The organism is Salipaludibacillus sp. CF4.18 (assembly GCF_051262595.1).
Lineage (GTDB): Bacteria > Bacillota > Bacilli > Bacillales > Salisediminibacteriaceae > Salipaludibacillus > Salipaludibacillus neizhouensis.
On sequence record NZ_JBIMEV010000007.1, the window covers coordinates 57672 to 115342 of the forward strand.

The 57671-nt window shown below is 38.0% G+C and carries 51 protein-coding genes, 3 pseudogenes and 1 riboswitch (2 of these 55 cut by a window edge); of the genes and pseudogenes, 19 read left to right on the forward strand and 35 right to left on the reverse strand.

Features of this window, described 5'->3' with window-relative positions:
* A protein-coding gene (locus ACHABW_RS07005) for a glycerophosphodiester phosphodiesterase (protein WP_435754656.1) crosses the window boundary here: on the forward strand, positions 1 to 48 show its 3' portion. Its footprint begins 975 nt before the window's first position; only the last 48 of its 1023 coding nucleotides appear in the window; its start codon lies off the left edge, out of view; it ends in the stop codon at positions 46 to 48.
* 127 nt (positions 49 to 175) lie between these two features.
* On the opposite strand, the gene ACHABW_RS07010 is transcribed toward ACHABW_RS07005, so the two are convergent.
* Positions 176 to 1045: an amidase gene (locus ACHABW_RS07010; RefSeq protein WP_435754657.1), complete on the reverse strand. Its 870-nt coding sequence runs from the start codon at positions 1043 to 1045 to the stop codon at positions 176 to 178.
* Between the two features lie 48 nt (positions 1046 to 1093).
* Positions 1094 to 1183, reverse strand: a riboswitch (cyclic di-GMP riboswitch).
* 218 nt (positions 1184 to 1401) lie between these two features.
* Here ACHABW_RS07010 and ACHABW_RS07015 point away from each other — a divergent pair.
* Positions 1402 to 1587: an H-type small acid-soluble spore protein gene (locus ACHABW_RS07015; protein ID WP_435754658.1), complete on the forward strand. Its 186-nt coding sequence runs from the start codon at positions 1402 to 1404 to the stop codon at positions 1585 to 1587.
* A gap of 2 nt (positions 1588 to 1589) precedes the next feature.
* Here the strand turns inward: ACHABW_RS07015 and rhaD are convergent, their stop codons facing one another.
* The gene (gene rhaD, locus ACHABW_RS07020) at positions 1590 to 2414 is read right to left on the reverse strand and encodes a rhamnulose-1-phosphate aldolase (RefSeq protein WP_435754659.1); all 825 of its coding nucleotides are present in this window, start codon (positions 2412 to 2414) and stop codon (positions 1590 to 1592) included.
* A gap of 186 nt (positions 2415 to 2600) precedes the next feature.
* Between rhaD and ACHABW_RS07025 the strand changes: the two genes are divergently transcribed.
* The 5 genes and pseudogenes from ACHABW_RS07025 to ACHABW_RS07045 all read left to right on the forward strand — a co-directional run bounded on the left by ACHABW_RS07025 (position 2601) and on the right by ACHABW_RS07045 (position 8385).
* Complete coding sequence (locus ACHABW_RS07025) at positions 2601 to 3350, forward strand: DeoR/GlpR family DNA-binding transcription regulator (RefSeq protein ID WP_435754660.1); 750 nt, start codon at positions 2601 to 2603, stop codon at positions 3348 to 3350.
* 189 nt (positions 3351 to 3539) lie between these two features.
* Positions 3540 to 4559 carry a two-component system sensor histidine kinase NtrB gene (locus tag ACHABW_RS07030; protein ID WP_435754661.1) on the forward strand — a complete coding sequence of 340 codons (1020 nt, stop codon included), beginning with the start codon at positions 3540 to 3542 and terminating at the stop codon, positions 4557 to 4559.
* 319 nt (positions 4560 to 4878) lie between these two features.
* Positions 4879 to 5766, forward strand: coding sequence for a vanadium-dependent haloperoxidase (locus tag ACHABW_RS07035; RefSeq protein ID WP_435754662.1), 888 nt, complete (start codon positions 4879 to 4881; stop codon positions 5764 to 5766).
* 229 nt (positions 5767 to 5995) lie between these two features.
* A pseudogene (locus tag ACHABW_RS07040) lies at positions 5996 to 6965 on the forward strand (NAD(P)H-dependent flavin oxidoreductase).
* 193 nt (positions 6966 to 7158) lie between these two features.
* The gene (locus tag ACHABW_RS07045) at positions 7159 to 8385 is read left to right on the forward strand and encodes a dicarboxylate/amino acid:cation symporter (protein ID WP_435754663.1); all 1227 of its coding nucleotides are present in this window, start codon (positions 7159 to 7161) and stop codon (positions 8383 to 8385) included.
* Between the two features lie 94 nt (positions 8386 to 8479).
* Here the strand turns inward: ACHABW_RS07045 and htpX are convergent, their stop codons facing one another.
* The 4 genes from htpX to gdhA all read right to left on the reverse strand — a co-directional run bounded on the left by htpX (position 8480) and on the right by gdhA (position 13898).
* Complete coding sequence (htpX, locus tag ACHABW_RS07050) at positions 8480 to 9400, reverse strand: protease HtpX (RefSeq protein ID WP_110938182.1); 921 nt, start codon at positions 9398 to 9400, stop codon at positions 8480 to 8482.
* Between the two features lie 459 nt (positions 9401 to 9859).
* The gene (ald, locus tag ACHABW_RS07055; protein WP_435754664.1) at positions 9860 to 10990 is read right to left on the reverse strand and encodes an alanine dehydrogenase; all 1131 of its coding nucleotides are present in this window, start codon (positions 10988 to 10990) and stop codon (positions 9860 to 9862) included.
* Positions 10991 to 11097: 107 nt separating this feature from the next.
* Positions 11098 to 12345 (reverse strand): PucR family transcriptional regulator, encoded by a 1248-nt coding sequence (locus ACHABW_RS07060; protein WP_435754665.1) that lies wholly within the window; start codon positions 12343 to 12345, stop codon positions 11098 to 11100.
* A gap of 197 nt (positions 12346 to 12542) precedes the next feature.
* A complete protein-coding gene (gene gdhA / locus ACHABW_RS07065) occupies positions 12543 to 13898 on the reverse strand; it encodes an NADP-specific glutamate dehydrogenase (protein WP_435754722.1) in 1356 nt (451 codons plus the stop codon).
* Between the two features lie 189 nt (positions 13899 to 14087).
* Here gdhA and ACHABW_RS07070 point away from each other — a divergent pair, with 189 nt between their 5' ends.
* Positions 14088 to 14993, forward strand: coding sequence for a LysR family transcriptional regulator (locus tag ACHABW_RS07070; RefSeq protein ID WP_435754666.1), 906 nt, complete (start codon positions 14088 to 14090; stop codon positions 14991 to 14993).
* Between the two features lie 105 nt (positions 14994 to 15098).
* Here ACHABW_RS07070 and ACHABW_RS07075 read toward each other — a convergent pair whose 3' ends face one another.
* The 12 genes from ACHABW_RS07075 to ACHABW_RS07130 form a co-directional block, all read right to left on the reverse strand.
* Positions 15099 to 16049, reverse strand: a complete 951-nt coding sequence (locus tag ACHABW_RS07075) for a TRM11 family SAM-dependent methyltransferase (RefSeq protein ID WP_435754667.1) — start codon at positions 16047 to 16049, stop codon at positions 15099 to 15101.
* 35 nt (positions 16050 to 16084) lie between these two features.
* Positions 16085 to 16651 carry a guanylate kinase gene (gene gmk / locus ACHABW_RS07080; RefSeq protein ID WP_435754668.1) on the reverse strand — a complete coding sequence of 189 codons (567 nt, stop codon included), beginning with the start codon at positions 16649 to 16651 and terminating at the stop codon, positions 16085 to 16087.
* Positions 16652 to 16774: 123 nt separating this feature from the next.
* On the reverse strand, positions 16775 to 18211 hold the full coding sequence (locus tag ACHABW_RS07085; protein WP_435754669.1) for a DEAD/DEAH box helicase: 1437 nt from the start codon (positions 18209 to 18211) through the stop codon (positions 16775 to 16777).
* Positions 18212 to 18444: 233 nt separating this feature from the next.
* Positions 18445 to 19134, reverse strand: a complete 690-nt coding sequence (gene rpiA / locus ACHABW_RS07090; RefSeq protein ID WP_435754670.1) for a ribose-5-phosphate isomerase RpiA — start codon at positions 19132 to 19134, stop codon at positions 18445 to 18447.
* A gap of 9 nt (positions 19135 to 19143) precedes the next feature.
* Positions 19144 to 19422 (reverse strand): cupin domain-containing protein, encoded by a 279-nt coding sequence (locus ACHABW_RS07095; RefSeq protein ID WP_435754671.1) that lies wholly within the window; start codon positions 19420 to 19422, stop codon positions 19144 to 19146.
* Between the two features lie 30 nt (positions 19423 to 19452).
* Positions 19453 to 20718, reverse strand: coding sequence for a TRAP transporter large permease (locus tag ACHABW_RS07100; protein WP_435754672.1), 1266 nt, complete (start codon positions 20716 to 20718; stop codon positions 19453 to 19455).
* A complete protein-coding gene (locus tag ACHABW_RS07105) occupies positions 20715 to 21200 on the reverse strand; it encodes a TRAP transporter small permease (protein WP_110938169.1) in 486 nt (161 codons plus the stop codon). Before ACHABW_RS07105 ends, ACHABW_RS07100 begins: the two co-directional genes overlap by 4 nt.
* 173 nt (positions 21201 to 21373) lie before the next feature.
* Complete coding sequence (locus ACHABW_RS07110) at positions 21374 to 22435, reverse strand: TRAP transporter substrate-binding protein (RefSeq protein WP_435754673.1); 1062 nt, start codon at positions 22433 to 22435, stop codon at positions 21374 to 21376.
* A 472-nt stretch (positions 22436 to 22907) separates the two neighbouring features.
* On the reverse strand, positions 22908 to 23465 hold the full coding sequence (gene hxlB / locus ACHABW_RS07115) for a 6-phospho-3-hexuloisomerase (RefSeq protein WP_435754674.1): 558 nt from the start codon (positions 23463 to 23465) through the stop codon (positions 22908 to 22910).
* 1 nt (position 23466) lies between these two features.
* The gene (gene hxlA / locus ACHABW_RS07120) at positions 23467 to 24087 is read right to left on the reverse strand and encodes a 3-hexulose-6-phosphate synthase (RefSeq protein ID WP_435754675.1); all 621 of its coding nucleotides are present in this window, start codon (positions 24085 to 24087) and stop codon (positions 23467 to 23469) included.
* Positions 24088 to 24096: 9 nt separating this feature from the next.
* Complete coding sequence (locus ACHABW_RS07125; protein ID WP_435754676.1) at positions 24097 to 25050, reverse strand: sugar kinase; 954 nt, start codon at positions 25048 to 25050, stop codon at positions 24097 to 24099.
* A 38-nt stretch (positions 25051 to 25088) separates the two neighbouring features.
* A complete protein-coding gene (locus ACHABW_RS07130; protein ID WP_435754677.1) occupies positions 25089 to 26093 on the reverse strand; it encodes a LacI family DNA-binding transcriptional regulator in 1005 nt (334 codons plus the stop codon).
* Positions 26094 to 26508: 415 nt separating this feature from the next.
* Between ACHABW_RS07130 and ACHABW_RS07135 the strand changes: the two genes are divergently transcribed.
* The 5 genes and pseudogenes from ACHABW_RS07135 to ACHABW_RS07155 all read left to right on the forward strand — a co-directional run bounded on the left by ACHABW_RS07135 (position 26509) and on the right by ACHABW_RS07155 (position 31494).
* On the forward strand, positions 26509 to 27204 hold the full coding sequence (locus tag ACHABW_RS07135) for a PAS domain S-box protein (RefSeq protein WP_435754678.1): 696 nt from the start codon (positions 26509 to 26511) through the stop codon (positions 27202 to 27204).
* A 32-nt stretch (positions 27205 to 27236) separates the two neighbouring features.
* Entirely contained in the window at positions 27237 to 27869 is a 633-nt protein-coding gene (locus tag ACHABW_RS07140) for a GGDEF domain-containing protein (RefSeq protein ID WP_435754679.1), read from the forward strand.
* Between the two features lie 238 nt (positions 27870 to 28107).
* The gene (locus tag ACHABW_RS07145) at positions 28108 to 29463 is read left to right on the forward strand and encodes a sensor domain-containing diguanylate cyclase (protein WP_435754680.1); all 1356 of its coding nucleotides are present in this window, start codon (positions 28108 to 28110) and stop codon (positions 29461 to 29463) included.
* Positions 29464 to 29663: 200 nt separating this feature from the next.
* Positions 29664 to 30588: pseudogene (locus tag ACHABW_RS07150) on the forward strand (NADP-dependent oxidoreductase).
* A 186-nt stretch (positions 30589 to 30774) separates the two neighbouring features.
* Positions 30775 to 31494: a 3-ketoacyl-ACP reductase gene (locus ACHABW_RS07155; RefSeq protein ID WP_435754681.1), complete on the forward strand. Its 720-nt coding sequence runs from the start codon at positions 30775 to 30777 to the stop codon at positions 31492 to 31494.
* A gap of 249 nt (positions 31495 to 31743) precedes the next feature.
* Here ACHABW_RS07155 and ACHABW_RS07160 read toward each other — a convergent pair whose 3' ends face one another.
* Positions 31744 to 32049, reverse strand: coding sequence for a DUF3817 domain-containing protein (locus ACHABW_RS07160; RefSeq protein WP_435754682.1), 306 nt, complete (start codon positions 32047 to 32049; stop codon positions 31744 to 31746).
* 756 nt (positions 32050 to 32805) lie between these two features.
* Here ACHABW_RS07160 and ACHABW_RS07165 point away from each other — a divergent pair.
* Positions 32806 to 34335, forward strand: coding sequence for a NarK family nitrate/nitrite MFS transporter (locus ACHABW_RS07165; protein WP_435754683.1), 1530 nt, complete (start codon positions 32806 to 32808; stop codon positions 34333 to 34335).
* Between the two features lie 62 nt (positions 34336 to 34397).
* Here the strand turns inward: ACHABW_RS07165 and tatC are convergent, their stop codons facing one another.
* The 4 genes from tatC to ACHABW_RS07185 all read right to left on the reverse strand — a co-directional run bounded on the left by tatC (position 34398) and on the right by ACHABW_RS07185 (position 38411).
* Complete coding sequence (gene tatC, locus ACHABW_RS07170) at positions 34398 to 35114, reverse strand: twin-arginine translocase subunit TatC (RefSeq protein WP_435754684.1); 717 nt, start codon at positions 35112 to 35114, stop codon at positions 34398 to 34400.
* 69 nt (positions 35115 to 35183) lie between these two features.
* Positions 35184 to 35408, reverse strand: coding sequence for a twin-arginine translocase TatA/TatE family subunit (gene tatA / locus ACHABW_RS07175; RefSeq protein ID WP_435754685.1), 225 nt, complete (start codon positions 35406 to 35408; stop codon positions 35184 to 35186).
* Between the two features lie 58 nt (positions 35409 to 35466).
* Positions 35467 to 36918: an alkaline phosphatase PhoX gene (locus tag ACHABW_RS07180; RefSeq protein WP_435754686.1), complete on the reverse strand. Its 1452-nt coding sequence runs from the start codon at positions 36916 to 36918 to the stop codon at positions 35467 to 35469.
* Positions 36919 to 37484: 566 nt separating this feature from the next.
* Complete coding sequence (locus ACHABW_RS07185; RefSeq protein WP_435754687.1) at positions 37485 to 38411, reverse strand: prenyltransferase; 927 nt, start codon at positions 38409 to 38411, stop codon at positions 37485 to 37487.
* A 163-nt stretch (positions 38412 to 38574) separates the two neighbouring features.
* Here ACHABW_RS07185 and ACHABW_RS07190 point away from each other — a divergent pair, with 163 nt between their 5' ends.
* Positions 38575 to 38865: a putative quinol monooxygenase gene (locus ACHABW_RS07190; protein WP_435754688.1), complete on the forward strand. Its 291-nt coding sequence runs from the start codon at positions 38575 to 38577 to the stop codon at positions 38863 to 38865.
* A 373-nt stretch (positions 38866 to 39238) separates the two neighbouring features.
* Here the strand turns inward: ACHABW_RS07190 and ACHABW_RS07195 are convergent, their stop codons facing one another.
* From ACHABW_RS07195 to ACHABW_RS07215, 5 genes are all read right to left on the reverse strand, one after another.
* The gene (locus ACHABW_RS07195; protein WP_435754689.1) at positions 39239 to 39481 is read right to left on the reverse strand and encodes a hypothetical protein; all 243 of its coding nucleotides are present in this window, start codon (positions 39479 to 39481) and stop codon (positions 39239 to 39241) included.
* Between the two features lie 191 nt (positions 39482 to 39672).
* The gene (locus tag ACHABW_RS07200; protein WP_435754690.1) at positions 39673 to 41244 is read right to left on the reverse strand and encodes a Vga family ABC-F type ribosomal protection protein; all 1572 of its coding nucleotides are present in this window, start codon (positions 41242 to 41244) and stop codon (positions 39673 to 39675) included.
* Between the two features lie 385 nt (positions 41245 to 41629).
* Positions 41630 to 42415, reverse strand: coding sequence for an SDR family oxidoreductase (locus tag ACHABW_RS07205; RefSeq protein ID WP_435754691.1), 786 nt, complete (start codon positions 42413 to 42415; stop codon positions 41630 to 41632).
* A 138-nt stretch (positions 42416 to 42553) separates the two neighbouring features.
* Positions 42554 to 44335 (reverse strand): methyl-accepting chemotaxis protein, encoded by a 1782-nt coding sequence (locus tag ACHABW_RS07210; protein WP_435754692.1) that lies wholly within the window; start codon positions 44333 to 44335, stop codon positions 42554 to 42556.
* Positions 44336 to 44548: 213 nt separating this feature from the next.
* Positions 44549 to 45136 (reverse strand): TetR/AcrR family transcriptional regulator, encoded by a 588-nt coding sequence (locus ACHABW_RS07215; RefSeq protein ID WP_435754693.1) that lies wholly within the window; start codon positions 45134 to 45136, stop codon positions 44549 to 44551.
* Positions 45137 to 45288: 152 nt separating this feature from the next.
* Here ACHABW_RS07215 and ACHABW_RS07220 point away from each other — a divergent pair, with 152 nt between their 5' ends.
* Positions 45289 to 46206 (forward strand): ABC transporter ATP-binding protein, encoded by a 918-nt coding sequence (locus tag ACHABW_RS07220; RefSeq protein ID WP_435754694.1) that lies wholly within the window; start codon positions 45289 to 45291, stop codon positions 46204 to 46206.
* Positions 46206 to 47807 (forward strand): ABC transporter permease, encoded by a 1602-nt coding sequence (locus tag ACHABW_RS07225; RefSeq protein WP_435754695.1) that lies wholly within the window; start codon positions 46206 to 46208, stop codon positions 47805 to 47807. The genes ACHABW_RS07220 and ACHABW_RS07225 overlap by 1 nt, the downstream gene beginning before the upstream one ends.
* Before the next feature lie 107 nt (positions 47808 to 47914).
* On the opposite strand, the gene ACHABW_RS07230 is transcribed toward ACHABW_RS07225, so the two are convergent.
* From ACHABW_RS07230 to ACHABW_RS07250, 5 genes are all read right to left on the reverse strand, one after another.
* Positions 47915 to 48847 (reverse strand): ABC transporter ATP-binding protein, encoded by a 933-nt coding sequence (locus ACHABW_RS07230; protein ID WP_110938147.1) that lies wholly within the window; start codon positions 48845 to 48847, stop codon positions 47915 to 47917.
* The gene (locus ACHABW_RS07235; RefSeq protein WP_435754696.1) at positions 48847 to 49911 is read right to left on the reverse strand and encodes an ABC transporter ATP-binding protein; all 1065 of its coding nucleotides are present in this window, start codon (positions 49909 to 49911) and stop codon (positions 48847 to 48849) included. The genes ACHABW_RS07230 and ACHABW_RS07235 overlap by 1 nt, the downstream gene beginning before the upstream one ends.
* 15 nt (positions 49912 to 49926) lie before the next feature.
* A complete protein-coding gene (opp3C, locus tag ACHABW_RS07240; RefSeq protein ID WP_435754697.1) occupies positions 49927 to 51087 on the reverse strand; it encodes an oligopeptide ABC transporter permease in 1161 nt (386 codons plus the stop codon).
* A complete protein-coding gene (gene opp3b, locus ACHABW_RS07245) occupies positions 51087 to 52016 on the reverse strand; it encodes an oligopeptide ABC transporter permease (RefSeq protein ID WP_435754698.1) in 930 nt (309 codons plus the stop codon). Before opp3b ends, opp3C begins: the two co-directional genes overlap by 1 nt.
* Before the next feature lie 145 nt (positions 52017 to 52161).
* Positions 52162 to 53886, reverse strand: a complete 1725-nt coding sequence (locus ACHABW_RS07250) for a peptide ABC transporter substrate-binding protein (RefSeq protein WP_435754699.1) — start codon at positions 53884 to 53886, stop codon at positions 52162 to 52164.
* A gap of 384 nt (positions 53887 to 54270) precedes the next feature.
* Between ACHABW_RS07250 and ACHABW_RS07255 the strand changes: the two genes are divergently transcribed.
* Together ACHABW_RS07255 and ACHABW_RS07260 are read left to right on the forward strand one after the other, a co-directional pair.
* Entirely contained in the window at positions 54271 to 54639 is a 369-nt protein-coding gene (locus ACHABW_RS07255; RefSeq protein WP_435754700.1) for a DUF3899 domain-containing protein, read from the forward strand.
* Positions 54640 to 54765: 126 nt separating this feature from the next.
* Positions 54766 to 55572, forward strand: coding sequence for a uroporphyrinogen-III synthase (locus ACHABW_RS07260; protein WP_435754723.1), 807 nt, complete (start codon positions 54766 to 54768; stop codon positions 55570 to 55572).
* 151 nt (positions 55573 to 55723) lie between these two features.
* On the opposite strand, the gene ACHABW_RS07265 is transcribed toward ACHABW_RS07260, so the two are convergent.
* Together ACHABW_RS07265 and ACHABW_RS07270 are read right to left on the reverse strand one after the other, a co-directional pair.
* Positions 55724 to 56941, reverse strand: a complete 1218-nt coding sequence (locus ACHABW_RS07265; protein ID WP_435754724.1) for a hypothetical protein — start codon at positions 56939 to 56941, stop codon at positions 55724 to 55726.
* Between the two features lie 60 nt (positions 56942 to 57001).
* A pseudogene (locus ACHABW_RS07270) lies at positions 57002 to 57671 on the reverse strand (rhamnogalacturonan lyase); its annotated part runs 1754 nt beyond the window's last position; the annotation flags it as partial.

The following is a 57671-nucleotide window of genomic DNA, read 5'->3' on the forward strand; positions in this document are numbered from 1 at the left end:
GGTATCTTCACGGACTATCCAAATCGTCTTGATGAAGTAAGACCGTAATTTAAAATCAAAAGGAGGATACTAAAAATTATCCTCTTTTTTTTCTGAATAGAAAAATAAGCATCATAAAAAGCGAATATATACAGAAAAAAAGTAGCACCTAAATAACAGGCACTACTTAGTAATATTAAGGTTTTATGTTCTTCCAGCTGTCGACATGATGAATTCCTATGCCATTAAAACCGAAATAATTGGCATAATGATTATGAACCATTTCAAGTTGTTGGTTCATATATGTTTCTCCTTCTTCATAAAACGTAATCCTGTCCCCTTCACTGGTTTGACCAGTTTCCACGCCAATAACAAGTGCTGTTCCGTGCTGACCGGCATAAGCTACTTCATTTTTGACAATATCTATGATCATCGGAGCAGAATCACGATAGGCCATAATGGTAACGCTATCCATGTTAGCAATGACCCACTCCGCAAGAATTCCTTTTCCGAAAGTGTTTTTATAAGTAATTTCATCAAACCAGAATGGCAGATCTACTTCCAACGGTAGACCCAATGATTCCGTTCTTATCTTTGCATCTGTTAACAAGGATTGAAATGCTGTTACTGTCTTTGCTTGGTTTTTACTCCACCCGCTATACAAATAAGGTTCGACATCCAAATGAACACCTGCAAACTTTTGTGCAGTAGTGGATTCTTGTTGGTAATTCTCAAGCCATGATAACATTTTAGACTGATTACGTGCTCCTTTAGGTGCAACCCAATCAGGTCCCCCATCTAAAGCATATATACTTATTCCTTTTGCTGATGTTTTTTCAATAAAGCTTTGATAGTGAGGGATCGACATATCCTGATCGATTTGAACATAAACCTTGTTCACGTTTTTACTTTCAAGGAAAGTGACAGTTCCATCTTCATCATTCACAAACATCCATGGATTCCATAACCATGTGGCTCTGTCTTGCTTATCTAATGCATGGACATTTAAAGATATACTTCCGGCAATTACAAAAAACAAAACTACCACCATCACAATTTTCTTCATAACAAAAATCCCCCCTATTCTGTAAGCCGAGGCTCATAAAAAAGAAGGCCCGGGAACCTGACAACCATCTGCTTTGATAAGCATTTAGGCTCATGGCTTTGCGTCCTTCCCTTTAGGTCAAGTTTACCTTTTTCAGATTATATATTTAGTCATATTATATATTTATAACTTGATTTCGTCTATGCTTTTCACACCAATAAATCCGACGATGGAATCATTAAGCGATAGGAAATAGTATCAATACTGTCTGTTACTTAAAAAGGTGCAATTCAATCCTCACTGTCATCCAATATCCTCCTCTCATACTTTCACGTATCCCGTGAAAAATACAAGGAAGATATGACAAGGAGGATGTTATGGATAATCATCGTATAAAAGAAATTATTGAATCACCAGTTATGATCAACGTATCTTATCACGGAATTCCCGTATATATAGAAGAACTCAATGAAGCTAATAATACGGCAACCATTTTTCCATTGGACGAAATGGATCATTCACAAGAAGTAGACCTCTCGGGTCTCGTAGAGGAAGGCCCATAAACTTACTCGACATTTAAATAACCTGCTTTAGGAACTACGTCGAAACGAGCGGCCAGTTCCATCAGTTGCAAGTCAGTAATCGTTTGTTTAATGTCACCTTGAGCTCTAACAGCTGTGTAAACTTGTGCCGCTTTTTCTGCTGTTTCAATCAAACCGAATGTTTCGTCGATTGTTGCTCCCGTTCCATAAATGCCGTGGTGAGGCCAAATAACGAGACGATTATTTTCCGCGATTTTCTTAGCCGTCGCTTCTCCAATTTGGTCCGTCCCCGGTACCATCCAAGGAATAATTCCAACACCTTCCGGGAAAACAACCACACACTCCGTACACATTTGCCATAGTGTTCTTGAGAAGGCTCGATCATCTAGTTCATGAGTGAAGGTCATCGCAATAATATTTGTTGTATGCGTATGAATGACAATTCGATGACTAAGATCTCTTTTTAATCTTGCCGCATGAATCATTAAATGTGTCGGTAATTCACTTGTAGGTGTTCCCCCATCCTCAAAGCCCCATAGAACTTCATAAAACTTCCCGTCGTTTGTGACTCGGATAATTCCTAAACAGACAGAGGGGTCCTTTTCAACATTGCGGAAATACTTTCCAGACCCAGTCACGATGAAATACTTTCCGGCAAGGTCTGAAGCATCGAAATTCATCTCTGCTTTTCTTTTCACTTCGGTAACATCGATATATTTTTCTAGACTATCTTCCGGGAGTAAGTAGCTGACATTCCCTCCGTTTCGCTCATCCCAACCAAAACGATATAAGTTTCCAGTAACTTCTCGCATTTCCTTTACAAAAGATGCTTCTAAAATATTTAACATGTCAATCACTCCTTGGCTTTATGTCGTAGTATTTTTAAAATCTTTAACTATCATAAGTATAACTCCGAAAACCACAACAAACAATATTAACAATTGTTTGTTGTGGTTTTAATTGAGGAAATGTCACAATTTTGTTTCATTTAACAAAAAAATAGATTAAAATTGAGAAGCAAAGGAGTTGGTCAAATGAAAGGTTTTGAACGTAAAAAAGTCATTTTAAATAAATTGTATGTTGATAGAAAAGTTAACGTTAAGGAACTAGCTAATGAATTCGAGGTGTCCGAGGAAACAGTTCGTCGAGATCTTGAAAAACTGGAAAAGGAAGGTGTTGCTCAAAGAAGTTACGGGGGGGCAATGCTTAATAGTACCGAAGACCTTCCCTACACTACAAGGCACACCCGCAATTTAGAGAAAAAGAAAGTCATCGCAATGCGCTTAGAGCGTTATATTATTTCTGGAATGTCAATCATGGCTGATTCAAGTTCGACTGTACATGAAGCATTAAAATACTTAACGAACACAACCAAAGATATAAATGTCATTACTAATTCTGTAAGTGCCTTGAATGAACTTTCCTACTCTAACTTGAATATCATCTCTACCGGAGGCATGTTGCGCGAACGATCCAGTGCCCTTGTCGGTCCTCTTACAATCAATGCTGTGCAGCAATTCAATGCTGACATCGCATTGATTAGCTGCAAGTCTCTATCGATGGAAAAAGGACTTTCTGACGCAGATGATATTGAAGCTGCAATAAAATTAGAAATGGTCAAGCAATCAAACAAAGTTATTCTGCTTGTAGACTCTACTAAGTTTGATCAGGATTCTCTCGTTAAACTACTCGATTTCAAAAAAGTGAACGTGCTGATTACAGATGAGTTACCCTTAAATAAATGGACAGAGTTTTTGAAAGCAAAAAATGTGGTATTACAGTAATAACAAATCTAATGGACTACTTTGAGATATTTTTCATTTTTAAAAGGGTTTTTGTTCCTATTTATGAAATAAATGTAATCATATCTAATTTCTAAATACTTTTTCGAAAGTTTTAATATAAAACTATTTTAAATTATGATACATTTAACTAACTGTTGAGAAAATTTAGAAAGCGAGGTGGCTATACTAATGAACCCTGCTAAATTTAAATATAAAATAGATATGGTTCAGGTATTGGAAAGTATCTCTGAGGCATCTTTTTTTCTAAACTCGGATTGGGAAATAGAGTTTATTAACAAGGCCGCTGAGCCCTTTCTTGTTGAAAACAACAAAGATCTAATAGGAATGAGTATTTGGGAAGCTTTGCCTAAGTATAAGGATACCCCTACACATGAAAAACTTCTTCAGATATATGAGAATCAAAAACCAGCCACCTTCGAAATGATAGGATTGTATAATAAAAACTGGCTTGAAGTGAAAGTTTTTCCTAATTCAACTGGATTATTTGTCATGTTCAGCGATATTACAGATCGGAAAAAAAGTGAAAAACAGAAGCAGCATTACGAAAAATTAAAGGTGATTGGAGAAATGGCTGCAGGTGTAGCACACGAAGTTAGAAACCCAATGACAAGTGTCAAAGGTTTTTTACAACTGATGGCTCAAAATGAATCCCTGATTGACCACAAAAGTATTTTCAATTTAATGATTGACGAGGTAAACCGTGTGAATGATATTATTACCGAATTTCTCGATATTGCCAAAGATAAGCCTGAAAAATTGGAGTACTCCAATTTAAACACTTTAATAGAAATCATCTATCCTTTGCTTGATTCGCGAGCACTAAAAGAAGGTAAATCAGTTATTTTAAAACTAGGCAGTATTTCAAATATTAACGTCGATAAAAATGAAATCCGCCAGCTATTATTGAACTTGGTCAACAATTCGCTGGATGCTATGGATTACGGAAAATCTGTTTATATTATAACCACTGAAGAGAATGGAAAAGTTCTCTTGTCTATTCAAGATGAAGGTTGTGGTATCCCCCCTGAATTGATGGATGATATTGCAACCCCTTTCATTACTACAAAAGATGAAGGAACAGGATTAGGAGTCCCAATATGTTTTTCCATCGCTAACAGAAACAATGCAAAGATTGATTATAACTCTAGTTCAGCTGGGACTACTTTTAATATTCGATTTTCTCAATAATCAATTTTATTTTTAAATTAAATCCACCCTCAATTACTCCCATACAACTTTATACCCGATAGATAATTTCTCATACCGCATTCAAAAAATCTCCTAAATTGCCCAGTCAAGCGGTGCAATTAAATGTAAGCGCAATCATTATATACAAGATGAGATCGTAATGAAGGAGTTATTTAACAGCCACCCAAGGAGGACAGCAACAACTAATCTTAGGTCCTTCGTACTTTATTGATGAGAAAACAAGATATATGTGTATTCGTCTATGCATATCCTCCGCGCCTTTCATAAGATAAAGGAAGAAATGTTGGAGGTGTAGCAATTGAAAGAAACGTATTTACGCTGGTCGGAAACTCCATACGCAGGAGAAAATAAGTCCCCTGACAATCCTATTACCCCATTAGCTGGCTCATGGCCTCTCACTTTTTTAAATCGAGACAAGAATGGAAAATTTCTTGATCCAACTAATAATCGAATGATTCTACCAATCAAGCATCCTAATCAGATAAATTTTGATAAGGAATTAATGATCGTGCAAAAAACATTAGATTCCCTTTCTGATAGTAACAGAAGAATTGGTATCTACTATGGAACTGGTGTACCAACTAAACAATGGACACCTGTGATAGACCGTTTAAATGACACCTATGATGTTAGTCCTACTCATGCTGCAAGAATTTTGTCTGCAGTGCAAGGTGCTATTAATGACGCTATGATTGTAACATGGTACTTGAAATATAAATGGGACAGTGCAAGACCTAATCAATATGACCAAACAATGAAAACGTTATTATGCACCCCGCGTTTTCCATCCTATCCATCTGGTCATTCTACAATGTCAGGATGCGCGGAAATTGTGTTAAGTTATTTCTTTCCAAAGGAATCTAACAAGCTCCAAAAAGTAGCTTATGATAATGCATTTAGTAGGCTATATGCAGGCGTACACTTCCCATCTGATAATACGGAAGGTTTAAAACTCGGAAGGTATATCGGAGAATTAATTGTTAAACATCTAAAAAGTCAGCATAATAAAGAATTTCTCCCCGTTGATAATCCGTATAGAGATTTTATAGATGCCGATATATTTCCAACAGATTATCAGCAATTTATCCCGCATGATTTCCCTGAAGCTTGTACTTCCCTTTTAAAAGGTGAAAAATCCAGTCATCAAGAGAAGAATCTCCATGTACCTAAACCATTGCTTTACTAAGCAAAGAAACTGCTATTTATTATTAAAGTAAATGTTTTCTATTGTTAATCCATACTCTTTCACTCTTCTCTATTGTCACAAAATCGTAATGTTTAGGACCAAATACCAGTAACTGGTGACAATTGTCACTGTTATTGGTGTTGGCCATTGATACAATAAACACTAGAATATTTTAAGCATTTCGACGTCGCTTAAACATGTTCACTACGGACAATAGAGGGGGATTTAAATGAATTTTCCAAAACTAAAAATCGGTCAAATGGAGCCCGCAGTACCAATCATTCAAGGTGGTATGGGAGTAGGTATTTCATTAAGTAATTTAGCGGCGGCTGTTGCAAATGCAGGCGGAATAGGTATCATCTCTGGCACTGGAATATCTGTGGAAGAATTAAAAACCCACATTAGAAAAGCGAGGGAATTAACGCAAGGCGTTGGCTATATTGGCGTGAATGTCTTGTATGCGATGACAGATTTTGCTGAAACAATGAAGGCTGCATTAGAAGAAAAGGTAGATTTTATTATTTCAGGCGCGGGTATATCAAGAGATATGTATTCTTGGGGGAAAGACTATAATACGCCAGTTATATCCATTGTATCTTCAGCAAAGTTGGCAAAGATGTCTCAACGGTTAGGCGCCTCAGCTGTTGTAGTTGAAGGATTTGAAGCAGGCGGTCACCTAGGAACTGACCGAGCACTCTTTGAGATTCTACCAGAAGTTGTTGAGGCAGTGAATATACCAGTTATTGCTGCAGGTGGGATAATCAATGGAAAAGACGTAAAAAAAGCACTAGCCATGGGTGCTTCCGGAGTTCAAATGGGTTCACGATTTGTGGCAAGTGAAGAGTGCGATGCCCCATTATCTTTCAAAGAAAAATTCCTTCACAGCAAAGAAGGCGATACCACTTTAATAGAATCTGTCGTGGGTTTAAAAGGCAGGGCTATTAAAAACGCTTTTACAGATAAAATAAGTGAAAATAAAAAAAGTCAAAATTGACAAATGTGTTACTTGTTTAAAAAAATGCTCTCACAGATACTGTATCCTAGATTCCTTGTTGAAATCGAGAGCCGGAGATGCCGAAGATGGACTTATTTTTAGCGGATCAAGGGTTCATGAAATCAACGATATTTTGCCTGTGAAAAAAATCATTGATAACATTATGAGCGAGTTCACAGAATTTAATACGTTGTTATCTAACTAGCGAAGACAAAACAAAGGAAGGGCTATCATGTCCTTCCTTTGTTTTGTCTTCGACAAGTATTATGCGGGTTTTCTAGGGTCTTAACCGGCCTCAAAACTTTGACAAGTGAGAGACAATCATATATTCTAACTCTTATTAGCTTTAAACCTGACTAATAACATCGGAATTATTTATTATATAAGGAGGTCTTGTTATGAGAAAAATTTGGAAAGCATACCTAGAAGTATCACTGATTAAAAAAGTTACGATTGCACTCATCCTAGGAATTACTGTCGGACTTATATTTGGCGAGAGTGCATCACTCCTCTCACCATTTGGAGATCTGTTAATGAACCTCCTCCAATTTATTATTGTCCCACTCATCTTTTTCACACTTATAGTTGGGATTAATCAAACTAGCTCAAGCAACCTAGGACGGATGGGAGGTAAGGTGTTTCTGTATTACCTTGCTACATCAGCTTTTGCTATCATTGTCGGAATTACTGTCGCTAGTCTTTTCAATCCGGGTGAAGGAATAACATTTTCAGGCACAGAGAGTATTGATGTACCCGAGAATCCAGGTATTGTTGAAGTCCTGCTGAGTATTGTCCCGGATAATATTATCGCTGGGTTTTACGAAATGAATTTACTCGGTATCATTTTTACCGCGCTTGTGTTCGGGATTGGATTATCTGTAATGAGAGCATCTAGCCATTTAAATGAAATGGGCGATCGTCTTTACCAAACTTTTGATTCGCTAAATGAATTAACACTAATCATTATGAGAGCTATTTTACAATATATCCCGATTGGTGTTTTTGCCATTCTCGCCAACATCATTGGGAATCAAGGGATCGATACACTTTTAGGGTTAGGAAATTTCATTATTGTCTTGTATATTGCAATTATTGTACATCTTGCTCTGTACGTTCTATTAATGATTCTTTTAAAAATCAAACCAATAAGCTTTTTCAAAGAAGCCCGGACACCGATGATTACTGCATTCGTCACTCAAAGTAGTACAGGTGTGCTCCCTGTGACTTTGAATGCTGCAAAAAACCTGGGTCTGAAGAAAAGTCTATACGGCTTCAGTTTGCCACTTGGTGCGACCATGAACATGGACGGTGCGGCGATCCGTATTGCCGTTTCTACAGTGTTCGCCGCCAATGTCATTGGCGAACCACTTTCGATAATTGCTATCTTCCAAGTCGTCTTAATCGGAACCTTGGTCTCTGTCGGAACAGCTGGAGTACCAGGAGCTGGGATCGTTATGATAGCTACTGTCTTCGCACAGCTTGGCCTACCTATGGAAGCCGTTGCATTGCTTGCGGCCGTAGATATACTAATTGGCATGGGAGCAACAGCACTGAACGTTACTGGGGATCTTGTTGGTGCCGCGGTTATTAATAAAACGGAAAAGAATGCTACTGAAAAAGGATAATTGTATTAGCAATGTTCATTCATTGCACTAAAAGGGCACTGAAAAATAACTTTTTCAGTGCCCTTACCTATCGCTATTCTTTTATTTCCATTTACTATCTCTGTTCTAACCTTGCAATTCTCTCATCTAAATCCGGGTGAGAAGAGAAAAGCTTCATCATTCCGCCTTTACCATTAATCTTCATTGTTTGAATCGCGGAATCATCGGTGCGGTCCTTCACTGTAGCACGTGATACGTGAGCTTGCAGTGAGCGAAGCGCGTGAGCCATTTTATCGCGACCTGCTAAGTCCCCGCCTCCACGGTCCGCATGAAACTCTCGGTGCCGTGAGTATGCCGATACGACTAAACTTCCAAGAATCGAGAACAAAATCTGGAAGACAATAATTGCCGCAAAACGAACGATGAACTCCATTTCAGACCGCACTAACCTTGATACGAGAATAGCGGCAATTCTTGCGAAAAAGATAACAAATGTGTTCACAACACCTTGGAGTAAAGTCATCGTGACCATGTCCCCGTTTGCCACGTGAGCCACTTCATGGGCAATAACACCTTCAACGGCAGCTTCATCCATATTGTTAAGCAAGCCTGCTGAAACACAAACTAGAGAACGTTTTTTCGAAGGGCCTGTCGCAAAAGCATTTACTTCTGCAGACTGATAAATTCCTACTTCAGGCATGTGCATTAACCCTGCTGCACGTGAATAGCGATGAACCTTCTCCACCACTGCACGTTCTGCATTCGATAGTTGTCCATCCGGGTCAAGCACTTTAACCTTCATCATTTTTTTAGCCATCCATCGTGACATAGCTAAGGAAATAAATGATCCTGCAAAACCTACGAGTAAACTGAATACCATTAACGATGTATAATTAATTCCTAATCCAGAAGCGTCTGCACCTAAATCAAACGAACCTCCCAAATTAGTAAACCTTGTAATTAATGACCAGACGATCACAATCGTTGTCATAACAAGAATATTAGTTAAAAGAAAAAATAAAACTCGTTTTCCCATTCAAACTCCTCCATTTTTTTCACTACTTCCTCATATATTTTAACACGATTTTGGTAGAATAACAGAAAATATCACTCGAAAAATATGGTGTTTTTTCGCAATGAAATTTCTAGCGATTCCCCAGTGCCCTGTTAAGTAGTGATAAATCTTCCTCAGAAGTTTTTCCACGTCTTTTTAAATTTATTCTAAAGGCCGTCAATCTTAGAACCTTTCTCAGCGGAGGATACCGCTGAGTTTTGCCATTCCACTTCGTTCGTGCCGTTCTAACTGACCAACTTCTTCTGATTGACACTAAACACATCATAAAGAAACACTCAACCACGTCTCAGACAGTTAAGTGTAGCTAAATGATTATGTTAGTCACAATCACAACTGTGATGTAGGCGTGACTGTATGCTAAAGAACCTCACCATTAAAAAAGCCCCTCACAAATCAATCATGAGAGGGTTCTTGAAAATTTTATACGGTTTGCCTGGCTTTTTCAAGCGCCTGGTCAACAGAAACATAATCATATCCAAGATCATCGGCTACTGCTTTATATGTTACATAACCAGCAACCGTGTTTACTCCTAATTTAAGAGAAGCATTCTCGGACACTGCTTGGTGAACACCCTTGTTAGCGATTTGCACTGCATAAGGTACGGTCACGTTTGTAAGGGCAATCGTTGATGTTCTTGGTACTGCACCAGGCATGTTTGCTACAGCATAGTGGACAATTCCGTGCTTATCATATGTCGGTATATCATGAGTAGTAATACGATCTACCGTTTCAAAAATCCCTCCTTGGTCGATTGCTACATCTACAATTACCGAGCCTGGAGTCATTGCTTTAATCATTTCTTCTGTGACAAGTTTTGGTGCTTTTGCTCCAGGAATCAAAACAGCGCCAATGACCAAGTCTGATTCTGCTACAGCTTGAGCAATATTTAATGGATTAGACATGAGCGTTTGAATTTCATTCCCAAAAATATCGTCAATTTCACGAAGACGATCTGGGCTGAGGTCAATAATCGTTACTTTAGCGCCAAGTCCTATTGCTATTTTGGCAGCATTCGTACCGACCACTCCACCACCAATGATGGTCACCTTGCCGCGCTGAACACCAGGAACACCTGCTAATAGGATTCCTTTGCCGCCATTGAATTTTTGCAGAAACTGAGCTCCTAGTTGAGTAGACATGCGACCTGCAACTTCACTCATTGGTGTCAGAAGTGGTAGGGAACGATTCATTTCAACTGTCTCATAAGCGATAGCCGTAACTCCTTTTTCTGTTAAAGCTTTTGCAAGACCCGGTTCAGCGGCTAAGTGTAAATACGTAAATAAAATCAGCCCTTTGCGGAAATACGTATATTCTTCCGGAAGAGGTTCTTTAACTTTCATAACCATCTCAGCATTCCAGACTTCCGATGCTGTATAAGCGATTTTTGCGCCTGCCTCAATAAATGACTCATCCGTAAAACCACTTCCGACTCCTGCTTCGGTTTCCACTTGAACCGAATGTCCTGCTTTCAGCAATGAAACAACTCCTGCCGGTGTAAGTGCTACACGATTTTCATTATTTTTAATTTCTCTCGGCACCCCAATAATCATGAATAACTTCCTCCTTTATGATTGTTCTCTTAATGTGAGTATAATCATTAAGAGTGTTTTTCGCTTTGGTGAGAAAAGAGAAAAAAAGAGAGACTGTTTGTGAAATTCTACAAACGGCCTCTCTTTTTCATTTTATTAAGCTTCATATCTAAATACAAAGTCATCTTTTCATTTGGACTTCTTAAATTAATTTTGCCTACAGCTGCGATCCGTTTTAGGCGGTACGCCAATGTATTCGTATGTATGTGCAATTCCTTAGCAGCCTCATTCACATGACTATCTTTGTTTATAAACACCTCTAGCGTCCCTAACAGATTAGTGTTATTTATTTCATCATAGTCTGTTAGTTTTTGTAACGAATTATTTTCATAACCGTCTTTCTCGTTTTTTTTAATCAGAAGGTCTAAATAACGATATACCCCTAGATTTTGGTAACAGTCTGCCTGCTTCAATTCCTCTGAAAACTGCTTCTTTAAGCGTAATACCGTTAAAGCCTCTTGGTAACTTGCTTCTACTTTTTCATAGGTTTCATAGATGTTACCACAACTACCTTGAATGTGACTGCTAGTAAAACGTTGGTTCATATGAGCAATAAACTCTTCGATAAACTTAGATGCCTCTAAATCCCCTTTTGCAGGCGGGGAACATAGTAAAATCAACTCGTTGTGATTAATGACGTGGAATGTCACTCTTATTTTTTCCGTTGTTGTGATCATATATGAAATGTATCGTTCTATGTTGGTGCTAATTTCAGTAGAAAACTGAAAAACCATCACGGAAATGGGAAAGTGTGCATAGATATTTAACTCTTCAAAACCACTTTTTATTTCTTCTTGAGATTTCAGATGCCCCGTGAGAAGTTGCCAAAAAAACTCTTGATAATTTTTCTCTCTTCTTCGATTGTTACCTTGTAACTTTAATAAATGATTTTTGGCTGCTTTGGCTGCTTCCTTCAGTAACCTTAACTCTTCCTCTGAAAGGTGATTATCGATTTCGAGTACCCAGATATAACCCAAGATCTCATTTTTTGTTCGAATGGTAATCGCAATTCGATCACCAAGACCTACTTCCGTTATTTCAGAGATCCGCACCGGGTCTTCGCTCTGCACAAGCTTAGGCATCACCCCGTCTCTCCATAAACTATTGATGACCTTTTCAGGAACTCTTCTCCCCATAATTGTGGCAATTCGAGCAGCATCCGTACGTTCATCATGAGAACTATAAGCAAGCAATCGGTGGTTAGTGTCCTCAATCGTTGCTGGGCATTGTAAGACGTCACTTATTTTATCCACGAGGCTTTCTAAACTTTCGAAAGAACCTGCGAAAGGACTTTTATTTAAGTTACTGTCTTTCATAGAAACCCCCTTTACAATTCTTCTGATGATTATTCTTATTTTATTATAACGAAATAACAGGTGAATTTGATACTTTTATTCATTCCCCATGTGGTTTGACATAAATTCGTTGGAAAAAACAAAAAAACATCCAGAAAAACCTGAATGTTTTCAACGAATCTATTAGATATTTGCTTATATTAAAACAGCGGTGTCACTCAGATAACGCCTTGTGAGATCATTGCATCAGCCACTTTAACGAAGCCAGCAATGTTGGCACCGATGACCAAGTTACCGGGTGAATCATATTCTTTTGCTGCTTCCATACTGTCGCGATATATCCTCTTCATGATTACTTGTAATTTCTCGTCAACTTCTTCGAAAGTCCAAGCTATCCTTGCACTATTTTGTGCCATCTCTAGTGCAGAGACCGAAACACCACCTGCATTGGCAGCTTTCCCCGGTGCAAAGAGAATATTATTATCCAAGAAGATTTCGTAAGCTTCTTGTGTGACCGGCATGTTTGCCCCTTCACCGACAGCAGCCACGCCATTAGCGACTAATATTTTTGCGCCCATCTCATCAAGTTCATTTTGTGTGGCACAAGGTAATGCTATATCACAAGGAACAGACCAAATTCCAGAGCTTCCTTCAAAAAACAGTGCTTCAGGATGTTCCGTTACATACTCATCAATACGTTTATTGTCTTCTTCTTTCAATCGTTTAATCGTTGAGAGATCAATACCTCGTTTGTCATAAATATAACCACTTGAATCGCTACATGCAACAACTTTTCCGCCTAACTGCTGTGCTTTTTCCATCGCATAGACAGACACATTGCCCGAACCTGACACAGTGACTGTACTATTCTGAAAGCTTAGCGCGTTGTCTTTCAACATTTCCTCGACAAAATAGACGGTGCCATATCCTGTAGCCTCTTTACGTGCTAGACTTCCACCGTAATCCAAGCCCTTTCCTGTTAAGACCCCTGGTACAAACCCGCCTTGCATCTTTTTATACTGGCCAAACATATAACCGATCTCTCTCGCTCCAACACCAATATCTCCTGCAGGAACATCGGTATCAGGACCGATATGTTTACATAATTCCGACATGAAACTTTGACAAAATCTCATTACTTCTCCATCGGATTTACCTTTAGGATCAAAATCAGCCCCACCTTTTCCTGCGCCAATCGGTTGACCCGTTAATGAATTCTTGAAAATTTGCTCAAACCCTAGAAACTTAACAATACTTGCATTAACAGAAGGATGAAAGCGTAAACCACCCTTGTAAGGACCGATAGCACTGTTAAATTGAACACGAAAACCACGGTTAACTTTTACCTCTCCTAGATCATTGACCCACGGGACTCTAAAGGTAATCGTTCTTTCCGGTTCTGCGATTCTTTCGAGAATTGCTTGTTTTCTGTAATGAGGATTTTTCGCAAACACAGGTACTAAAGAGTCAAATACTTCTTTGACTGCCTGATGGAACTCTGTTTCGTAAAGGTTTCTCTCCTTTACAGTTTGATATACTTGTTTCATGTAATTTAGGCTTTCTTGCGTATGCATATGTTCGATATTCTCTAACGTTTTCATACTTTTCAGCCTCCATGTGTCTAATTTATATAAACTTATTTAAGCTATCTCTAGATTTCCTACTATTTTTTATTTTATAATTAAAAGAATCATCTAATCAATATCAATAATCGATAGGATTAATGCCTTTTTGAGATGAATGCAATTAAAGGGGTTGAAAACGTGGAAATAAGACAAATTAGATACTTTATGGAAGTTGCTACTCGAGAGCACGTGACAGAGGCCGCAAACGCCCTGCACGTCGCACAATCAGCAGTTAGCCGTCAAATATTTAGTTTAGAAAATGAATTAGGAGTCGATCTTTTTATACGAGAGGGGCGTCGGGTGAGATTAACACCAATAGGTAAAATATTTTTGGACCGTATCTCCCATGGGATGAATGTAATGGATGACGCAAAACGAGAGGTCTCGGAATACTTGGATCCTGAAAAAGGGACAATTCGGATTGCATTTCCTATTAGCCTAGCAGCCTACACGTTACCTACTGCCATCTCATCCTTTCGAATGCAATATCCCGAAGCCAAATTTCAACTAAAGCAAGCTCTCTACGATGACTTGATTGGCGGGGTTGCCAAAGGAGATTTTAATATGGCGTTAATTGGTCCGGTTCCACCGGATACAAAGAGAATCCAGCGAAAAATACTATTTACAGAAAATGTGGTGGCACTGTTGCCGATTCACCACCCGCTTGCGGATCGATCAACCATACGATTACGAGAGCTAAAAGACGAACCGTTTGTCCTACTACCAGAAGGCTTTGTTTTCCGTGATATAGTTATAAAAGCTTGTACAGATTTGGGATTCCATCCAAATATTGCTTTTGAGGGGGATGATATTGACGCTTTAAAGGGGCTTGTTTCTGCCGGTCTTGGTGTCACACTCATGCCAGAAGTTACTTTGGTTGATAGTCTATCCCGTTCCACCGTAAAAATACCGTTAGTCGAACCGAACGTTACACGGACAGTAGGAGTTATTACCTCAAAAGAACGAGTACTTCTTCCAACGGAACAACTCTTCTATGAATTCCTGCAGGACTTCTTTTCCAGGTTAAGTCATTTCAAAGCGTAATTTTTAATAATTTATAAGATCACTATATATGAAAAAGCAGTTGTTTTAACGTGAAATAAGGTATCAAAGGAGTCATACCGACTTTTTGATACCTCTAATCCCATATTACTCACAAACAAGCACTTCACGGAAAAATGTTTTATTCTTAGTAGCGATACATCTGTCAACAATAGTAAATCCTGCTTGACTAATAAATTTATCGACGGGATCAATCGTTACCACCAATACCTTTTTTGCAAAACTGCGAGCACTTTCGAACATTTCCAATTGCTCTTCCTCTGTAATGACTGAGCATAAATTATAGGGCATATCGATGATCGCAACATCATAATCACCAGAAATTTTTCTCATATCCGCTAAATTTACTGGGGTCGTCTCATAGCCAAAGTGAGCCAAATTTTTTTGTGATCCGTACATTACCTTTGGATTCATGTCACTTCCCACAATATCTATCCCCATCGAACTCGCTTCTATAAGAACCGTACCTATACCGCAACACGGATCAATAACTTTTAAACCAACAGGATCAGGAACAGCAATATTAACTACGCTTCTCGCCATCCTCGTACTCAATGCAGTAGAGTATTCATACGGTTTTTGCTGGTGTTTAAACCAAACAGATTCACTTAGAAATAACGCTCCGAAAAGCCATTTTCCGTTAAGATTCATGATACCCAGTAGTTGTTCCGGTTTTTTCAAGTCAACGTCCCCTTGAAGGTAGAAGCCAACTTCTCGTTCAATGTCCCGTCTGTCTGAAAAAGAGCGGGATTCGCCGGAAGGATTCTTTATAAAAACTAGCTTTATCGTCTTTTCTTTAAAGACTATATCTTCCGTTTTTTTAATGATTTCCTCAATTGATGAGCCTTCCGCGAGAACGTCCAAGCGTTCCTTCATAAAAGGGCTTCGGCTTGGATCCACCTGTACGGAAGTTTCCAAAATATTCGACTCCGAATCAAAACCAAAAAAAGCGCGCATTTCTAACTTACATATGGATCGTTCTTCTTTTGTGTAAGAATAGGTATAAATTGATTGTTTTACTACATTCACTGTCGTCATCCTTTAATGGGTTCGCATTTTGCATAGAGCCGATTCTATTCGTTTCTCTCTTTCACTTCTTTCACAACATTTTCAACGTCCCTTACTGCTTCAGCGATCACATCGTTCACAACAACGTAATCAAACTGACCTTTCAACGATTTTTCATACTCCACTCGTTTTAAACGAAGCAAGATATCTTTTTCATCGTCTCCGCGTTTTAAGAGTCTCTCCTTTAACGCATCTTCATCGGATGGTTGAACAAAAACTAACGTTACCGCATCACCAAACACTTCTTTAAAGTGAATGGCTCCATTCACATCAATATCCTTGATAATCGTTTTCCCTGCTTTTAGTTCCTGTCTGTATGTATCCTTTGGTGTTCCGTAAAAATTACCATGTACTTCTTCATATTCGATAAATTCTTCTTCCTTGACCTTCTGCAAAAATTCTTCCTCAGTTACAAATGTATAAGGATTCCCTTGTGATTCGCCTTTTCTTACCTTTCTGGTTGTGACTGACGGAAGATAGACAAGATCAAAATGCTTTTTATCCATCGCATTTATAATCGTATTTTTCCCAGAAGCCGAGTACCCAGATAAAATAATGATATTTCCACTCATTTTAAAGAACCTCCCGTTTAAACTCGTATATAGATAGTATTTAGCTTATCAGAAAACTTTTAGTCGTCAACTAAAAAACAGGAAAATTATGATGTAAACCATAATCCTCCCGTTACGATTTCATTACTTCTTCGCTGTACTGACTTTCAGCTTCTTTCCTTTAATTGTGCTTGTTTCCATGGCTTCTAAAACCAATGAACCTTTTCCGTTGAGAATATCCACATAGGAAAACGTGTCCTGGATGGTTATGATTCCGATGTCATCCGCAGAAACACCCGGTATTTTTGCAATCGTACCTACAAAGTCTACTGCTCGAATTTTCTTCTTTTTACCTCCACCAAAGTGGATCTTTGTAATATCATGATTAATCCGTTCTGTTTTATTATTTCGTACAACACGGCGGCCACTAATCTTTTCATCAAAAGCAGCTTGTCCTCTTGCTACGTCCTGATATCTAGGGGCTTCCATTTCTGGAATCTCAAAGCCAATGTATTTTTCAATAGCTTTCACATATTTCGCTTCACGACTTGTTGCAAACGTGATAGCTTTCCCCTTATTCCCGGCACGGCCTGTTCTTCCAGTTCGGTGGACATATCCTTCTTTTTCCATCGGAACGTCATAATTAATAATCAACGTCACATTATCAATGTCGATTCCTCTTGCCGCAACATCTGTTGCAATGAGATAACGGAAGTTCCCTGTTTTAAAACCTTCCATAACTGCGAATCGGTCTTCTTGTTCTAATCCTCCATGGAGTTTTTCGCAAGAATAATTAGCTTCATCCAATTCGGTAAATAACGTATCGACGTGTTCTTTCGTCCGACAAAAGATCATACAGCTGTCCGGGTTCTCAACGACAGTAAGGTCTTTGAGTGTGGCAATCTTGCCTTCTTCCCTCACCTCGAGTAAACGATGCTCAATGGTATCAGTTGTGATTCCGGTTGAGGCCACCTCAATTTGATGAGGATTCTCCATATATTTAAAACAAAGCGCTTCGACATCTCTCGGTAATGTTGCTGAAAAAACCATCGTAACCCTATTTTCCGGTAGTGCTTGCAGGATCGTCTCAACCTTCTCAATAAAACCCATATTGAGCATTTCATCTGCTTCATCAATCACGAGATACTTTACTTGGTCTAACTCCAATGTCCCACGCTCGATATGATCCATCACTCGTCCTGGTGTCCCAACAACGACGTGAGTCTTTTGCTGTAATTCTTCTTTTTGTTTCGCAAACGGTTCTTTTCCATAAACCGCCATCGCTTTAATACGTTTGAATCTGCCAATATTCGTAATGTCGTCACGAACTTGGACAGCAAGCTCCCGTGTAGGTGTAAGAATTAACGCTTGTGGCTTTTTCTCTTCCCATGCGATCATTTCGGTAATCGGAATACCAAAGGCTGCTGTTTTCCCGGTTCCCGTCTGAGACTTCACGACAAGATCTTGATTCTCCATCGCTCGCGGGATGACTTCCTTTTGAACCTCGGTTGGGGTTTTATATTTTAACACGTTCAGTGCCCTTGTTATTTCTTCGCTTAAATTATAATTCGTAAAACTCATGTATTAACCTCATTTATAGTATATTATCCGACTTCTATATAGGATTCTCTCAAAGAAATATCATATTCAAAAAATCCGACTAAATTCATTATATCTTAAAATCCAAACATATCGACCCTTATAAGTAAATAATAGCTATTTCCCCTATAAAGGTCACAGACTCAAAATTTTTAGTGTAAAAAAACAGATCATAACCAAATAGGTCCATGATCTGTCTTGTCTAATATTACGTATTATCGAATGTAGGATACGTGAACTTCTTCGCCTATCAATATGATATCAGCCATATTAATAAATAATCCAGTTTCCACAACACCACACATACTTTTTAATTGCTTGTGCAGATACTCTGGATTAGTTATAGAATTGAACTCACAGTCAAATATATAATTCCCATTATCGGAAATGAAGATATCACTTTCACTTATTTTTCTTAATCGAGGAATCCCATGAATGCACCTAATTTTCTTTGCAGTGCTTTCCCAACCAAAAGGAATCACTTCAACAGGTACTGGGCGCTTACCTAAGGTTTCGACTTTCTTCGCTTTATCTACTACAATAATGACTTTAGAAGAAGCTTCGGCGACCATTTTTTCTCTAACAAGTGATCCCCCTCCTCCCTTTAATAAATCTAATTGAGAGGTGAACTCATCAGCACCATCAATTGTTACATCTAGCAATTCGACATCCGAGAAATTAGTCAAAGGGATACCAAACTCTTTTGCCCACCGTTGCGTTCGTAAAGAGGTCGGAATTCCTTTGACATTCATCCCTTGCTGAACAAGATTGCCAATTTTTTTTATCGTCCAGTAAACGGTGGATCCTGACCCCAGTCCTAAAGTCATCCCATCCTCAATATACTCAACAGCTTTCTCTCCTGCTTTCTTTTTCATTTCCTCGACCGGGTCTAACAATACGTTCACCTCGGATTCTTATTTTAAGAGATCCTGACGAATTGGTGTAAAAATATCTATAATTACACAATCCTCTATTACCCTTACACGATGCTTCTCATTGGAAGGAATATACTGAGTCTCACTTGCACTTAAGATGTTTTTTTGTCCATTTACCTCAAATTCAACTTGTCCTTTTTCTATATAGCTTAGTTGCTCTTCTGGATGTTGATCCGTATCCCCTTCAAAGCCTTTTTTTATTTGAACTTTAACAACCATTAAAGATCCTTCTGAACTTAATACTTCCCTTTTTACCATAATAATTAATTCCTTTCGACCCTTGGTTTTTTATTTTGCAAATAGCATAACATCCGGAAATAGTACTACCAGAGTTAGTACTATTAGAACAATGAGTATATATGGAACAACAGCAGTAAAAGATTTTTCTATTGATAAATTTCCAATTTTTGCTGCCAATAACAGACACAATCCATATGGCGGTGTTACTAATCCTATTGCTAAAGAGATGATGGTAACCATGCCTAGAAGAACTGGATCAATACCAAATTGTAAAGCGATTGGTAAAATAACTGGAATAAATAAGATCATCGCTGGAATCGCATCCATAAATGTACCAATAAACAAGAAGAAAAGGATAACGATGATAATAAAAATCCATTTACTTGATATATTATTAGTGAAAAATTCGCTTGCTATTATAGACAGTTGGTAATAACTCATCAATTCTCCTAATGCACTTGCAGCAGCTAAAGCAAACAGTGACAATGAGCTTAATGTTAATGTGTCCACTAAAATTTTATATAAATTTCTGATCTTCAATGTTTTATAGATAAACATACAAATAAGTAGTGTATAGATTGAAGCGAAAGCTGCTGCTTCCGTTGCCGTAAAGATTCCTGAAATAATTCCACCAATTAAAATTACTGGAGTTAGAAGAGCCGGAATGGACTCAAAGAACAGTTTTAAGAATTTTTTCAAGGAAGCTCTTTGGTTTTTGGGATAGCCTCTTTTAATCGAAAGAATAAAAACAAACAACATCATTCCTAGACCAATTGCTACACCGGGTATAAGCCCTGCAAGGAATAATGCCCCGACAGAAACATTCGTTAAGCCTGCAAATATAATCATAGGAATGCTTGGTGGAATAATAACACCTATCGTTGAAGATGCCGCTGTAAGAGCAACTGCTGTTTTTGTATCATAGCCTTGTTTCTTCATATTTGGAATAAGCACTTTACCAACACCAGCAGTATCTGCCTGAGAAGCACCTGATACCCCAGCAAACATCATCGATACGAGGATATTCGCATGCGCTAATCCACCTCGAATATGTCCAACAATGGAAAGGGCAAAATCAATTAATTTCTGAGAAATCTCACCTGAATTCATTATATTTGCTGTTAGAATAAACAATGGAACAGCGAGGAGAACAAATGAATTTAACCCATTAAGCATACTTACCGGGACAGTAACTTCCGGTATATAAGGAATATTAAATATACCAATAAAGGATACAATCCCGATTACAAACGCAATAGGTACACCGATGAACATAAGAATTATAAAAGTTGCAATTAATATTCCACCAATCATTTGTTTGCCTCCTCTCTATTAAAGCCTTTCATATCGTAAATAATGTGTGAAGCTAAATAAATCATCATTGTTAACCCCATAACTGGAACAGATAACCATACGTAACCCATTTTCATAAATGGTAAGGATACCCAATTGTAATTCCAAAAGTTATCTGTAGCAGCAACCCCATAAAATAGAATCGCCAAGCTGAATAGAAAGAGGATACTATCATTGAAAATACTTAACGACGATCTCATTTTTCCTGTTAATTTTTTATAGAGTAAATCAAATTTAAAATGCTCTTTCCGATTAATCATCACTGCCGTCCCCATGAAGATCGACCAGATAAACGAATAGTTCGCCACTTCTCCTGTCCAAATTACAGAGACTCCCAAATATCTTGTGGCCACTTGAATAATCACTGCTAAGAAAAAGATACTGAGCATAATGACACCTATCGAAAGCTGAACTTTTTCAAGTAGTTTTACGATCTTTTTCATTTCACTTCCCTCTTCCCTTCTGCAAATAGACTCTATATTTTAGCTTACTTAATTGAGTAACAAAAGATGATTTAATATAATCTAATTTGCAATTTTGAAAAATATAGGAGGAACGGATAAATATTGAACTTTTATTCCCCCTATTTTATACTCTAATTCTTCAATTAGCCTTTTTATCGTTGCTCTCTTATCTGCTCTAAAAGATGCGCTACACCAATCTCTTCTGCTACTTTGTCTTGTAAAGGTACCGCTATATCAATAAATGGTGCTGTATCTATTTCATTCACCTCAGCGCCATCATCCAATAGTGTTTGTTTGAATTCCTCTTCTTGGTCATATAGGGCTTGTCTCTCAGCCTCAACAGAAGCTGCCGCTGCTTCTAGAACAATATTTTGTTGTTCTTCAGAGTAAGATTCAAACTTTTCATTATTAATTAGTAAAAATCTTGTAGTGAAATCATGTGCCGTTTCAGATGTGTACTTTCCATTGTCCGTTTGATGATGATTCTCCTGAACGAAATAAGGGTACGCATTTTCTGCACTGTCAACGACATTCTGTTGTAAAGCCTGGTATAACTCTCCCCAAGCAACATCTGTAGGTACTGCCCCAACTTGCTGCCAGAAATCTGCAACGACTCCTGATGTTTGAGTACGAATAGTCATCCCTTTTAAATCATCAATGGAGTGAATTGGTTCTTTTCCATAATAGTGACGTACACCTGCTGACCAATAACCCATTAATTTAAATTTGTTATCGGATTCCTCTAGGATAATATTTGCAATCTCATCGCCAACTTCTCCATCAACCGCTTCTTCCCAGTGGTCATAACTTTCAAATAAATAAGGAAGAGCAAACAAATCAATTTCTCTTATTCCTGTACTGCTCATAAATCCTGGAGAAACCAACACAACATCAGCTCCACCCAACTGCAAACTCTCAACGAGTTCCGACTCACTTGTCCCTAGTGTACCTGCGTGTACTTCAACCTCAATACTTCCGTTAGATTTACTCTCGGCAACTTCTTTAAATTCTAGTAATCCCTCTTGATATGGATTTTCAGGGGAAGTCTGATTATGCGCAGCAACGATCTTAATCGATTCCTCTTCATTCGCTGTAGTATTTTGATTACCTTCTTCTGAACTTGTTTCCTCCCCATTTTCTTCATTACCACAAGCTGCTAACATAAATACTGATATTAGTAGTACTAATGACCATAGTGTAAAATGTTTTTTCATGATTAATACGCCCCTCTTCATTCATTTTTTTAAATCACTCAAAGTACTATTTTAAATTTCATTTAACTTTTCTACATAGTGTGTCGTTTCCTTTGTTAAGGATTAGAACCAGCTTAGCTTAGCATCTTTTGTCGATTTACTAAGTTACTCTCTATACCGATATAGCCTCACCACCTTTAACTGCATATTCTGCAACATTATCAATGTTAATGTCCTTGTTACCATAAATAGATTTTGTGGCAATGCCCCTTTTAAACTCTTTAAATAATTTGGACCAAAAGTATTCTCAGGGAAAATTTTTACCATGTCTGCACCATTGTTTAAGCCGTTTCGGTTGTAAATTCTAAACTACGCCCTCTAATATAACGCTTTCATTTTGTAAATTTTTTCCGAATTCGCTATCCGTATAACTGCTTATAGAGTATAATTTTGCAGTTAATCAATAAATTTCTAAAAATCACTTACTTCTTTATTACTCCAAATTTGCATGACGATTAGTCATTTTTTCATTTATTGATTCTTTATCATCCGTTTGTGTAATAAAGATCACGATGGCATCAAGAAGAAGATGAACCGATTGATCGAATTGATTCCCCAGCGGTTGAATCGTTTCTGGTTCTTCAGGTCTTCTATGTTTAGTAGCAGCAGGAATGATGAGTACACCATCGCTTATTACAGCAATCTTAGACTCCCGATTCGTCGTCACTAAGAAAATTCTTGCCCCCGCTTTCTTAGCAGTCGTTCCTAGTTGTAAACTTGAGTTTGTAGATCCTGAACCAGAGATTATGATTAATAAATCATCTTTTTCAATACTCGGAGTGATTGTTTCACCTGTTACATATACATGGAATCCTCCATGCATGAGACGCATTGCAATTGCCTTCCCCATAAGTCCTGAGCGTCCTTCTCCACTTATAAAGATTCGCTTCGCGTTTAAAATTTCATCACCTAATAATTTTGATTCCTTTTCATCTACCTTAGCTAAAACTGTTGATATTTCTTTAGCAACCGTCTCCATAACTTTTTTCATTTTAATTGATCATTCCTTTCAATTTCAAACTCGCCTCTTTTGGATTGTCCGCACTAGTAATAGCACTTCCAACGATGACAATATTAGGGTTATGTTTTACTATATCCGGTAATGAATGCTCGTTTATTCCACCTGCAACAGCTACTTCAAAATTCGAAGCTTCGTTGACTAATTCAAATAAATTAGTCGACATCTCTTTTTCTTGTTGCATGTCTTTTCCAAAATGAAGACTAACTAGATCTACACCTAGGTTTTCAAGTTCTACTATTCGTTTTTTGTCAGTAATACCAAGTAAATCGATCATAATTCTTTTGTTATACTGTTGGGCGACGTTCAGCGTATCTTTTATCGTTTGATCTGCGGAAAATGCCATTACTGTCACAATGTCTGCTCCTGCTTCAAACGCTTGTTTTGCTTCATGTTTACCTGCATCACATGTTTTCATATCAGCTACAATCGTATGACTTGGGTAGGAAACTTTTATTTCACGAACAATTGCCATTCCATATTCTTTAATGACCCCGGTTCCAACTTCAATCCAATCTACACTCGCTTTTGTTTCTTCTAATAAATCAAAACATTCTTTTCTTTCTAACCGATCAAGAGCTAATTGAAGTTTCATTTTTTCACCTTACCTTTCAATAGAGTCCTTTTCACCTAACTGAACCAAAACATCTTCTAAATAAGGTAAACCCTCATTGTCTCCCGAAACGCTGACAACCATGGATCCAATTGTATTGGCAAATTCTAATGTCTTTCTTAGTGACCATTGATGCAGTACACCATATATAAATCCTGCATCAAATCCATCTCCTGCCCCAACAGTATCTACGACCTTTTTCGGTTTCACTGAAGGTGCTTCTATACATTCACCATCAAAGTAACCAATCGACCCTTTGTCACCTTGTTTAATGGCAATATATTGGATTCCTAATGCTTTACTTTTCTCAATAATTTCTTTAGGTTCACTAACGCCTAGTAATATTTCAGCCTCATCAACTCCAGTCAACAAAATATCAACATCCGGTAAAAATTCAGCAATCGCCTTTTTTGCATCAGCCTTGCTCCATAATTTCAACCGAATATTCGGGTCAAAAGAAATCAATAATCCTTGTTTTTTTGCGATTGCGATAGCTCTTTTTATAACACCAATATTTTTATCACTATCTATTGCCGGAAAAACACCTGTGATATGAAGTACTTTGGAATCTTTAAAATAAGTTTCCTCCAGAGCATCTTCAGTCAATGTAGTTGTCGGAGATTGATTTCGATAATAGAATGTTCTACCACTTCCGTCCTCCATAATCTCTTTGAAATTTAACGAAGTCGGATACCCAACTTCAAGTCCTACTTCAGAGACATCGATTCCTTCCCCTCGAACAAAATTCAAGATATATTTTCCGAATTCGTCATTTCCTAATCGACTTATCCACCCCGTATTTAAACCTAGACGTGCACATCCGATGGCAAAGTTTAATTCCGCTCCACCAACTTTTCTATCAAAAGACTGAACATATTTCATTGGTCCTTTCATACTAGGATTGAATGTAATCATTGCATCACCTATAGTAATCACATCTTTCATAGCTATTCCTCCTCTTTGCTTCTCCTTGTGCTAGTTCGTTAGCAAGATTCTCGCTTAATCAGTTGTGGCTCAAAGCTATATATATGATGATGAACATCTTCTTCTTTTTTTTGGATTTTATTTAGGAGCAACTCCGCAGCCTTTTCCCCCATTTCAAATGCTGGCTGAGCAACGGTAGTTAATCCCGGATTATAAAAACTGGCAAACGATACATCATCTATCCCAATCAACGCTAAATCTTTAGGAATGCTTATCTCTTTCTTTTTAGTAAACTTTAGTATCTCCATTAAGGCTAAATCATTACCTGCTAAGATTGCCTGCGGCGGATCTTTTAATGTGAGCATATTTGTCATTGCGTCTTCAAATTGATGCAACTCCAAGCTTTTAATGTAGTTTTCATTAATAGGTATATTTTGTTCTTGTAAAGCTTGTCTATACCCATCGACCCGTTTAATTCTGGTAGTTAAATTTTCAAGGATCGATGTCGTCATAATGCCAATCCTTTGATACCCACAATCTACAAAATAATCAACAGCTAGCTTGGAAGCCTTTTCATTATCCAATACAACGGATGGAACTTGAACTTCTGACATAAAACGGTCCATAAATACTAGTGGAAAGTCATTTTCTTTTAAGCTAAGAAAAAGTTCCACATTCCCTCCTGTTGGGAAAATAATGATACCATCTACTTGTTTCGCCTGAAGCATCTCAATGTATTTTTTTTCTTTTTCGGGATCATCATCCGCATTACAAACAATTGTATGAAAATCATAGTCATGGCAAATGTCTTCAATTGCTCTTATCACTTGAGTAGAAAAGGTATGCAAAATGTTTGCGACAATCACCCCAATGGTTGTCGTTGATTTTTGCTTTAAGCTTCGTGCCACAATGTTTGGTCGATATCCTAGCAGTTTAATCGCTTCTTCTATACGAGTCTTTGTCCCTTCACCCATATACTCATATCTTTTATTTAAGTACTGAGAAACAGTACTCTTAGAAACATTCGAGTGTTTTGCAACATCTGCAATTGTAATAGTCCTCATAAACATCTACTCCATTATCAGTTAAAAACTAAGGTAGTTTGGATATAATATATCTCTTTTAAACAACTATACTATTTGATAAATCGATTTAGTAAAACGATTTAGTTAGATTATAAAATAGATGAAAGCGTTTTACAACCCTTTTTTCATTTTTTATTAAGTGATTACGATCTGTTTCCGTGATTGTAATGGTTCTCTCCAATCTTTTTAACCTTAAAATTAAAAATAGACTATTGAATGATGAAAGGTAAATGTAACTTTTTATACATGTTTAACCCTATTTATTATAAATTTTACGAATACATAATTAAATAAGATATAATTAGGAAATAAAGTCAAATAGATTAGATTCACATAATTTACACTGGGATTATAAGTGACATAAATATAATTCTGATTGGTGGTGGAGAAACAGATGAACAAGAAGGTAGATCGTTCGATATTATTCGAACAAGTTTTTCAATTTTCATCCATGGGGATTGCTCTCATATCTAACGAAGGGTACTTCCTTTTAACTAATCCAATGTTAACCGAGATGCTAGGCTACAGTGAAAAGGAATTAAAAGAGAAAACATTCAAAGATTTAACCTATGTGGAGGATCTTCGTAATAGCATAGATAGGTTTCATCAACTCATTAACGGAAAAGTTAGTTACTACCAAGTAGAGAAGCGGTATGTTCATAAAAATGGTATGTTTGTTCATTGCTTACTTAATGTTTCTGCAGTTAGAGACGGTGCAGGTAACCCGTTATATTTTATCTCTCAATTCCAGGATATCTCAGACCAAAAATTATATGAGCAACAGTTAAAAGAAAGCCAAGAGCAATTAACCGAAATACTTGAGACGATGCCAAATGGCGTTCTAATGTTTGATTTACAAGGAAATATCTCTTATGCAAATAAGATGGCAGAGGAAATTTTGGAGATTAATAGGGCAGAAATTGTATCCAGAAAAATGGATACACCCGAATGGAAACTCCGTACAGTTGAAGGCGAGGCCATTCCGAGAGAAGAACTTCCTTTCTCGATAGTCATGAAAACGAAGGAGCCAGTGAAGGATTCGTCCATGCAATCGAATCAGGGTCGGGTACTCGAAAAGTATTATCGATAAATAATTCCCCTCTTTTTGACCATACGGGAACGATGACAGCTGTTTTATGCTCTCTTGTGAATATAACAGAAAAAAAACAAACAGAATATGAACTTATTGAAGCAAACAAACTTCTTAAAAAGCTGTCAGAACATGACGGATTAACTGGCGTCGCAAACCGCCGCTATTTCGATGAACAGTTAAAAAACTACTGGGCGGAATTCTCAAATCGCTACATTCCTGTATCGCTTATTATGCTCGACCTAGATTATTTCAAACTTTACAATGATGAATACGGCCACCAAGCTGGGGACGATTGCTTGAAGACAATTACAAAAATCATCGGAAAAGAATTAGTCGGGCTTGATGCCGTATTTGCTCGTTATGGTGGAGAGGAATTTTCAGTCATTTTACCTGGTTATTCACATGATATGGCTAGTGACCTGACGAAGAAAATTCATGGAAAGATGCAGCAGTTAAAAATTGTCCACGCAAAATCACCTGTCTGTAGCCATGTAACATTGAGTTTTGGCTTTTCCACGTTGAATCCGGATTCATCCAACAGTCCCAGTGATCTCATAAAACAGGCTGATTTAGCTATGTACTCTGCCAAACAAAATGGTAGGAACACGATAGCCTATCATGACATAATAACAGTAGAAGGTAAATTCAGTACACTGAACTGACTACGTGTGTCAATTCCTAAGAAGATGTCTCGAAAGGTCAAAAAAGACCTTTTAAGGCACTTTTTTTATGTCAAATATCACAAATCTGAAACTTCTCTAACAACATATAGTATTTTTTTAAAAAAAGAGTTTTAGACACATATTTAGGGTATAGGTCTTTATTATCGATTAATTATACCTAAATTGAATATGATTATACCTTGAGTTATATATTTTGTAACTGGTGGAGGAGAGCTGCATGATCACGAAGATAGATCGTTCGATATTATTTGAGCAAGTTTTTCAATTTTCCTCGATGGGAATTGCTCTCGTATCTACTAATGGGAAATTCCTTTTAACTAATCCAATGTTGTCCGAGATACTAGGTTATAGTGAGACCGAATTAAAGGGAAAATCTCTCAGGGACTTGACTTATCCAGAGGATCTTCAAGCTAGTTTGAGTGCTTTTCACCAACTTCTTAGCAATGAAATTAGTTATTACCAAGTGGAGAAACGGTATATTCACAGGGAAGGTCAGTTGGTGTGGTGCTTACTTAATGTTTCTGCAGTTAAAGATGACGAAGGTAATCCTATGTATGCCATTTCCCAGTTTCAGGATATTACGGAACGCAAGTTATACGAGCATCAGTTAAAGGAAAATGAGCAGAAATTAAAAGACATCCTTGAGACCTTCCCTAATGGTGTGCTTACCTTTGATCTGACAGGCTCTCTTCAGTATGTGAATAATATGGCAGAGGAAATATTAGAATTTAAACAGAAAGACATTCTTTCTAGGCAATATGATGCACATGAATGGGCAATTACAACGATTGAAGGAAATCCGATTGCACGTGAGGATCTTCCTGTATCCATTGTCATGAAGACTGAGCAGTATGTGAAGGATTATGTTCATACCGTTGTTTCTGGTTCAAACCAAAGAAAAGTTTTATCTGTTAATGGTACACCGCTTTATGATCATACTGGAAAGTTAACCGCTGCATTACTTTCCATCGTCGATATTACTGTGAAAAAGCAAACAGAGTCTGAGCTTATCCAGGCCAATAAACTTCTTAAAAGACTGTCGGAACGAGATGGGTTAACCGGTGTGTCAAATCGTCGTCACTTCGATAATGAACTTCAAAACTATTGGGAAAGCTCCTTAAACAACCATACTCCTCTATCTTTAATCATGCTCGACATAGATTATTTCAAGCTTTACAACGACGAATACGGTCACCAAGCAGGAGATGACTGCTTAAAATCGATTACAAAAGCAATTGATCAAAAATTAACGGATACGGAAACGGTCTTTGCTCGTTATGGTGGAGAGGAATTTGCTATTATATTGCCTGATTACTCTGCTGAGGCAGCCTTAAACCTGGCACAGAAGCTACATCAAAGCATCCAGAAATTAAGCATTCCTCATACTTCTTCTCCTTTATGTGATGAAGTAACGGTTAGTTTCGGAATATCCACCATTTTACCGAACCAGGAAAACAAATCCAGCGAGTTAATTGAGAATGCGGATAAAGCTTTATACGCAGCAAAAGAAGATGGTCGTAACAGTGTAAAGACTTATATGGAAGTTAATGATAACAATACATGTACTCCTTAACATCAAAGGTTACTAGTACCAATAGATTCCTCTCAAGCTAATTTTTTGATTTTATCTATTGTCTTTATTACACTGGGCAACACTAAGTAAGAGAATGCCCTACACGTAATTTGTTAAATGAAAGATTTAAAAACATTATTAGGTGGATCGATTTTTCTAAAACAATAATATTATATTTTTAAAAAAGGAGTATCAAACATATGAAAGCAATTGTTATCAATGAATATGGTGGTAAGGAACTGTTACATGAACAAGAGGTTTCAAAACCGGAAATTACCGAGGATCAAGTATTAGTGGAAGTCCACGCAACTTCTATAAATCCAATTGATTGGAAGTTAAGAGAAGGTTATTTGAAAGTTTCCCTTCCCTATCATTTTGGGATGGGATGTAGCAGGTAAGATTGTGGAAGTTGGAACGAACGTGAAAAATTTCGGGGTTGGTGACGAAGTTTTTGCTAGACCAGCTACTACTCACAACGGAACGTATGCAGAATATACGACTGTTGAGGAAAGCAGATTAGCGAAAAAACCAGAAAACCTTTCTTTTGAAGAAGCTGCTTCGATACCTCTTGCTGGGCTAACCGCATGGCAATGTCTCTTAGATGAAACAGGCGTAAAAGAGGGCTCAAAAGTGCTTATCCACGCTGGTGCCGGTGGTGTTGGGAGTTTAGCCATACAAATTGCTAAACATTTCGGTGCATATGTCGCTACAACTGCCAGTGAGAAAAATGAATCCTACGTAAAGGAACTTGGCGCAGATCAAGTCATTAATTATCACACACAAAAATTTGAAGAAGAAATAGAAAACTTTGATATTGTCGTTGATACGATGGGCGGAGAGATTCTTGACAGAAGCTTTACTGTGCTAAAACCCGGTGGGAAACTCGTTACAATAGCAGGTTCTCCGGATCAAAAACTTGCTGAAAAATACGAGGTTGAAGCGAAGTCCTATTGGCTTACAGAGAATGGCAAACAGTTAGCTCAACTTGGAGACCTTTTAGAAAAAGGAATCGTAAAACCGCAAGTTGGTCATGTTTTCGACTTTACTGTTGAACAACTTCAAGAAGCTCACGGACTCAGTGAAACACATCATGCTAAAGGAAAAATTGTAATTAAAATGAAGTAAGATTAGGTCGAATACGCTTCATTTATTATGATAAATTGCCAGGCACTTATTCTCTCTAACAAGTGCCTGGTTCTTTTCTTAAACTTTTTCTCCAATTTTTAGCTAACTATCACTGGACGTGGTTATAACGTCATCATTTAGTGAATATATCGGATAGAGATATAAATAGAAAGGATGATTTAAAGCGTGCAGTCATTACAAGGGAAACGAGCACTTATAACAGGAGGAAGTAGAGGGATTGGGCGAGCTACCGCAATTGCCCTTGCAAAAGAAGGTGTTGAACTCGGACTTATTGCCCGCTCAGAACAAAGTTTTAAAGTTATCCACGAAGAACTAACTGAGATGGGAGCAACGTTTGTTACGGCTGTTGCAGATGTTTCACATGAAACAGAAGTTCAGCGTGCTGTAAAAGAAATCCAAGAGAATCTTGGCTCTATCGATATTTTGATCAACAATGCTGGAGTTGGAGTTTATGGTAAATTTCAGGATTTATCCACCGAGGAGTGGAAAAAAGTACTGGATACAAATGTCATGGGGATTGTACATGTAACAAAAGCTGTATTGCCTAACATGATTGAGCAAAATCAGGGAGATATAATTAACATTTCCTCGATGTCCGGACTTAAAGGTACAGAAGGTTCCAGCGCTTATAGTGCATCGAAATTTGCTGTAATTGGTATGAGTGAATCCCTAATGCAAGAGGTCCGTCGCAACAACATCCGGGTCAGCGTTCTGACGCCTAGTCTTGTAGAAACTGATTTAACAAGAGGTAAGGATTCCAACGAACGAAACCCGGATAAATACACGCAAGCGGAAGATCTTGCAGAATATATCGTTAGTCAGCTCAAACTTGAACAGCGGACATTCATTAAGACTGCTGCTCAGTGGGGTACGAACCCGTTTTAAATGATTTTTGTTATAAAAAGAAGGTTGGTAAGCTATTGTTGAATACAAATACCAGACTCATCAAAGAGGGGTAATTCCTATACGGAATTACCCCTTTAATTTCAATGTGTACATAATATAATCCTTTATAACTCGATGTCTTAAGTTAAGCTGTGAAAAAACAATAGAGTTTGCTAAAACTGCCTACAAGAAAAAGGAGGTCTCTGTAACCTTATCGAATTCGACAAGATAATAGGGACCCCTTGTATTTTACTTCGCAACACTAAATGTTGCCTGTTTTAATCGTCCATCCAAAATAAGATTTCCAAACGGGATAAAGGCTACAACAACTGCACTAAATAGCCATTTAAAAGACCAGCGGATTCTGTATGTGGTGTAAAGTGTTAAAAGAATATATCCAACAAAAAGGAAACCATGAATGGATCCAACGATTGTTACCATTTCAGGAATTCCTAAAACGTATTTGACCGGCATTGCAATAAAAAGCAAAATCAATAAAGATGCTCCCTCAAAAAATCCCATTACTCTAAAACGACCAAGATCTGTTTTTAACATGATAACCCTCCACGTATACAAACTATCATTTACAAAACTAATTATATAGTAATACTTACGATAACTCCACTCTAACAAGGTAAAAAAAGAAGGAAGTTTTTATCATCTAAATTACCTGTTTTGCGGCACTTTTTCAGTCTTGGATACATCTTAGCATGTACTATTTTGATCTTTTATTTAAGACAGTGTTCTCTCCCCCCTTGTTGTAAATCTCCAGTTTCACTCGCTTGATAGAGACAACAGAATTTTCCCGCTTCTCTCTCAAATAAATATCCTACCTATTTAATCTCACGGTCTCATCATTCTTATGCTTGTATTCTATAAATATGAACTCATTTTTGTTATCGGTATGACCGACTCCCTGTTTAGTAGAAAGCAGCGTTTTTTCCACTAACTAAATTAAATAAAAAAACAAGTAATACATTCTTAATTAACATTATGTCATGTATACAAAGCTCTATTAGAGCATTTTAATTTCAATTTTTTATAATAAATATCCTACTTTATAATACCGTTTTCATTGTTGATCCAGCAATACTTAAACCAATTAGCACTGGAAAGGACGAGAATATTTTCGCGTTAGATATTGTAACAACTATCCGATTTCCTAACAGAGCATGTGCCATAATAAAAAACAATTACTAGTAAAACGATTGAATATCAAAAATTCAATAACTTTCACATCAAGAAAAATCAGAATTTACAAATAATTATTGGAGTACAAAAAATCTATGATACCTATAGGAGGGGCTTAAATTGAAAACGGCAGATATTTTTAAATTTAAAAGTCAACGTATGAAAGTTTTACACTTAACTTGGATTGCTTTCTTCATCTCTTTTTTCACTTGGTTCAATATGGCTCCACTCGCTACAACGATGCTGGATACAATGGATTGGATGACCACGGAACATTTAGCTGCACTTGGAATACTAAACGTAGCCTTAACAATTCCTGCAAGAATAGTCGTAGGTATGTTTCTCGATCGATTTGGACCACGAGTTGTCTACTCAGCACTTTTAATTTTAATGTCCATACCTACATTTATGTTTGCATTCGGTGACACTTGGACTCAATTGATGATTTCAAGATTATTATTAAGTAGTATCGGTGCCAGTTTCGTTATTGGAATTCGGATGGTTTCTGAGTGGTTCCCACCTAAAGATGTTGGTTTTGCTGAAGGTATTTACGGTGGATGGGGTAATTTCGGTTCAGCTGCTGCCGCCATGTTACTTCCTTGGTTCGCATTAACCATGCTCGGAGGAGATAACGGTTGGAGATATGCTGTTGCTTTAACAGGTGTTATTTGTATTATCTACGGAATCATTTACTTTATTTGTGTGAGAGATACTCCGGAAGGAAAAGCTTTCATCAAGCCTAAAAAATCAGGGGCGATGGAAGTTAGTACATGGAAAGACATGATTCAGCTCATCCTATGGACCCTTCCATTAGGCGGTGCTTTAGCAGTACTTGCCTGGAGAATTGAGGGTATGGGCTTTATTTCTTCCAATGTCCTTTATATCACCTATACCGTTATAGGAATAACGATGATTTATCAAGTATTTAAGATATTACAAGTGAATGTTCCAATTCTAAAAAAGGGAGTACCGAAAGACGATCACTATAATTTCAAAAATGTCGCTGCCTTGAATAGCACATACTTTGCAAACTTCGGTGCCGAATTAGCGATTATATCAATGCTTCCAATGTTTTTTCAGTTAACGTTCACACTCACTCCTGCCACAGCTGGAATGATTGCTGCCTCGTTTGCCTTTATAAACTTGGTAGCTAGACCACTTGGAGGAGTTTTATCCGATCGCCTAGGAAACCGTAAGCGAGTCATGCTTACCTATTTGATAGGTATCAGTATTGGGCTAGTTGTGATGGGGTTCATTGAATCGGGGTGGCCTTTAATACTGGCTATTGTCGTTACTATTCTCACCTCTGTCTTTGTTCAAGGAGCTGAAGGAGCAACATTTGCAATTATTCCAATGATCAAGAAACGATTGACAGGGCAAGTTGCTGGTATGGCTGGTGCGTATGGTAATGTTGGTGCAACCTTGTATTTAACGCTTTATACATTTGTCACACCACAACAGTTTTTCTTTGTTCTAGCAGGAGGAGCCTTCGCAAGTTTCGTTATATGTTACTTCTGGCTTGAAGAACCTGATAACTCGTTTGCCGGTGACTATTACCAGTCTTCTGTAGACAAACAGAATGCCATTGATACAGATAATTTAGCGAAAGAAGCATTAGAATTAAAGAAAACCGCTTCAGGCGGACGATAAGTGTGTCAAGGGGACGGTTCTCTGCTTCATGATGAAGCAGAGAACCGTCCCCTATTTTACTTTCAACCTGCTACTGTAGAATTTTTTCGGAAAACGATCTTACTCAGAGTTATGCTAACCTCATACAAAATAAATAGAGGAATGATAACTAATACATCTGAAATTAAATCAGGTGGTGTAATTAGTACAGCAATGATTACAAGTAACAAATAAGCAAACTTTCTACCTTTTATTAATTTTTCCGGAGTCACTACCCCCAGTTTTGTTAGAAACATAGCTACTGCAGGTATTTCAAACAGAAATCCAAATGGCAATGTGAGATGAAGCATGAATCGAAAGTACTTTTCTGCAGTAAAAAATGTTTCAAACTGGTCCCCTGCGAGAGTTAAAACAAAGGATAGGATTAGCGGAAATAGAACAAAGTATCCAAAGGATATCCCACAGAGAAATAAGATACACAAACCAGGGATAAATAATAGCGAAGATTTCTGTTCATCCTTTGTGAGAGCGGGTTTTATAAATTTCCACAGCTGATAGGCTGCAACAGGTATAGTTAAAGCAACCGCAACTACAGCTGCCAGTATCATATATATTGAAAGAACGTCACCTGGTCCTAGTAGAGCTAAATTCCCATCTAAGTCCTTAACTAAAAAACGGTAAATATCTTTCACATAAAAAAAACCTCCCATAAAGAAACTCACGAAAATAATTGCTGTGATGATTATTCGTTTCCGTAGTTCTGATAGATGATCAATGAGTTGCATTCCGTCTTTTTCCAATTGCAAACTTCCTTTCAAAGAAAAGGCGAAAGATGTAGGCGGTTTAACCGACCGACCTACACCTTTCCTTTATTTAATTTCCTGTTTTTCTTCATTTATTTGCTCGTCTGTTTTGTCTTCTGAGTTAGAATTTGTTGTTTGCTCACCATTTACTAACTCATTTGTTGCTTTTTTAAATTCCTTTAAAGTCGTTCCAAATGCACGGCCAATTTCCGGTAGCTTTGAAGGCCCGAAAATAATTAAAGCAAGAACCAAGATTAGAATAATACCTGGTATTCCAATATTTTGAAACATGCTGGAATCCTCCTTTGTGCTAGAAAACTATCGTATTTTATAACTAAATTATATCTAATTAAACGGAAACCCCATGACGATTTAATGCAGCCGCCGCTAATAAAGACATACCATTTCTTTCTGCATATTCCTCAACCTTGTGAGAAGTTTCCGGAGCAAAACCTGCAGGAGGAGAAGCATGACTCATCGCTACTTGCTTTGCCGAATTTCTTCGAGCAAATGGTCCCCAAATGGCTATGGTTATTCCTGGGCTTTGAATATTTACAAACAGTGTATTTCCTTTTGGAGAGAATACTGGTCCTGTTAGCTCAGAACTATTAAAGACGTTTTGCGCGAATGGATACACATTACCTTCTGGAGTTAGACCAATGATACGATCACCCCTAGGATTTCCATCTTCTGCAATCCATAAGTCTCCCCATGGCGTAATGGTAATATTGTCTGGAGCATGTAACTCGTTAGAAGCTGACGATTCATAGAAAAGTTCTAATGTATTTGTAGCTGGAAAATAACGATATATTCTACCAAATTTACCTGAAGCCGTAGTGGTCTCTGCAGCTGTATCATCAAACCAAAAAGTGCCACCTTCAAACCAGGATCCTTCTAAACGTGTAAACTGAATACAGGCTAAATCCTTGGCGTCTTCTTTTGCACGTTCAGGTTTAACTTCCTTCCAAACAACCCCGATTTGTTGACCAGGTGTAAAGTTTTTTGCTGATTTATTTGGTATTTCATCAATGGCAGCTGCTTCTAAAGTGCCACCTTTTTGTAAAGAACCTAGCTTTTGACTTCGATCATAAGGGGTGAACCTATATAAGTAACTTGGACTGTTATCTTCTGTTAAATACCAAATTCCAGTAGAAGGATCAATGCTACACGCCTCGTGAGAGAAATATCCCATATCACGAATCGGTGTTTTGGACATCTCATTTTCAGGGTCATCAGGGTCTACTTCAAAGACGAATCCATGTCCCATATCTCGAGTTTCTTCACATGTTAACCAAGTTCCCCAAGTAGAAGCTCCTCCTGCACAGTTACGAATATTCCCTGAGTTAGTGACATACTCTGAAACTACTTCTCGGTTAGGTCCCACTACTAAAGCCGTTGTTCCGCCAGCTGCACCTTTACTCCAAGGGTTTTTTCCATTTACAGGGTAATCATGGTTCGTACCACACTCGTGATTTCGAACTAGAATCGTCGAGTTTTTTGAGCCTTGAAATGCAGCCATTCCATCAGGTAATCCTGGGACGAGATCCCCATTTGTCATCTGGTCGCCAGTTTCTGAAATAATCTTGTACTGGAAGCCTTTTGGCAAATCAAAAATACCTTTAGGATCTTTTACTAATGGCCCATACCCTCCAAATCCACTCGTTGGATTATTTTTAGAAGCTGCAAAGGTGGTCTCTTGTCCTGCAAGAGAAAATAAACCGGTAGATCCCAGTGTAACTGCGAGCGTACTCATGCCCCCAATTTTGATGAAATCTCTTCTGTTCAAATTCTTTTTCTCCATTATCTCTGCCTCCTTTTTTAGTTAGCTGCACTTCTAGAGTGTCGCTCTACTAGTAATCTACCAAAAAAGTATTAATTTCTAATGCTAGTAATATCTTTATCGTGTAAACATGATGCAACTAGTTAAGAAGGAGGAATTTAAATTAAATAAAAGGGGGAAAACCTGTTACTATTTTATGTATACGTACATTAATTCATTTCTGATGTTGCAATTCGTTATTCTATTATCCAAAGTTTCGTGACTTTCCACCCATATAATGGAGAAAATTGAGATGCACATTTTATGTTTTATGAAAAATTTATTAATACATTATGAATTTTATGAAATAAAAAGGATTTTTTTGTTGATTTAATTAAAGTCACCAAATCACCTTTAATCACCATTTGTTAGCATATGTTGAAAATATAAGTCGACAAACAACAAGCCTCTTATGCTAAGAAGAGGCTTGTTGTTTATTCTATATTCCTAAAATATTATATAGTACACCCATTCTATAACTATCGTAGGAACGGGTATCCGCTTCCGAGCTCACCATGAAAAGAAGCAGAGAACCGTCCCCTATTTCATCAAATAAATATCCCCAACCATATCGCAGTGGTCATCGCTAAAAGCAGCAAGATTTTTTCGTATTTGCTGACTTGCTCGTGATCTTCTACTTTCATTTTTAATACGAGGTACAGAGCACTAACTATAATGATACTCAATCCACCAGCAGCCCACACTCTATCAAACCCGAGCCATAAAGCACAGAGACCTGCCATTGAAAGATAAATGACGGCTGGAAAGCGAGAATAATATAGACCGAATGTAGTAGTAAACCAGACGACACTCGTTTGTTTCACTGGAACAGCCTTTTTATCAGCATCCAAATCTGGAATATGGTGAACCATCACCCATGCCAGACAAATCAATCCATTAATAACTGCATTTTGCATCGCCCATAAAGGGACGTATCCTAAGGCAAGCCATGCCCCGGCGAATCCCAGAAAAAGAATCGATGGAAACAAGCTGAACCACTCACCTAGAAAAGGACGATAGCTTAAACGCAATGGGGGTATAGAGTAGGACCCCGCGCCCCAAACCCCTATCAATAACAAAATAGTTAGTTTGTATTGAGCTAAAACAGCGAAAATAACAGCCAGAATAAGCAGGGCAATCGCAAGCCATTTTCCCAGAAGCCAAAGGGTATGTATTGAAATTTTTCCCTGTTGAAGAACCCGACTTCCACCTGACAATATAGCTGGACTATTTGCATCCGTGCCAGAGTGATAGTCGGTGTAATCATTAAAAGCGTGCGTAAGCACCCCATGAATGATAAATGCTGCGGTAGTAAGCATCACAAACAGAATAATCAAGTATTCTGTTGGAATAGAAGTATATAAGAACAAAGGAAGCATTGAAGATAGAATGGTTGCCACGCTAGACGAGACAACTGCGATAGAACGCAGCAACATCCATCCCCCACTTAAAACCGAACGCACCTGACTGATCAATAGCAGCAAACCCCTTTCTATCCCATTTAGACTGATTATCTCACTAAAAAGTTTAAATGGAAAACTAAAACCTGCCTCCTAATTTTAGTCAAACTAAGCGGCATTCTTGGAATATTTAGTAACCGTATGCTAAACTTCAGAAAAATCAAGGAGGAGGGCTTCCATGTATATTGTTCATGTAGCAGTTCAAGTAAAGGAAAATAAGATCGATACATTTGTCGACGTAGTCGAAGATAATCGAAAAAACAGTTTGATAGAGGAAGGTGTTCTGCAATTCGATGTCTTTCAAGATACAGAGCAAAAAAATCACTTCTTACTTATCGAAGTATATCAAACACAAGAGGATCAACTAAAACACCGTGAAACTTCCCACTTTGCCCGCTTCAAAGAAGCTGTACCAGATTTACTCGAAAAACCTTATTCAATCACTATTTACGATCAAGTTTTCAACTAAAGATCCATAAAAAAACGGCATAGCCGTCTTTTATTAAATACAGCATCAGCTTCCACCGCCCCCGAGTAGCACCTACGAAGTGTGTGCAGGTGCTACTCGATAGGAGGTGGGTTTTCCTTGATACGTGCGGTGTGAAGGTAGCTGCCAATTTTATAAATTCTGGTGTATCTTCTAAAAAAGAACTCTTCCATTTGATTTGAGTAGAAGAGTTCTCTATATTACAAGGTTACTTTCGTTAAACCTTGTTGTTTTTATAGAAATGTTCGAGAAGGAAAAGGCTGCAACTTTTCCGCAGAAATCCCACTCTTGCAGCGGATTCGAGTATCCCTTAGCAAGTGTCAATCGTTTTTACCACCAGGTTCGGTTTTACTATTTAATCTTCCAATGTCTCTACCATTAATTTCAAATCAATCAACGATTCTTCAAATTTATGAACTAAATCTTTCTCAGCAAAATGGGATCGATCGACTGTTTCCAGTAAAGCTAGCGCCGCTTTTATTTTTAAATCATCTTTCCATGTCGGTATTTCCGTCTCTCCCTCTATCTTTACTTTTAACGTTACCATTAATGTTTCTGGATTCACTTCCGTCAATTCCGATTTTGTATATCTCCCCATCTAATCCCCCCTATATATTAGGTACGGTGTCATTATTAAATATCGCTTCTCTAATACTTATTTGCCTGTCCGTGATTTAAGTACAAAGATTAATAAAAAAGATGGAGAAAAATTAATATTAAAGAGCCTCTCCTATTTCGATTACGACAGGGGAGAGGCTCTTCAACATAAATAATGATATCCAACATCTATCAAGTATTGGTACTATTCCTCTTCTTCTCTAAAAGTTTCTGAAATTCCAACTCTAATTCTTCAGAGGGGTCAATACTTAATCGACTAAGGACTTCTGATATCTCCGTTTCTAATAGAAGCTGTTTGTCTTCTTCCACATTTCTGTTTTCTTGTGGTTCATACTGGCTATATTGATCAAATGTTCCTTCAAAGAGTTCTATTTCCGTATTTTTAATCGCTAAAATTCGTGTTGCGACATTTTCGATGAAGCGCCTGTCATGGGAGACAAAAATCACGCTTCCCTCATACTCTTTTAAAAGTGATTCCAAGGCTTCTACAGCCTCCGTATCCAAAAAATTTGTTGGTTCATCTAATAAGAGTGTATTAATATCACTCAAAAATAGTTTCGCTAATGCGACCTTCACTCGCTCCCCACCACTTAATACTTCTATTGGTTTATACACGTCTTCTCTAAAAAAGGAAAGTCTGGCAAGCACCGTTCGAATGAATGTTTCATTTTGTTTGGATGTACAACTGACGTTCTCCAGGATCGTTTTATCGCTCGCCAATATCGTTAAGTTCTGACTAAAATAACCGGTTTTCATCGAGGGTGAAACAGTAATGCCTTCCTCTTCTTCCATTATTTTTTTAATCAATGTGGTTTTTCCGCTTCCATTTGCTCCTATAATGGCTAGTTTATCTCCACCACGAACATGAAAGGTTGCTGTTCTCCATAAAACACGCTGGCCTATTATGCCGGGTACATCGTTCACGCGAAGGATAATACGACCTTTAAACGTTTCTTCATTCGGTAAATTCATCTTGATTGAGGGAACCTCTTTGATCTTTTCAACTTTCTGCAATTTTGCTAATCTCGTTTCCATTGCTTTCGCAGTTTGTTGAAGCTTTTTTTGTTTCTTAGCAAAATATGGTTTAGCTCCGGTGATTTCCGCTTCTGATTTACTTATTTTATTCGTGGTTTTTGTGGCTCTATCAGCCTTTTTCTCTTTTAATCTCATTGCTTCTTCTAGTTGTTTTTTCTCTCTTATATATTTTTCATACGCAACTTTTTCTACATGATGTTCCACTTCCTTTTGTTTGGCATAAGCAGAATAATTCCCTTTATATATTCTCACACTTCCCTCATGTATCTCCCATATCGTTGAACAAAGTGCATCCAGGAAAGCTCGATCGTGGGAGACAATTACGAATGCTCCCTGCCATATCTGCAATTTCTTTTCCAACCACTCTATATGGTCCGTATCCAGATTTGTTGTTGGTTCGTCGGCAAATAAGATTTCAGGATCCTTTGCAAGAGCTTGAACAACGTGATCTTGTGTCACTTCTCCACCACTTTTGGTTGTATCCGTTCTTGGCAACTGTGGTAAAAGTTCACAGGTTACATCTTTCTTAACTCTCCCTTTTTCAGGAGATTCCTTCCCCCCCAAGACATTCAATAACGAGGTTTTCCCACTTCCATTTTTGCCAACTAAGCCGATACGGTCTTTTTTATGAATTTCTAACCGATCAACATCTATGAGTAAACGATCTTTAACATATAACTTTAACGCATTCGCTTCTAATAACATCATATAATCATCCCCATTTACCGTTATGTTCCGGGGACAGAAAAATGCCCCCTAGTCACATCAGAATAGGAGGCAGAGATAGATACAGGTGTACACCAAAAAGAGACTTCTCCATTTGAGACAACTATAGAACCCTAATCCTATTCTGAAAACTCAACGAAAGCACCTTAAAAAAAGCAGTCAAATCTCCTGCTAAAAAATGCCTTCCTTTGTTCGTTTTCGTAAAATAGGATTAGTACTTCATCTAGTTGGTTCACCCTTCCGTGTTTATTGATTTAATGTCACAATATCTGATTGAGTAACCTTTGTCAAATGGATCTCATTTCTTCTTATTTATAAATTCTCTTTAAAAGGATGTTCAGACATCTAACCTGAACATCCCTCCTGTTTAAATATCCTTCTTCCAGTTGTCCGCTTCTTCTTCCTTCATTTGTTGTTCTGTTTCAGGAGGATAGACTGTGCGGAATTTATGGGTATCTTTTGGAATTACTTCGACCATTTTAGCGATCATGTCCGCCGGATCAAACTGGTTTTCCATTCCTTTATCCTTTGCTCTCATCTCAACTGCAGGAGAGTAGTGGATATCCTCATTGAACCACTTCCACTTGGCTTCCACAGCTCGATCATTAAATCCTGTCTCAAATGGACCTGGGTTAATCGTTGCCACCTGAACGCTAAAATACGTCATCTCTTTTTGCAATGTTTTCGCAATTGCTTCAAGGGCATGTTTTGAGGCTGCGTAAAGACCACTGTATGGTCCCGCCATACTGCCTGCCATGGATGACATAAAAATAATTTTCCCTTGCCTTTTTTCAACAAACTTCTTCGCTGCCATTTGAGCCGTTTCCAGTGTACTAAAGACATTCACCTCAAATATCTCCCTAAAGATAGACATGGGAACTTCACCTAAAGGACCTCCTTCGTTGATCGCTGCATTTGCGACAAAAATATCAAAATCATATTCTAATATACGTCCACGATCCTCAGGATTTTTTATATCCATTTTGAACACTTCCAATTCCACGTCTTCAGCCTCTGCTGCTTCCCGTAAAGACGTGACCTGCGGATAAATCTCAACAGAAGCAATAACGTGATGTCCTTCCTTCGCAAGCCCTATTGCAGTACCTTTACCAAGACCGGTGCCAGCTCCGGTAATAAAAATTGTTTTAGCCATTTCACACGCCTCCTAGATATTAAAATTAGATAACATTAATATTCCCTGGAGTAAAGCAGCTAAACATTAGGTTTGACGGAATTTAGAAACGCATTCTAAAAAAAACTGATTACTAACGCTCAGTAATCAGCTTTTTCTTCAGGTTTTAAATTCATTGATTTGATCCTGTAACTCTATTGCAATGGAGCTAAGCTCTTCGGCCGTTCTAGCTATTTCAGTCATAGATGCCAACGATTCCTCTGATGTCGCAGCTACAGTACTTGTACTGTCTGTCATCGTTTGAGCGAATGTCGAGAAATCTTCTGTGACTTTCTTCAATTCACTACCCTTTTCATCCAAAAATTCAACAATATTCGTGACATTTAAAATTTGTCCGTCTACCTCTGAATTAATGTCTTCCACTTGTGAAAATAAACTCTTCATATGAAGCATCGAGGTTAATCCGTCTTCCACATCCTCTGTTACTTTTTTCATCGAATGTACGGATACACTAGTATCATTTTGAATATCCCCGATCATGCCTTTGATTTGTTCAGCAGAGTTGCCTGATTGCTCAGCTAGTTTCCTCACTTCATCCGCTACGATTGCGAATCCTCTGCCGTTTTCTCCAGCCCTTGCCGCCTCTATCGAAGCATTCAGCGCTAATAAATTGGTTTGTTCGCTTATTCCTGTCATCGTGCTGATAATTTGGCTAATTTCCTTGGAACGTTCCTCTAATCGGCTAATAACATTCATCGATTCATTGACAGAATTGGAAATACCTGACATCTTTCCGGAAGTTCTTTCCATCGAAGAGGATCCTTCCTTGGAAACCTTTACAGATTCCTCGGATTTTTCTCTTAGTAGATGCGTAGCCGTCATCACATCCTTTAACCCTTTATCCTGTTCATTCACCATCACTAAACTTTGATCAGCTCTTTCCTTCACTTGTTCTGCTACTTCTGCTAAAGATTGAATCTCCTGTGCAGTGTGTTCACTAGTCGCATTATTTTCTTGAGCACTCGCTGTTAACTCTTCAGAAGACGCTGCTACTTGAGAAGACTTTTCATGAATACTTCCAATCATCTCACCTAACTTTTCCTTCATTTGGTTAATGGAAGCTGATAAATGAGAGATTTCTGTTTTTCCTTTTTCTGATAAGTTTTCGCCTGTTAATTGCCCAGATGCTACTTTTTCAGCAGCAAAACGGACCTCATTGATTTGTTTACTCATCTTATGCAAAAAATAGTATAATGTCGCAGATGCAATGATCACAGTTGCCAAGCCAATTGCGAAAGCCATCCACCCTATGTGAGCTGCTCCTTCATAAAACTCATCGCTGTAAGCTGCTAAACCATACATCCAGCCCCACTCGTCGTAATATGATACGTAGGCATTTTTTTCTCTGGCTTCCTCTTCGCCTGCATTTATCCACATATAAGTATAATAGCGATCTTCCGGATTCGGTTCCTTAGCCGTTTCAATTAATCCACGAATCATATAGGTACCATCATCATCTTGCGTATCAAAAAGATTTTTACCTTCATTACCACTAGGATGAATCACTGTCATTCCATCATCCATAAACCCGTAAAAGTAACCCTGGTCTCCATATGTATATGGCACATCTTGAAAATCTCTTACCGGTGCGCCTTCTTCTGTCGTCTCCACAATTGGACCAGCCAAACGAACTCTTGCCTCTTCTTGCGCTTCTTCTAATGTTAACTCGCCTGCTTCAACGCGGTCATTAAGTACATCCAACAGCTCTCCCGCAGATTCAACTCTAACCTTTAAATCATTTTGTCCTGCTTCAGTCAGTTCCGATTTAGCGCTTTCATAACTTGCATAGCCTAAAATGACAACAGATAAAACAATAAACAGTGCTGCAATTGCGAAAATACGAGTAGCTATCCTATCCGTCCACTTCAATTTGTTTCCCACTTTAATCCCCCCAAAATAAAACCGTAAGATTACTAAATACCTATTACAATTATCACTATAATACCATGATTATAAAACTTTTGATACAGAATATTAAGAATATTTGTCGTATTTTGCTAATACGATTAATAATCCCGTAAAATTACCAAAAAAATGTCTGCTATTTGTCTCAGCGACAATAACAGACACTAGAATTAGACACATACTTCTAGGTTACTTTTTTCTATCCCCAGCGATCCCATAAAATAAAAGCTTTGTTATATCCTCCGTGTAGGGTAATATTTTATCGTACACGTCTTCTCGCTGCATGTATTCTTTGATCATATAAATATAAAACATAATGGCCTCGTTTGAAATTTCGGGATCAACAAATCCATCTTCTCTTCCTTCATTAAATAATTCAATCATCTTCGGAATTGCTTTTTTCTCGTAAAACTCTTCAATATAACTACTCCCATTTGAGTATTCCTTCATGAAGTATAAATAAAAATCTTCATGAATATTGCTTGCCGCCTCTTTTTTGTTAAAGATGAGCAGTTTTATTTTTTCAGGAAAAGATACATCACTATTCAGCAGCTCTTCTGCTTCTAACCATACTTGATCGACATAATATATAACCGTTTCTTCCATTAATTTATCTTTACTCTCAAAGTAATTATAAATTGTCACTTGTGAAACATTAGCTTTTTTTGCAATCTCCGCAACAGAAACTTTTTGTACCCCATGTGCTTTAAATAAATCCAGGGCAGCTTTTAGTATTTCTGTTTTTTTGAGTTCTTTACGTCGCTGAAATCCGTCCATTGGTCTTTCACCTCCATTTAAGTTTAATAAAATTTATGAAATAAAACAAATTATTTACTTCAAAACAATTGCAAAACTAATCTGTTTTGTATATTATGAACTCGTGAGGTTTATATATTTCATATTTTCTACCTAAAAGAGGAGGAATAGAGATGAACGTATTAAAAATCAATAACCTAACTAAAAGGTTCGGTAAATTCACGGCATTAGATGGTGTTAATTTAGAAGTAAATAAGGGAGAAGTCTTTGGATTTATCGGTCCTAATGGCGCTGGGAAATCAACAACAATTCGCGTTTTGCTTGGTATTCTAAAGCCAACAAATGGCGATGTGAAAATATTTGGGAAAGACGCCTGGAACGATGCAGTTGATATTCACAAACATGTTGCTTATGTGCCTGGAGATATGACCTTATGGCCTAATTTAACAGGTGGAGAAGTCATTGACTTGTTTGTAAAACTGCGGGGTACAAATCCTAAAAATAGACGGGAAGAGTTAATAAATAAATTTGATTTCGATCCAACAAAGAAATGTCGCACATACTCTAAAGGAAATAGACAAAAAGTTGCTTTAATTGCCGCGTTCTCCTCTGATGCGGATCTATATATATTAGATGAACCAACCTCAGGACTTGATCCACTAATGGAAAATGTTTTTCAGGAATGTATCATGGATCTGAAAAAACAAGGAAAAAGTGTGCTGCTTTCGAGCCACATTCTATCAGAAGTGGAGAAATTATGTGATCGAGTTGGAATCATACGTAAAGGCAAGATAATCGAGACTGGTTCATTAAAGGAACTTCGGCATTTAACGCGTACTCAAATACTAGTGGAAACAAAACAGCCAGTTCCGAAGGTACATGACTTGAAAGGGATTCATGAAATCATAAAACAAGATCAGGAACTGTCTTTCCAAGTAGACACGGAAGAAATGGATCAGGTTATCCGACACATCAGTCAATTTGGTATTATCAAGCTGGAGAGTGCCCCTCCTGCATTAGAAGACTTATTCATGCGTCATTATGATGGAACGGATAAAGCTAGAGATACAGGGGCAGGAGGTAAACATTAATGGTTATGGAAGCACTGTCGAATACAGGACAACTATCACGGTTTATTTTTCGATTGGATCGTGTTCGCATATCTTTATGGTTAATTGGTCTCTTATTTTTCACATTACTCGTTCCTACCGCATTCATTGATTTATATGGATCGCAACAAGAAAGAGACGCGATGGCCGAAACAATGGCTAATCCTGCAATGACGGCAATGGTAGGTCCAGGAGATTTAGCGAACTACACGGTTGGTGCAATGACTGCTCATCAAATGCTGCTGATGACCGCCGCAGTTGTTGGGTTAATGAGCATCATACTCGTCACTCGCCATACTAGAGCAGATGAAGAAGATGGACGAATTGAAATGATACGTTCCTTACCGACTGGAAGACTAGCTTATCTGAACGCAAATATTATTATTTCATTAGGTACAAATCTGGTTTTAGCACTTCTTTCAGGTATCGGTTTGTTCGTAATCGGCATAGAAAGTATGAATTTACAAGGATCTTTGCTTTACGGGGCAACTTTAGGAGGAACGGGCTTGTTCTTTGCAGGTGTCACAGCCGTTTTTGCCCAGCTTTCTGAAACTTCCCGGGGAACACTAGGGTTATCTGTCGCTGTATTAATTGTCAGCTACCTCATTCGTGCAGTTGGTGATGTAAGCAATGCAGCACTGTCCTGGCTGTCTCCGTTAGGTTGGGTTACAAAAACCGAAGTATACACTGCAAATAATTGGGGCCCCGTTTTAATACTGGTTAGTGTTTCGATCATTTTATTGCTCTTTGCTCTTTATTTGAACGCCATTCGTGATTTGGAAAGTGGATTTCTTCCATCTAAACCAGGTAGAAGATTTGCTTCCCACTTTTTACAAAGTCCTCTGGGTCTTGCCTTTAGACTTCAACGCACTGGAGTGATCGCTTGGGCTATCGGTATGTATGTGCTCGGTGTTTCTTATGGGTCAGTATTAGGAGATCTGGAAACTTTCTTTGAAAGCAATGAACTAATGGAACAAATGCTTACACCAGCTGCAGGAGTTTCTTTAACGGAGCAGTTTATTCCAATGCTGATGCTTGTTATAACCCTGTTAGCAACGGTCCCTCCCATTATGACAATGAATAAATTACGCTTGGAGGAGAAAAAGGAACGTATTGATCATTTGTTAAGCAGAGCAGTATCTCGTGCAGAGCTGTTAGGTGGATACGTAGTATTATCGATTATAAATGGCTTTGTCATGCTTTCCCCGGGAGCGATTGGTCTATGGTCCGCAGGTGCGGCAGTAATGGAAGATGGACTCGGTTTCGGGATGATCTATGCTGCAGCACTTGCTTATTATCCGGCAATGCTTGTGATGATTAGTATTACGGTCTTCCTAATTGGTTATCTACCAAAACTGACTAACCTAATTTGGGCTTATGTCTTTTACTCCTTTATCGTGCTTTATTTGGGAGGTTTGTTCCAGTTTCCAGAATGGGTTGGTAACCTTTCCCCATTTGGCCATGTCCCGCAGTCTCCTATTGAAAAACTGACATTCATGCCTTTGTTCTTACTAAGTGCCCTTGCAGTAGTACTATTGCTTATAGGCTTTAACGGTTTTAATAAACGCGATATAGAAAACTAAACCTATTAAATGAGAAGAGGATGTCTCAAAAAAGTCAAAAGACTTTTTTTGAGACATCCTCTTCATTTATTTATAGATACCCTGATACATTCAAAAGGAATGAATGATCACTGTTTAATTTCTTGTTTGTATGCTTCGAATTCTTTCGTTGTACAAAGTACCCAGTGCTTTGGCTGAACTTCTCTAAACTCGGGTTCTTCACTTGAATCCAGTTGGCTCGGGTCATAAGGAACTCTTGTACGGCTCCGCTCATAATCGGGATCGGGTAACGGAATTGCCGATAACAGTGACTTTGTATAAGGATGCAATGGATTTTTATAAAGTTCATCACTATCTGCCAGTTCCACAATTTTACCAAAGTACATAACGCCAATTCGGTCACTGATATATTTAACCATGGAAAGATCGTGTGCAATAAACAGGTATGTGTAACCATGCTTCTTTTGTAAATCCTTTAAAAGATTTACCACTTGGGCTTGAATAGATACGTCCAAAGCAGAGATAGGCTCATCAGCGATGATAAACTCAGGATCTACCGCTAAAGCTCGCGCTATTCCTATTCTTTGACGTTGACCACCACTAAATTCGTGTGGATAACGATTAGCGTGTTCTTTATTTAATCCCACAGTCTCTAACAGTTCCTGTACTCTTGCCTTGCGTTCTTGACTGGAAGACGTTAGACCATGAATATCTAAACCTTCAGCAATAATATCTAAAACCGTCATTCTTGGATTGAGAGATGCATAAGGATCCTGAAAGATCATCTGCATTTTTCGATTAAACATTTTAAGCTGAGCATGAGATTTTGTGCCGTGAACATCTACGCCCTTAAATTTCACATCACCATCTGTTGCATTATACAACCGAATAATACTTCGACCTGTTGTTGACTTTCCACAACCGGACTCCCCTACTAATCCAAAAGTTTCTCCTTGGTAAATATCAAAAGATACACCATCTACAGCTTTAACAACACTATGTCTACCAGTTTTAAAGTGTTGCTTTAGGTTCGAAACCTCTAATAACTTTTCTCCGCTCATTAGTCATCACCTTTCTTACTAATCGGTGAAGCACCTGTATTACCAAAGCCCTTCATACGTTTCTTCACGGCTGCAGGAGGCTCCACTTTCGGTGCATATTCATGTAGTAACCATGTAGCTGCATAGTGAGTATCGGAAACCTTAAACATCGGAGGATCCAACTCATTATCAATCTCAAGTGCATACTCATTTCTAGGTGCAAAAGCATCACCTTTAGGTGGTTTTAACATATCCGGTGGTGATCCTGGAATGGCAACCAAACTTTCTTCTTCATTATCGAGTGTCGGCATGGACCCCAAAAGACCCCATGTATATGGATGTTTAGGATTATAGAAAATTTCATCTACTGTACCAATTTCCACAATTTTACCCGCATACATCACTGCCACACGGTCAGCCACGTTTGCAACAACACCTAAATCATGTGTGATAAAAATGATAGAACTTTCTGTTTTTCGTTGGATATCTTTCATTAATTCTAATATTTGAGCCTGAATCGTTACGTCTAAAGCTGTTGTAGGTTCATCTGCAATTAAAATTTGCGGATTACAGGCTAATGCAATTGCAATGACAACTCGTTGACGCTGTCCACCGGAAAACTGGTGCGGATACTGATCCACTCTTTCTTTTGCATCTGGTAAGCCTACTAAATCCAAAAGTTCTATCGCTTTCTTCTTAGCGAGTGAACGATTCATTTTCTGATGCTTCATGAGACCTTCCATAATCTGATTACCGATTTTCATCGTTGGGTTTAATGATGTCATCGGGTCTTGGAAGATCGTCGAAATATCCTTTCCCCGAATCTGCTGCATTTGCTTTTCTTTTAACTTAGCTAAATCTTTTCCGTTAAAAAGAATTTCTCCTTCTTTAATTCTTCCAGGAGGTGAAGGGATCAGACGAGCTATTGCTCTTGTAGTTACAGACTTGCCAGATCCTGATTCTCCTACAATTGCAAGTGTTTCCCCTTTTTTTAAATCAAAGGAAACGCCTCGAACAGCTGTTACTTCTCCTCCATGCGTATCAAAGGAAACGTGCAAATTTTTAACTTCTAATATATTTTCCATCTTCTCACCTACCTCCTATTTACGCATTTTCGGATCTAAAGCATCTCGAAGACCGTCAGCTAAAATGTTAAATCCAATCATAATCAGAGAGATAACAATCGCAGGGAAAATCATAATATGCGGATTTGTTTGCAATGATTTAAACCCATCATTAATTAATGTTCCTAACGATGCTTCCGGTGATTGGAGACCTAACCCGATAAAGCTTAAAAATGCTTCAAAAAATATAGCAGCTGGAATTGTAAACATCGTATTTATAATAATCATTCCAAGTGTATTAGGGATGAGGTGTTTCGACAAAATTCGCGTATTGGATGAACCAAGTGTACGAGAAGCCAGGATAAACTCCTGATTTTTTAACTTAAGCACTTGACCTCGAACAATTCTGGCCATACCTGTCCATCCGGTGATCGTCAGAGCAATTATAATTGATATAACACCCGGTTCTAATATCATAATCATTAAAATAACAACTACTAGATTTGGAATACCTATTAATATTTCAATGAAACGTTGCATCACATTATCGACTCTACCACCATAATAAGCGGATATACCACCATAGGCAACACCAATGATCATATCAAGTGCTGCGGCAACAAAGGCAATTAGCAAGGAAACTTGAGTTCCTGTCCAAACTCGAGTAAATATGTCGCGCCCTAGTGTATCCGTGCCGAACCAATAATAAATCTCATCCATGTCCTGTTCCGCATACACATCGAAATGACCCACGACAGTTGCAGGTTCAGAACCCGTTCCATCATCTACCAGTTCGAATTCTACGTATTCTAAATCATCTATAGAAAAGCGCAATAGAGCTTTTTGTTCTGCTTCTTCCACAGTTGCCGCCTGGAATTCATCAGATTTTGTTCCATCTAATTGCAGCCATGAAATGTTCTCTAGAACTGGTACACGTGGTGGCATTCTAGAATGTCCTAAGTCTTGTTGATAGGCATCATTTTCGTTAAGATGTGGACCCACAAAAGATAAGATTCCAACAATTATTAGTAAAGCAATACCAAATATAGCCCCTTTATTTTTTCTTAAGCGAATCCAAGCATCTTGCCAATAGGAAAGACTCGGCCTTCGAATTTCTTCTCGTTTAGCTTCATCCTTTTTAGCAGGAACGAACAGATCTTTATTTAACTTTTCGTTATTTAGCTTTTCTTTATCCATTAATCTTTACCTCCAGCTAGTCGAATCCGCGGATCAATGATACCATACAGCACATCGACAATCAGTATGATAAAAACGAAGAAAAATGCGAAAAATAAGGTTGTTCCCATAATAACCGCAAAGTCATCCGTCATAACAGAAGTTACGAATTGCTCCCCTATTCCAGGTATAGAGAATATTTGCTCAATAACCAATGTTCCTGTCATTAAACTTACTGCCATCGGTCCCATTACCGTTACTAGCGGAATCAAAGCATTTCTTAATCCATGTTTAAACAATACTGCCGTTTCATTTAAACCCTTTGCTCTTGCAGTTACAATAAAATCTGATCCTAATACTTCTATCATTTCTGTTCGCATAAATCGTGCTGCAATAGCCATTGGGAATATCGCTAATGCAATCGTAGGCATAATTGCTTGTTGCCATGTTCCCCAGAAAGCAATTGGTAACAATCCTAGCTCCACCCCCACATAATATTGCAGTAAACCTGCAAATATAAATGACGGGATTGAAATTCCGATAACTGAAATAAAATTGGCTGAATAATCAACCCATGAGTTATTTTTGATTGCTGCTACAATACCTAAAAGCATCCCTACTGTAGTTCCAATTAACAAAGCATATAAACCTAGCTGCGCAGAAATAGGTATTCTATTTAACAGAATATCTGTAACCGCTTGATTCTTCATTTGAAATGAAATCCCTAAGTCACCTTGTAAAAGGTCACCTATATATTTAATATACTGAACTGGTACAGGATCATTTAATCCGTATTTTTCCAAAACAATTAGTTGTTGCGCCTCAGATAGTTTCTCCTTGGCCTGGAGCGGAGATCCTGGAAGCATTTTCATGAGAAAAAACGAAAATGTGGCTATCAAATACAGTGTGACAACCATATAACCAAGACGCTGCAAAATATACTTCGCCATCCCTTAACCCTCCTATTCTTCATATATTCACATTATAATTTAGAATCTTCAAATTGTTCAAATATTATGATCAAATGGAAAAAGAGAGTAGATGCCATGAGTTGGCATTACTCTCTCCCCAGAGCTTTTGTTCCTATGTTGTTAATTATTCAATATACGCCCACTTGTATGAGAAGTCTGCGCCCATTGGATTAAATACTACCCCTTGAACATCCGGTCTCCAAAGATAAGCACGAGCACGTTGGTATAATGGCGCTATCGCAGCGTCTTCCATCAGCACTTTTTCAGCTTCTAAGAAATTGTCATAACGTTCAACAGGCTCAGTAAGTAATTCATTATTAGCTTCACTAATTAAAGTGTCGAACTCTTCATTGCTGTAATTCATCGTCATGTAAGGACTTTCAGTTGTCCACATTTCCAACCATGTGTTTGGATCTAAGTAGTCAGGACCCCAACCAGAGCTTTGAATATCGTAATCACTTGCTTCATCTCTAGCAATTCTTTCTTCAAATGGTACAGAAGAAACATTAACAGTTAATCCTTCTAAGTTACCTTCTAATTGGTCTTTGATGTATGCATCCATTTCTGTTGCTACTTCAGTGTCTCCACCAAGTAAACCTAGTTCAACTGAATCCACACCTAAAGCGTCTAAACCCGCTTGCCAATGTTCTTTGGCTGTTTCTTGATCTGTCGTTAGTAAGTCTCCGTTAATATCTCGGAAGTCTTCTTCCGTTTCGGGATGAGTAGTAAAGTCTCCTGGAACTGCACCATTAGACACAACAGACCCGTTTGCAAGAATTACATCTACAAGATCTTGTTTATTAATAGACATTGAAATTGCTTTACGAATGTCTTGGTTAGCTAGTGCTTCTGTTCCTTGGTTCATTTTCAAGTAAAATAATGTTGGCTCAGGTAGTGAACGGAAATCTTCAGTACCTGCATATTGTTCCACATACTCCGCGCTTAGAGGATGACGATCAACATCTCCATTTGTGTAAAGGTTAACACCCGTACTTGTTTCTTTTACAACACTCACGTTAACTTCTTCTAATTGTACAGTTTCTGCATCCCAGTAATCTGCATTTTTAACTAGGCTCCACTGTTCAGGATCTTCTCCTGTTGGATCCCAGTTTTCTAGCGTAAATGGTCCGTTAAATACTAGATTATCTGAACTTAGTGCATAATCAGCACCCTGTTCAGTTACAAAAGACTCATTTAGCGGTAAAAATGTACCAAAAGTAAGTAAGCTGTGGAAGTAAGGAATTGGTTTTGCAAGAGTGATCTCTAATTCAGTGTCACTTAGAGCTTCTACTCCTAATTCTTCCAATTCTGCTTCACCATTGTTGATTTCAGTTGCATTTGCAATGACATCATTCATCATGAATGGACCATACTCAGAACCTGTCTCAGGATCAACAGCACGTCTCCATGCAAATACGAAGTCATGCGCTGTTACAGGGTCCCCGTTAGACCAAACCGCATCTTCTTTAAGTTGAATCGTCCAAGTAAGACCGTCTTCGCTTATTTCTGGTTCACCATCAGCGATACCAGGAATAGGCAATGCGTTTTCATCTAAACGATAAAGTCCTTCCATTGATTCCCCTAAGAATTGAAATGCAACAGCGTCAGTCGCCATTGAAGAATCCATTGTTGGAATCTGTGATGCTTCAGTAATATTAAGTACTTGTTCAGAATCAGACGCTGCAGCGTTTTCATTACCCTCAGCGTTATTTGCTTCAGTATTGTTTCCTTCAGTGTTACCCTCTGCATTATTAGTGCCTTCGTTACCTGTGTTATTGCCACCACAAGCAGCAACTACTAAACTAAGCATTAATACTAGTACTACTAAAAACCAGTTTTTCTTTCTCATATAGATGTTGTCCTCCCCTTAATTTATATTTTCTGAATATTTAGGCGTGTACCTACCAACTACAAATTATATTATACAAGTTTTTTTTCAATTATGCATCTTTTTTTTTTAGATTTTATTTGAATTTTTTTCCTTATTAAGATTAGCACACTTCACCGCGTTGTTCGTTTAAAGTGTTGAATATTTGATTTTATATTACTAAATAATTATAAATTTGTAACTAATTTTACAATTAACTGAGTAATAATTGTTTTACGTGTTTTTTTTGCTCTTGAGCCTATCTTGTGTTTTCCCCTTAATTGGACTAGGATTCATCATTATTATGCTATAATATGTCATATAATATCTCATACAATATTTTATAAAAAAGGAAGGTCATTATTTATGCTGCCGTTTATTTATAATAAGTGGATTGTTTTGTTGCTTAATTTTTTCTTCAGTTTTCTCCTTTTTATAGTCTTTGCACCTACGTCTAATCTTCTCCACTATATTAATGCATTATTCTACGTTGCCTTAGCTTATTTAATCGTTTGGTTAATTTCCTTCATTATTAAAGGACGTTTCTTAGACGGGATTATTCATGGGTTCAGTAGAGTGGGAAAACGGTTATTAAATGATGAGTTCGAGAGTGAGTGGTCCGATGAACGAAAACTTTCTACTAAAATTTCTTCTCGCTTTCTAAATCTTGTTCTTTTTCAAGTACTCGTGTTGTTGTTTATAATGAGTGGGTTATTATTCATCTACTACATGTAAAAAGTACATGCCTACTCCTATATGCTGGCGTGCTGGCGGTACTCTAACTCTCTCTTGTGAAAGGAAACGACGACTCTGATAATATAGGTTATAATAATACACAGACTACTATATAGAAGGGACGCGATTCACATGAGTTTAGAAAACAAAAAAGTCGTGCTTGCTGCTTCAAGAAAAACTGAAGAAATGAGTACACTAATAGAAAAACAAAAAGGTACTCCTCTCGTTCGTTCTCTTCAAGGAACTGTATTTTTAAATGACAAACAAGTGAAGGAAGATCTTGAAAGAGCTCTTCAAGAGAAATTTGACTGGATGATTTTCACGACTGGTATGGGTGCGAATACGCTCCTCGATTTAGCAGAAGAAATGGAAATAAGGGATCAATTTTTGCAGATGATGAAAGATACGGATGTAGGAGCAAGAGGATACAAAACGTTTGCTGCCTTGAAAAAAATTGGAGTAAGTCCACTTGCAAAAGATGACGACGGGACAATTAATGGCCTAATTCAGTCATTGAAGCAATTTGACTTCAAAGGAAAAAGAGTCATGGTCCAGCTCCACGGCGAAAATGCCCCATCTCTTGTAACCTATTTAGAGGAAGCCGGAGCGACAGTCATGCAGATTCTCCCTTATAAACATATTGATCCTGACCTGGATACGGTCGAGTTATTTTGCCAGGAAGTGATGCAATCAAAAGTCAATGCCGTCTGTTTCACAGCTGCTATTCAAGTTAGATCACTCTTCAAATACGTGACAGAGAAAGGCTATACTAAAGAAATACTAGATGCTTTCGGCGATAATATACTCGCAGTTGCGGTTGGAAAAGTGACTGCTGAAGCTTTACGGGATGAAGGAATCGAGCGTATGGTCCAACCCGAATTAGAAAGAATGGGCGCAATGATTAAGGAACTTAGTCGCTATTACGAGAAATAGTGAATGAAACTAAATATTAGTAAAATATGAGTAATATAGTACAAGAAAGCCCTGAGCGAAATTCGCACAGGGCTTTCTTTCTTAATTAGATAACATTTACAAGGTAAATGTTCACATTACCGCCGCTCGTTTGTTCCATTGTTTTTTACTTTTAATTCTTATTCTTTCTTGGATTATTTACTGGCCCTTTACCTAGGTTATCCATTGGCCCTTTACCAGGATTGTTTAATGGTCCTTTGCCTGGATTGTCCTTATGACCTTTCCCTGGATGCTCCGGTTCAGGTACCTCTTCTAACTCGTCCATCGCTTTTTGTAATGACGCAATTTCAACCTGTAACTGTTCTTCCGTCGTAATCGCCTCAAGCGCTGCTTCTGCCGCTTCAATAGCTTCTAGTAGCGATGCGTATGAGCTGTCTGTGAAAGTTTTCTCTTCATTAGAAATAGCTTTTGCTTCTTCAATGAGTCCTTCAAGCTCCGTTACATCTACACTCACTTCATCTTCAGGTACATAGTAAATTTCAAGACCATTGATTCGTTCCCCAATATTAAGGGTTAACTGTCCATCCGTCACTGTCACCTGTTCTGTTAATTCTCCAAATTCTCCGGATCCGGAGGCAATACTCCCAATACTTTCCCCATCGACAGAAAAGGTCGAAGTATTAGAGGCGATATAATCACCCGCAATAATATGAAGAAGATAATCTCCATCGCGAAGGTCGACGGTAAAATCGTAATCACCATCAATCACGAAATCTCTTCTTACATCATCAGGTCCACCTCGGTCTCGTTCTGCTACAGCTTTATTCAGTCCAAAGCCCTTTTCACTATCATAAAGCAAGCTATTTGCTACCTGCTCATAACCATACGCTGTTGGACTTCCCTTCGAACCAAAGTCGAATTTCACGTTGAAGTCTTCTACTGCAACAATTTCAATTCCATTTACACGAGCCCATGAGCCTGTAAACCCGATATTTAATTGTCCATCAGACACTGTAACCGTATCTTTATATTCTGCAAATTCACCGGCTTCTGTTCGTGTACCTCCTTGAGCGTCTTCATCCTCAAGAGAAAATGTCGTATCATTACTATCTGTTTGTGCGCCCGTAATAATTTTTACGTCGTACTCTCCATCAGGTACATCGACCATTAATTCACTGCCATTAGCCAAGATGAAATCTCTTCTTAAATCATCGGGTTCACCTTGGTCTCGGTTCCCGTCTGCCGCTTCAGCAAAACCATATCCTGTTTCTTCGTCATAAACCATGTTATCGGTAATTTTTGTGTACCCATTTGCTAATGGGCTCGTCGAGGATCCAAAGTCAAATCTCCAACCAGGACCTAAATCAACAATTTCTTCTAACCCGTCCATAGCAACCTGTAAGTTTCTCACCACACTACTAACTTGGTACTGATAGATTATTTGTTCAAGTTCTTCCTCCGCTTCGGTAATAGCTTCTTGCAACGTTTGATAAGACATTTCTGTGTAGGAATTATTTTCATTTGATATCTCTTTTGCTTCTGCAATTAAATCTTCTATTTCACTCACATCAATTTCTGGTCCTTCTTCTTCAATAAACTCTAGTTCACCAGAGTAATTAGGAACCGGAACGAAATCCCAATCAATATCTGATGCAAAATAAAAGCTTGGATACGCAGGCTGATTATAACTGCCGTTTTGCCATGCAATCCCCGTTCTGTATTGAATGTCATGCATTAATGTATACATTTTACGATCAGTAACTTCTGTATTTGTGTAAATACGAATTGCGGAGCTATCCTCAGTACGAACAAGAAGCTCTTCTCTCCAATCACCAAACACATCCGCTACTAATGAAGGATTACCTTTTGTCCCGTTGTTGGTCCTAGTCCCATCAGCAGTTAATAGTCTACCATTCTCCCAATCATCAATTGTCGGTGTCGCATTTCCTGAACCATTGATAAGTTCAGTTGTCATATCCGAATCCCATTTGATGTTCATATTTGTTCCAGGGGTATTGGAGCTAATTACTTTTCCATCAGCAGCCTTTAAATTACGGTTCCATGTTTCCAAACCTCGTTCTCCCCGGACAACATCACCGATCATGCCGCGCCCTTCATCA

What these genes read in the sequence shown, in the direction of transcription:
- gdhA (WP_435754722.1), bottom strand. Translation starts at nt 13,898, where the DNA reads ATGCATACGCAAGAAAGCCTAAATTACATGAAACAAGTATATCAAACT.
- hxlB (WP_435754674.1), bottom strand. Translation starts at nt 23,465, where the DNA reads ATGAAAAAAGTTATGGAGACGGTTGCTAAAGAAATATCAACAGTTTTA.
- ACHABW_RS07105 (WP_110938169.1), bottom strand. Translation starts at nt 21,200, where the DNA reads ATGAAAAAGATCGTAAAACTACTTGAAAAAGTTCAGCTTTCGATAGGT.
- ACHABW_RS07025 (WP_435754660.1), top strand. Translation starts at nt 2,601, where the DNA reads ATGAAAGGTTTTGAACGTAAAAAAGTCATTTTAAATAAATTGTATGTT.
- ACHABW_RS07075 (WP_435754667.1), bottom strand. Translation starts at nt 16,049, where the DNA reads ATGACGACAGTGAATGTAGTAAAACAATCAATTTATACCTATTCTTAC.
- ACHABW_RS07190 (WP_435754688.1), top strand. Translation starts at nt 38,575, where the DNA reads ATGTATATTGTTCATGTAGCAGTTCAAGTAAAGGAAAATAAGATCGAT.
- ACHABW_RS07250 (WP_435754699.1), bottom strand. Translation starts at nt 53,886, where the DNA reads ATGAGAAAGAAAAACTGGTTTTTAGTAGTACTAGTATTAATGCTTAGT.
- ACHABW_RS07130 (WP_435754677.1), bottom strand. Translation starts at nt 26,093, where the DNA reads ATGAGGACTATTACAATTGCAGATGTTGCAAAACACTCGAATGTTTCT.
- htpX (WP_110938182.1), bottom strand. Translation starts at nt 9,400, where the DNA reads ATGGGAAAACGAGTTTTATTTTTTCTTTTAACTAATATTCTTGTTATG.
- ACHABW_RS07200 (WP_435754690.1), bottom strand. Translation starts at nt 41,244, where the DNA reads ATGATGTTATTAGAAGCGAATGCGTTAAAGTTATATGTTAAAGATCGT.
- ACHABW_RS07180 (WP_435754686.1), bottom strand. Translation starts at nt 36,918, where the DNA reads ATGGAGAAAAAGAATTTGAACAGAAGAGATTTCATCAAAATTGGGGGC.
- ACHABW_RS07195 (WP_435754689.1), bottom strand. Translation starts at nt 39,481, where the DNA reads ATGGGGAGATATACAAAATCGGAATTGACGGAAGTGAATCCAGAAACA.
- ACHABW_RS07135 (WP_435754678.1), top strand. Translation starts at nt 26,509, where the DNA reads ATGAACAAGAAGGTAGATCGTTCGATATTATTCGAACAAGTTTTTCAA.
- ACHABW_RS07110 (WP_435754673.1), bottom strand. Translation starts at nt 22,435, where the DNA reads ATGAAAAAACATTTTACACTATGGTCATTAGTACTACTAATATCAGTA.
- ACHABW_RS07220 (WP_435754694.1), top strand. Translation starts at nt 45,289, where the DNA reads ATGAACGTATTAAAAATCAATAACCTAACTAAAAGGTTCGGTAAATTC.
- ACHABW_RS07085 (WP_435754669.1), bottom strand. Translation starts at nt 18,211, where the DNA reads ATGAGTTTTACGAATTATAATTTAAGCGAAGAAATAACAAGGGCACTG.
- ACHABW_RS07230 (WP_110938147.1), bottom strand. Translation starts at nt 48,847, where the DNA reads ATGAGCGGAGAAAAGTTATTAGAGGTTTCGAACCTAAAGCAACACTTT.
- ACHABW_RS07010 (WP_435754657.1), bottom strand. Translation starts at nt 1,045, where the DNA reads ATGAAGAAAATTGTGATGGTGGTAGTTTTGTTTTTTGTAATTGCCGGA.
- ACHABW_RS07015 (WP_435754658.1), top strand. Translation starts at nt 1,402, where the DNA reads ATGGATAATCATCGTATAAAAGAAATTATTGAATCACCAGTTATGATC.
- tatA (WP_435754685.1), bottom strand. Translation starts at nt 35,408, where the DNA reads ATGTTTCAAAATATTGGAATACCAGGTATTATTCTAATCTTGGTTCTT.
- ACHABW_RS07095 (WP_435754671.1), bottom strand. Translation starts at nt 19,422, where the DNA reads ATGGTAAAAAGGGAAGTATTAAGTTCAGAAGGATCTTTAATGGTTGTT.
- gmk (WP_435754668.1), bottom strand. Translation starts at nt 16,651, where the DNA reads ATGAGTGGAAATATCATTATTTTATCTGGGTACTCGGCTTCTGGGAAA.
- ACHABW_RS07215 (WP_435754693.1), bottom strand. Translation starts at nt 45,136, where the DNA reads ATGGACGGATTTCAGCGACGTAAAGAACTCAAAAAAACAGAAATACTA.
- ald (WP_435754664.1), bottom strand. Translation starts at nt 10,990, where the DNA reads ATGATTATTGGGGTGCCGAGAGAAATTAAAAATAATGAAAATCGTGTA.
- hxlA (WP_435754675.1), bottom strand. Translation starts at nt 24,087, where the DNA reads ATGAAACTTCAATTAGCTCTTGATCGGTTAGAAAGAAAAGAATGTTTT.
- ACHABW_RS07030 (WP_435754661.1), top strand. Translation starts at nt 3,540, where the DNA reads ATGAACCCTGCTAAATTTAAATATAAAATAGATATGGTTCAGGTATTG.
- opp3C (WP_435754697.1), bottom strand. Translation starts at nt 51,087, where the DNA reads ATGGATAAAGAAAAGCTAAATAACGAAAAGTTAAATAAAGATCTGTTC.
- ACHABW_RS07145 (WP_435754680.1), top strand. Translation starts at nt 28,108, where the DNA reads ATGATCACGAAGATAGATCGTTCGATATTATTTGAGCAAGTTTTTCAA.
- ACHABW_RS07225 (WP_435754695.1), top strand. Translation starts at nt 46,206, where the DNA reads ATGGTTATGGAAGCACTGTCGAATACAGGACAACTATCACGGTTTATT.
- ACHABW_RS07125 (WP_435754676.1), bottom strand. Translation starts at nt 25,050, where the DNA reads ATGAAAGATGTGATTACTATAGGTGATGCAATGATTACATTCAATCCT.
- ACHABW_RS07045 (WP_435754663.1), top strand. Translation starts at nt 7,159, where the DNA reads ATGAGAAAAATTTGGAAAGCATACCTAGAAGTATCACTGATTAAAAAA.
- ACHABW_RS07100 (WP_435754672.1), bottom strand. Translation starts at nt 20,718, where the DNA reads ATGATTGGTGGAATATTAATTGCAACTTTTATAATTCTTATGTTCATC.
- ACHABW_RS07140 (WP_435754679.1), top strand. Translation starts at nt 27,237, where the DNA reads ATGACAGCTGTTTTATGCTCTCTTGTGAATATAACAGAAAAAAAACAA.
- rhaD (WP_435754659.1), bottom strand. Translation starts at nt 2,414, where the DNA reads ATGTTAAATATTTTAGAAGCATCTTTTGTAAAGGAAATGCGAGAAGTT.
- ACHABW_RS07255 (WP_435754700.1), top strand. Translation starts at nt 54,271, where the DNA reads ATGCTGCCGTTTATTTATAATAAGTGGATTGTTTTGTTGCTTAATTTT.
- ACHABW_RS07060 (WP_435754665.1), bottom strand. Translation starts at nt 12,345, where the DNA reads ATGAAAGACAGTAACTTAAATAAAAGTCCTTTCGCAGGTTCTTTCGAA.
- ACHABW_RS07235 (WP_435754696.1), bottom strand. Translation starts at nt 49,911, where the DNA reads ATGGAAAATATATTAGAAGTTAAAAATTTGCACGTTTCCTTTGATACG.
- ACHABW_RS07160 (WP_435754682.1), bottom strand. Translation starts at nt 32,049, where the DNA reads ATGTTAAAAACAGATCTTGGTCGTTTTAGAGTAATGGGATTTTTTGAG.
- ACHABW_RS07205 (WP_435754691.1), bottom strand. Translation starts at nt 42,415, where the DNA reads ATGGCTAAAACAATTTTTATTACCGGAGCTGGCACCGGTCTTGGTAAA.
- opp3b (WP_435754698.1), bottom strand. Translation starts at nt 52,016, where the DNA reads ATGGCGAAGTATATTTTGCAGCGTCTTGGTTATATGGTTGTCACACTG.
- ACHABW_RS07265 (WP_435754724.1), bottom strand. Translation starts at nt 56,941, where the DNA reads ATGGACGGGTTAGAAGAAATTGTTGATTTAGGTCCTGGTTGGAGATTT.